Source organism: Pseudomonas sp. K2I15, from assembly GCF_002204795.1.
GTDB lineage: Bacteria > Pseudomonadota > Gammaproteobacteria > Pseudomonadales > Pseudomonadaceae > Aquipseudomonas.
Genome location: NZ_NIXO01000025.1, coordinates 1 through 54995, shown reverse-complemented (window position 1 = coordinate 54995; position 54995 = coordinate 1). Strand labels below are relative to the sequence as shown.

Annotated in this window: 55 protein-coding genes (1 of these 55 running past the window's edge); 22 read left to right on the top strand and 33 right to left on the bottom strand. The window is 60.9% G+C overall.

Annotated elements, in window-relative coordinates; genetic code table 11:
- The 3 genes from CEC48_RS16595 to CEC48_RS16585 form a co-directional block, all read left to right on the top strand.
- On the top strand, positions 1–333 hold the 3' portion of the coding sequence (locus tag CEC48_RS16595; RefSeq protein ID WP_088424721.1) for a translation initiation factor Sui1. The gene continues 39 nt to the left of window position 1, outside the view; only the last 333 of its 372 coding nucleotides appear in the window; its start codon lies off the left edge, out of view; the stop codon is at positions 331–333.
- Positions 334–547: 214 nt separating this feature from the next.
- Positions 548–2461, top strand: coding sequence for an arginine decarboxylase (gene speA / locus CEC48_RS16590; RefSeq protein WP_088424720.1), 1914 nt, complete (start codon positions 548–550; stop codon positions 2459–2461).
- A gap of 181 nt (positions 2462–2642) precedes the next feature.
- Entirely contained in the window at positions 2643–3506 is an 864-nt protein-coding gene (locus tag CEC48_RS16585) for an alpha/beta hydrolase (RefSeq protein ID WP_088424719.1), read from the top strand.
- Here CEC48_RS16585 and CEC48_RS16580 read toward each other — a convergent pair.
- The 4 genes from CEC48_RS16580 to CEC48_RS16565 form a co-directional block, all read right to left on the bottom strand.
- Complete coding sequence (locus tag CEC48_RS16580) at positions 3503–5029, bottom strand: M91 family zinc metallopeptidase (protein ID WP_141099680.1); 1527 nt, start codon at positions 5027–5029, stop codon at positions 3503–3505. The genes CEC48_RS16585 and CEC48_RS16580 overlap by 4 nt on opposite strands.
- Positions 5030–5157: 128 nt before the next feature.
- Positions 5158–6507: an MATE family efflux transporter gene (locus tag CEC48_RS16575; protein WP_088424717.1), complete on the bottom strand. Its 1350-nt coding sequence runs from the start codon at positions 6505–6507 to the stop codon at positions 5158–5160.
- A gap of 164 nt (positions 6508–6671) precedes the next feature.
- The gene (locus tag CEC48_RS16570) at positions 6672–6974 is read right to left on the bottom strand and encodes a DUF6124 family protein (protein ID WP_088424716.1); all 303 of its coding nucleotides are present in this window, start codon (positions 6972–6974) and stop codon (positions 6672–6674) included.
- Between the two features lie 294 nt (positions 6975–7268).
- Positions 7269–7559, bottom strand: a complete 291-nt coding sequence (locus CEC48_RS16565; protein ID WP_003212934.1) for a hypothetical protein — start codon at positions 7557–7559, stop codon at positions 7269–7271.
- A 162-nt stretch (positions 7560–7721) separates the two neighbouring features.
- Here CEC48_RS16565 and CEC48_RS16560 point away from each other — a divergent pair, with 162 nt between their 5' ends.
- From CEC48_RS16560 to CEC48_RS16540, 5 genes are all read left to right on the top strand, one after another.
- Positions 7722–8030: a MazG-like family protein gene (locus tag CEC48_RS16560; protein ID WP_088424715.1), complete on the top strand. Its 309-nt coding sequence runs from the start codon at positions 7722–7724 to the stop codon at positions 8028–8030.
- Positions 8023–8772 carry a methyltransferase domain-containing protein gene (locus tag CEC48_RS16555; protein WP_076017967.1) on the top strand — a complete coding sequence of 250 codons (750 nt, stop codon included), beginning with the start codon at positions 8023–8025 and terminating at the stop codon, positions 8770–8772. The genes CEC48_RS16560 and CEC48_RS16555 overlap by 8 nt, the downstream gene beginning before the upstream one ends.
- Before the next feature lie 24 nt (positions 8773–8796).
- The gene (locus CEC48_RS16550) at positions 8797–9402 is read left to right on the top strand and encodes a DUF4136 domain-containing protein (RefSeq protein WP_088424714.1); all 606 of its coding nucleotides are present in this window, start codon (positions 8797–8799) and stop codon (positions 9400–9402) included.
- Positions 9403–9447: 45 nt separating this feature from the next.
- Positions 9448–10005 carry a DUF4136 domain-containing protein gene (locus CEC48_RS16545; protein ID WP_088424713.1) on the top strand — a complete coding sequence of 186 codons (558 nt, stop codon included), beginning with the start codon at positions 9448–9450 and terminating at the stop codon, positions 10003–10005.
- Between the two features lie 133 nt (positions 10006–10138).
- On the top strand, positions 10139–12145 hold the full coding sequence (locus CEC48_RS16540; protein ID WP_176438726.1) for a pilus assembly protein TadG-related protein: 2007 nt from the start codon (positions 10139–10141) through the stop codon (positions 12143–12145).
- Here the strand turns inward: CEC48_RS16540 and CEC48_RS16535 are convergent.
- Both CEC48_RS16535 and CEC48_RS16530 read right to left on the bottom strand, forming a co-directional pair.
- Positions 12142–14886: a PAS domain-containing sensor histidine kinase gene (locus tag CEC48_RS16535; RefSeq protein WP_088424712.1), complete on the bottom strand. Its 2745-nt coding sequence runs from the start codon at positions 14884–14886 to the stop codon at positions 12142–12144. The genes CEC48_RS16540 and CEC48_RS16535 overlap by 4 nt on opposite strands.
- Positions 14883–15323, bottom strand: a complete 441-nt coding sequence (locus CEC48_RS16530) for a TadE/TadG family type IV pilus assembly protein (protein WP_088424711.1) — start codon at positions 15321–15323, stop codon at positions 14883–14885. The genes CEC48_RS16535 and CEC48_RS16530 overlap by 4 nt, the downstream gene beginning before the upstream one ends.
- Positions 15324–15394: 71 nt before the next feature.
- On the opposite strand from CEC48_RS16530, the gene CEC48_RS16525 reads away from it, so the two are divergent.
- Positions 15395–15880: a prepilin peptidase gene (locus tag CEC48_RS16525; protein WP_088424710.1), complete on the top strand. Its 486-nt coding sequence runs from the start codon at positions 15395–15397 to the stop codon at positions 15878–15880.
- Positions 15881–15994: 114 nt separating this feature from the next.
- Complete coding sequence (locus CEC48_RS16520) at positions 15995–16783, top strand: response regulator transcription factor (protein ID WP_088424748.1); 789 nt, start codon at positions 15995–15997, stop codon at positions 16781–16783.
- Here CEC48_RS16520 and CEC48_RS16515 read toward each other — a convergent pair.
- From CEC48_RS16515 to cpaB, 8 genes are read right to left on the bottom strand one after another with little or no spacing between them, the layout of a single operon-like run.
- Positions 16780–17058, bottom strand: coding sequence for a DUF3613 domain-containing protein (locus CEC48_RS16515; RefSeq protein ID WP_088424709.1), 279 nt, complete (start codon positions 17056–17058; stop codon positions 16780–16782). The two genes, CEC48_RS16520 and CEC48_RS16515, sit on opposite strands and share 4 nt — an antisense overlap.
- A gap of 22 nt (positions 17059–17080) precedes the next feature.
- Positions 17081–17803 carry a tetratricopeptide repeat protein gene (locus CEC48_RS16510; RefSeq protein WP_088424708.1) on the bottom strand — a complete coding sequence of 241 codons (723 nt, stop codon included), beginning with the start codon at positions 17801–17803 and terminating at the stop codon, positions 17081–17083.
- 11 nt (positions 17804–17814) lie between these two features.
- On the bottom strand, positions 17815–18699 hold the full coding sequence (locus CEC48_RS16505) for a type II secretion system F family protein (RefSeq protein ID WP_088424707.1): 885 nt from the start codon (positions 18697–18699) through the stop codon (positions 17815–17817).
- Position 18700: 1 nt separating this feature from the next.
- Positions 18701–19585, bottom strand: coding sequence for a type II secretion system F family protein (locus CEC48_RS16500; protein WP_088424706.1), 885 nt, complete (start codon positions 19583–19585; stop codon positions 18701–18703).
- 11 nt (positions 19586–19596) lie between these two features.
- On the bottom strand, positions 19597–20868 hold the full coding sequence (locus CEC48_RS16495) for a CpaF family protein (protein WP_088424705.1): 1272 nt from the start codon (positions 20866–20868) through the stop codon (positions 19597–19599).
- Complete coding sequence (locus tag CEC48_RS16490) at positions 20865–22055, bottom strand: pilus assembly protein (RefSeq protein WP_088424704.1); 1191 nt, start codon at positions 22053–22055, stop codon at positions 20865–20867. Before CEC48_RS16490 ends, CEC48_RS16495 begins: the two co-directional genes overlap by 4 nt.
- Positions 22052–23254, bottom strand: a complete 1203-nt coding sequence (locus CEC48_RS16485; protein ID WP_088424703.1) for a type II and III secretion system protein family protein — start codon at positions 23252–23254, stop codon at positions 22052–22054. The genes CEC48_RS16490 and CEC48_RS16485 overlap by 4 nt, the downstream gene beginning before the upstream one ends.
- A gap of 20 nt (positions 23255–23274) precedes the next feature.
- Positions 23275–24213, bottom strand: coding sequence for a Flp pilus assembly protein CpaB (cpaB, locus tag CEC48_RS16480; RefSeq protein ID WP_088424702.1), 939 nt, complete (start codon positions 24211–24213; stop codon positions 23275–23277).
- Positions 24214–24527: 314 nt separating this feature from the next.
- On the opposite strand from cpaB, the gene CEC48_RS16475 reads away from it, so the two are divergent.
- Both CEC48_RS16475 and CEC48_RS16470 read left to right on the top strand, forming a co-directional pair.
- Positions 24528–24719: a Flp family type IVb pilin gene (locus CEC48_RS16475; protein ID WP_088424701.1), complete on the top strand. Its 192-nt coding sequence runs from the start codon at positions 24528–24530 to the stop codon at positions 24717–24719.
- A 67-nt stretch (positions 24720–24786) separates the two neighbouring features.
- Positions 24787–25194, top strand: coding sequence for a response regulator (locus CEC48_RS16470; RefSeq protein ID WP_088424700.1), 408 nt, complete (start codon positions 24787–24789; stop codon positions 25192–25194).
- Positions 25195–25299: 105 nt separating this feature from the next.
- Here CEC48_RS16470 and CEC48_RS16465 read toward each other — a convergent pair whose 3' ends face one another.
- The 5 genes from CEC48_RS16465 to CEC48_RS16445 form a co-directional block, all read right to left on the bottom strand.
- Positions 25300–26985 (bottom strand): ShlB/FhaC/HecB family hemolysin secretion/activation protein, encoded by a 1686-nt coding sequence (locus tag CEC48_RS16465; protein ID WP_088424699.1) that lies wholly within the window; start codon positions 26983–26985, stop codon positions 25300–25302.
- A 174-nt stretch (positions 26986–27159) separates the two neighbouring features.
- Positions 27160–28437 (bottom strand): collagen-like triple helix repeat-containing protein, encoded by a 1278-nt coding sequence (locus tag CEC48_RS16460; protein WP_256579720.1) that lies wholly within the window; start codon positions 28435–28437, stop codon positions 27160–27162.
- Positions 28437–28616, bottom strand: coding sequence for a hypothetical protein (locus CEC48_RS31855; RefSeq protein WP_088424697.1), 180 nt, complete (start codon positions 28614–28616; stop codon positions 28437–28439). The genes CEC48_RS16460 and CEC48_RS31855 overlap by 1 nt, the downstream gene beginning before the upstream one ends.
- A gap of 416 nt (positions 28617–29032) precedes the next feature.
- Entirely contained in the window at positions 29033–29881 is an 849-nt protein-coding gene (locus CEC48_RS16450) for a MaoC family dehydratase (RefSeq protein WP_088424696.1), read from the bottom strand.
- Between the two features lie 2 nt (positions 29882–29883).
- Positions 29884–31236 carry a 3-oxoacyl-ACP reductase gene (locus CEC48_RS16445; RefSeq protein WP_088424695.1) on the bottom strand — a complete coding sequence of 451 codons (1353 nt, stop codon included), beginning with the start codon at positions 31234–31236 and terminating at the stop codon, positions 29884–29886.
- Positions 31237–31350: 114 nt separating this feature from the next.
- On the opposite strand from CEC48_RS16445, the gene CEC48_RS16440 reads away from it, so the two are divergent.
- Entirely contained in the window at positions 31351–32628 is a 1278-nt protein-coding gene (locus CEC48_RS16440; protein ID WP_088424694.1) for an acetyl-CoA C-acetyltransferase, read from the top strand.
- A 265-nt stretch (positions 32629–32893) separates the two neighbouring features.
- Complete coding sequence (locus CEC48_RS16435; RefSeq protein WP_017478460.1) at positions 32894–33793, top strand: PA4780 family RIO1-like protein kinase; 900 nt, start codon at positions 32894–32896, stop codon at positions 33791–33793.
- Positions 33794–33949: 156 nt separating this feature from the next.
- On the opposite strand, the gene cueR is transcribed toward CEC48_RS16435, so the two are convergent.
- The 3 genes from cueR to CEC48_RS16420 form a co-directional block, all read right to left on the bottom strand.
- On the bottom strand, positions 33950–34351 hold the full coding sequence (gene cueR, locus CEC48_RS16430; protein WP_088424693.1) for a Cu(I)-responsive transcriptional regulator: 402 nt from the start codon (positions 34349–34351) through the stop codon (positions 33950–33952).
- Entirely contained in the window at positions 34348–36549 is a 2202-nt protein-coding gene (locus tag CEC48_RS16425) for a cation-translocating P-type ATPase (protein WP_088424692.1), read from the bottom strand. Before CEC48_RS16425 ends, cueR begins: the two co-directional genes overlap by 4 nt.
- Positions 36550–36731: 182 nt before the next feature.
- Complete coding sequence (locus CEC48_RS16420; RefSeq protein WP_088424691.1) at positions 36732–37112, bottom strand: hypothetical protein; 381 nt, start codon at positions 37110–37112, stop codon at positions 36732–36734.
- A 147-nt stretch (positions 37113–37259) separates the two neighbouring features.
- Between CEC48_RS16420 and CEC48_RS16415 the strand changes: the two genes are divergently transcribed.
- Positions 37260–37460 carry a heavy-metal-associated domain-containing protein gene (locus CEC48_RS16415; RefSeq protein ID WP_088424690.1) on the top strand — a complete coding sequence of 67 codons (201 nt, stop codon included), beginning with the start codon at positions 37260–37262 and terminating at the stop codon, positions 37458–37460.
- A gap of 87 nt (positions 37461–37547) precedes the next feature.
- Positions 37548–38741 carry a multidrug effflux MFS transporter gene (locus CEC48_RS16410; RefSeq protein WP_088424689.1) on the top strand — a complete coding sequence of 398 codons (1194 nt, stop codon included), beginning with the start codon at positions 37548–37550 and terminating at the stop codon, positions 38739–38741.
- A 5-nt stretch (positions 38742–38746) separates the two neighbouring features.
- Here CEC48_RS16410 and CEC48_RS16405 read toward each other — a convergent pair whose 3' ends face one another.
- The 3 genes from CEC48_RS16405 to CEC48_RS16395 form a co-directional block, all read right to left on the bottom strand.
- Entirely contained in the window at positions 38747–38926 is a 180-nt protein-coding gene (locus CEC48_RS16405) for a hypothetical protein (protein WP_063033289.1), read from the bottom strand.
- A 145-nt stretch (positions 38927–39071) separates the two neighbouring features.
- A complete protein-coding gene (locus tag CEC48_RS16400) occupies positions 39072–40085 on the bottom strand; it encodes a zinc-binding alcohol dehydrogenase family protein (RefSeq protein WP_088424688.1) in 1014 nt (337 codons plus the stop codon).
- Positions 40086–40112: 27 nt separating this feature from the next.
- Positions 40113–40406, bottom strand: a complete 294-nt coding sequence (locus CEC48_RS16395; protein WP_088424687.1) for a putative quinol monooxygenase — start codon at positions 40404–40406, stop codon at positions 40113–40115.
- Positions 40407–40521: 115 nt separating this feature from the next.
- Here CEC48_RS16395 and CEC48_RS16390 point away from each other — a divergent pair, with 115 nt between their 5' ends.
- Together CEC48_RS16390 and CEC48_RS16385 are read left to right on the top strand one after the other, a co-directional pair.
- Positions 40522–41451 carry a LysR family transcriptional regulator gene (locus CEC48_RS16390; protein ID WP_088424686.1) on the top strand — a complete coding sequence of 310 codons (930 nt, stop codon included), beginning with the start codon at positions 40522–40524 and terminating at the stop codon, positions 41449–41451.
- Positions 41452–41589: 138 nt separating this feature from the next.
- A complete protein-coding gene (locus tag CEC48_RS16385) occupies positions 41590–42282 on the top strand; it encodes a helix-turn-helix transcriptional regulator (protein WP_088424685.1) in 693 nt (230 codons plus the stop codon).
- Here CEC48_RS16385 and CEC48_RS16380 read toward each other — a convergent pair.
- The gene (locus CEC48_RS16380; protein WP_088424684.1) at positions 42279–43232 is read right to left on the bottom strand and encodes an adenosine deaminase; all 954 of its coding nucleotides are present in this window, start codon (positions 43230–43232) and stop codon (positions 42279–42281) included. The genes CEC48_RS16385 and CEC48_RS16380 overlap by 4 nt on opposite strands.
- 194 nt (positions 43233–43426) lie before the next feature.
- Between CEC48_RS16380 and CEC48_RS16375 the strand changes: the two genes are divergently transcribed.
- Complete coding sequence (locus CEC48_RS16375) at positions 43427–44515, top strand: calcium:proton antiporter (RefSeq protein WP_088424683.1); 1089 nt, start codon at positions 43427–43429, stop codon at positions 44513–44515.
- Positions 44516–44652: 137 nt separating this feature from the next.
- Here the strand turns inward: CEC48_RS16375 and CEC48_RS16370 are convergent, their stop codons facing one another.
- From CEC48_RS16370 to CEC48_RS16360, 3 genes are all read right to left on the bottom strand, one after another.
- Entirely contained in the window at positions 44653–46011 is a 1359-nt protein-coding gene (locus tag CEC48_RS16370) for an 8-oxoguanine deaminase (RefSeq protein ID WP_088424682.1), read from the bottom strand.
- A gap of 145 nt (positions 46012–46156) precedes the next feature.
- Entirely contained in the window at positions 46157–46843 is a 687-nt protein-coding gene (locus CEC48_RS16365; RefSeq protein WP_088424681.1) for an SDR family oxidoreductase, read from the bottom strand.
- 25 nt (positions 46844–46868) lie between these two features.
- Complete coding sequence (locus tag CEC48_RS16360) at positions 46869–47219, bottom strand: MerR family transcriptional regulator (protein ID WP_088424680.1); 351 nt, start codon at positions 47217–47219, stop codon at positions 46869–46871.
- Between the two features lie 83 nt (positions 47220–47302).
- On the opposite strand from CEC48_RS16360, the gene CEC48_RS16355 reads away from it, so the two are divergent.
- Positions 47303–47695, top strand: coding sequence for a hypothetical protein (locus CEC48_RS16355; RefSeq protein ID WP_088424679.1), 393 nt, complete (start codon positions 47303–47305; stop codon positions 47693–47695).
- 302 nt (positions 47696–47997) lie between these two features.
- On the opposite strand, the gene CEC48_RS16350 is transcribed toward CEC48_RS16355, so the two are convergent.
- The 4 genes from CEC48_RS16350 to CEC48_RS16335 all read right to left on the bottom strand — a co-directional run bounded on the left by CEC48_RS16350 (position 47998) and on the right by CEC48_RS16335 (position 51742).
- Positions 47998–48579, bottom strand: coding sequence for a YigZ family protein (locus CEC48_RS16350; RefSeq protein WP_088424678.1), 582 nt, complete (start codon positions 48577–48579; stop codon positions 47998–48000).
- 12 nt (positions 48580–48591) lie between these two features.
- On the bottom strand, positions 48592–49251 hold the full coding sequence (locus CEC48_RS16345; protein ID WP_088424677.1) for a TetR/AcrR family transcriptional regulator: 660 nt from the start codon (positions 49249–49251) through the stop codon (positions 48592–48594).
- An 87-nt stretch (positions 49252–49338) separates the two neighbouring features.
- Positions 49339–50733 (bottom strand): uracil-xanthine permease family protein, encoded by a 1395-nt coding sequence (locus CEC48_RS16340; RefSeq protein WP_088424676.1) that lies wholly within the window; start codon positions 50731–50733, stop codon positions 49339–49341.
- A gap of 88 nt (positions 50734–50821) precedes the next feature.
- Complete coding sequence (locus CEC48_RS16335; RefSeq protein WP_088424675.1) at positions 50822–51742, bottom strand: LysR family transcriptional regulator; 921 nt, start codon at positions 51740–51742, stop codon at positions 50822–50824.
- A gap of 126 nt (positions 51743–51868) precedes the next feature.
- Between CEC48_RS16335 and CEC48_RS16330 the strand changes: the two genes are divergently transcribed.
- Positions 51869–53218, top strand: coding sequence for an aspartate aminotransferase family protein (locus tag CEC48_RS16330; RefSeq protein ID WP_088424674.1), 1350 nt, complete (start codon positions 51869–51871; stop codon positions 53216–53218).
- 39 nt (positions 53219–53257) lie between these two features.
- On the top strand, positions 53258–54751 hold the full coding sequence (locus CEC48_RS16325) for a CoA-acylating methylmalonate-semialdehyde dehydrogenase (protein ID WP_088424673.1): 1494 nt from the start codon (positions 53258–53260) through the stop codon (positions 54749–54751).
- The last annotated feature ends 244 nt before the right edge of the window (positions 54752–54995 follow it).

Sequence of the window (54995 nt, the reverse complement as noted above, 5' to 3'; positions counted from 1 at the left end):
CTGGTATTTTCCACCGACGCAGGTCGACATTGCCCGGACTGTCGCCAGCCTGTGGATTCATGCACCTGCAAAACAACCCTGATCCCCGAAGGCGATGGTATTGCCCGCGTACGTCGCGAGAGCAAGGGCCGTGGCGGCAAGACGGTGACCACCATCACCGGCGTGCCCCTGGCCGAAGACGCCCTGAAGGAGCTGGCCACCACGCTTAAAAAGCGCTGTGGCACCGGTGGCGCCTTGAAAGACGGCATCATCGAGATTCAGGGCGACCACGTCGAGTTGCTGTTGGCCGAGCTGATCAAGCTGGGTTACAAGGCGAAGAAATCCGGCGGCTAGCAGCCTCTGTGAAACCCACCCCGATGGCCGGTTTGCTGAACGCGAACTGTCGTCTCCATGGTTTTCACAGAGCCTGTTCCTGACCGGTGTCTAAACTCTGCACTGCGAGTGGGGTCTACCTCCCTTACAGGCAAATCGTCATTTTCATTCTTTAGACTGCGCCAGCCTCAAAATTGGGCCCGGTGCACTTCGACTTCATTTATAGGGGACTTCGATGTCCGTACGACGCACACGCAAAGACGATGGCAGCCAATGGACAGTTGCGGACAGCCGCAGTGTTTACGGGATTCGCCATTGGGGGGCCGGGTATTTCGCGATCAATGATGCCGGTCGCGTTGAAGTTCGTCCGAACGGCCCGAACAGCACGCCTGTCGACCTGTACGAGCAAGTAGACGAGCTGCGCAAAAGCGGCCTGTCCTTGCCGTTGCTGGTGCGCTTCCCCGACATCCTGCAAGACCGCGTGCGCCAGCTGACTGGTGCCTTCGACGCGAATATCGAGCGCCTGGAATACCAGAGCAAATACACCGCGCTGTACCCGATCAAGGTGAACCAGCAGGAAGCGGTGATCGAAAACATCATCGCCACCCAGGACGTGTCCATCGGCCTGGAAGCCGGCTCCAAGCCTGAGCTTCTGGCCGTGCTGGCCCTGGCCCCGAAAGGCGGCACCATCGTCTGCAACGGTTACAAAGACCGTGAGTTCATCCGCCTCGCGCTGATGGGCCAGAAGCTGGGCCACAACGTCTTTATCGTGATCGAGAAAGAGTCCGAAGTCGGCCTGGTGATCGAAGAAGCCGCCAACCTCAAGGTCAAGCCACAGGTGGGCCTGCGGGTGCGCCTGTCGTCCCTGGCGTCGAGCAAGTGGGCAGACACCGGCGGCGAGAAATCCAAATTCGGTTTGTCGGCGGCGCAACTGCTGTCTGTGGTCGAGCGCTTCCGCGCGGCGGGCCTGGACCAGGGCATCCGCCTGCTGCACTTCCATATGGGTTCGCAGATCGCCAACCTGGCCGACTACCAGCACGGGTTCAAGGAAGCCATTCGTTACTACGGCGAACTGCGCAACCTCGGCCTGCCGGTGGACCACATCGACGTGGGCGGTGGCCTGGGCGTGGACTACGACGGTACGCATTCGCGTAACGCCAGCTCCATCAACTACGACATGGACGACTACGCCGGCGTGGTCGTGGGCATGCTCAAGGAATTCTGCGACGCGCAGAGCCTGCCGCATCCGCATATTTTCTCCGAGAGCGGCCGTTCCCTGACCGCCCACCACGCCATGCTGGTGGTGCAAGTCACCGACGTCGAGAAACACAACGACGACGTGCCGGTGATCGAGAACAAGGAAAGCCTGCCGGAAACCGTACAGTGGCTGGTGGACCTGCTGGGCCCGACCGACATTGAAATGGTCACCGAAACCTACTGGCGCGCCACCCACTACATGAGCGACGTGGCCACCCAGTATGCCGACGGCAAACTGACCCTCGCCGAAAAAGCCCTGGCCGAACAGTGCTACTTCGCCGTGTGCCGCCGCCTGCACAACTCGTTGAAAGCCCGCCAGCGTTCCCACCGCCAGGTGCTGGACGAGCTCAACGACAAGCTGGCCGACAAGTACATCTGCAACTTCTCGGTGTTCCAGAGCCTGCCGGACACCTGGGCGATCGGCCAGGTGCTGCCGATTCTGCCGCTGCATCGCCTCGACGAAGAGCCGCTGCGCCGTGCCGTGCTGCAAGACCTGACCTGCGACTCCGACGGCAAGATCAAACAGTACGTCGACGAGCAAAGCATCGAGACCAGCTTGCCGGTGCACGCCGTGAACGAAGGTGAGGACTACCTGCTGGGGATCTTCCTGGTGGGTGCCTACCAGGAAATCCTGGGCGACATGCACAACCTGTTCGGTGACACCGACTCGGTGAACATCTACCAGCGTGAAGACGGTTCGGTGTACAGCGCCGGGATCGAGACCCACGACACCATCGAAGACATGCTGCGCTACGTGCACTTGTCGCCGGAGGAGTTGATGACTCACTACCGTGACAAATGCGCCAGCGCGAAGATCACGGCGGCGGAGCGGACCCAGTTCCTGGATGCGTTGCGTCTTGGTTTGACGCGTTCGTCGTACCTGTCTTCGTAAGTACACCGCTCCCAGGCTGACAAAGATCTCAAAGTGACAGAGATCCAGTGTGGGAGCGGGCTTGCTCGCGAAGGCGGTGTGCCAGTCAATACATGTGCAGACTGATACACCGCCTTCGCGAGCAAGCCCGCTCCCACATTTGGATCGCCGCAAGTCCTGCAGTTTTTATAGGGCCTGAATAATGTCGAAAAAGCTTCTGCAAGTGTTCAGTCTGGCCTTGGTTGCGTTTCTCGCGGCCTGCTCCCCCATCAAAGTGCTCAACGCGCTCACACCCTCCAGCACCTTCACCAAAACCTCCTCCATTGCCTACGGCGATGACCCCCGCCAGAAACTCGATATCTACCGTCCCGTCACCGCCTTGCCCAACTCGCCAGTCGTGGTGTTTTTCTATGGTGGCAGCTGGAACAGCGGCTCCAGGGATGACTACGGTTTCGTCGGCGAAGCCCTGGCCTCGCGCGGTATCGTGGTGGTGATCGCTGACTACCGGCTTTACCCGCAAGTGCGTTACCCACTGTTTCTACAGGACGGTGCCCAAGCTGTGAGCTGGACGTATCAGCACATTGCCGAATACGGCGCCGACCCCAAACAGCTCTACCTGATGGGCCACAGCTCCGGCGCCTACAACGCGGCCATGCTGGCGCTGGATCCACGACTATTGGCGGCGGTGGGCCTGTCGCCGTCCATGCTCAAGGGCTGGATCGGCCTGGCCGGGCCGTATGACTTCCTGCCGATTGAAAACCGCGATGTGCGCCCGGTGTTCTTCTATCCGGATTCGCCACCCGACTCCCAGCCCATCAACCACGTCAGCCATGACGCACCGCCGAGCCTGTTGATTGCCTCGGTGGACGACAACCTGGTCAACCCCAAGCGCAACACCGGCGGCCTGGCGAAAAAGCTGCGGGCGGCGGGTGTGCCGGTGGAGGAGTTCTACTTCACCAAGACCAGCCACGCGACACTGGTGGCGTCCATGTCCCGGCCGTTGCGTTGGTTGGCGCCCGTGCTGGACCGGGTCACGGCGTTTATCCGGTCTACGCCTGCTCGTTAAACCTTGTGCGGCGCCTCATCGCGCAGGTAGCGATCACGCAAGGGAACGCCCATTTCCTGGCGCAACGCGTTCTCGGTGAACGGTGACGCGTTGGTGGTGGTTGGCTGGGTGAGCGGGTTGTTGTCGTAATCGAACGGTTCGCCATCAGCGATGGGCAGGCCGAGCGCTTGATATTCCACGTTATCGACAAATACCGGCCGACCGTCACGCGCAACGGGTGTTCCATCGGGGCCAAAAGCCTGCTGGTTTCCGGGTTGGTAGGTGCCGGTGGCGCCATTGAACGCATGGGCCAACTCGTGCTGGAGCGCATGCAGCGGTGTCGTCGAAAACTGTTTGTCGAAGTGGAAAGTTTGAAGTTCGATTTCACCGTGGGTGGCCACTGAACCGGCAGCCCCATTTTTGATATAGCCCAACTCGGGTTTGTCTTGAAACTGTGAATATTGCCCTGCGGGAATCTGGTCGCTGAAGGCGTTCCTGAAGTAATAGAAGCTGCCGTTCATGTCGGTAGATTCTCGCAGGGTGACAGGGGTTCTTGTGTGGTCTATGAAGTTGTCCATTTGCTCAAGTGTCTGTTTGCCGACAGGCGAGCCTCTCAATTGGTCGAGAACGTCTTCTGCAGCATCAATAAACTCGGCAGTGCCTTCTACTTTTATCCCTTTTCTACCGACGTCTTCGACCTCCATAAACGTGACGTTTGAATGTCCACTGTTATGGATCACGTCTGACGACTTTGCGTAAATTTGGTCTTTTGCACTATAGGACTGAATCTGGTCATGGCCTGCCCCGGCGTAAAACGTCGTCGTGCGGGCGCCCACCAGCGTGTCGTTTCCGCGCCCTCCATTTAAAACGTTGATGCCACCGCCGGCCTGTAGCAGGTCCTCTCCCTGATCACCGTTCAGATAAACCAGACGGCGGCGGGCTCCCGGCCCCGAATGCATCACGTCGTTGCCTTTACCTCCGGACAGCACGGCATCACCTGCGCCCGCAAGCATCTGGTCATCGCCGTCGCCACCCAAGGCGATTCCGCCACCGCTGCCCAAGCGAATGGAATCGTTGCCGCTGCCGCCATGGACACGTGCATAGCCGGCGCCTGCCTTAACGTAATCATTCCCTGCCCCGGTCATGATCCGTACAGCGACTTTGAGGTCAGGACCGATGACGACGTGGTCATCTCCGCCCTGGGTCTCAATATTTATCGTGTGCAAATCGCCAGGTTCAGGCATTGGAAAATTGTAGGTTTTCCCATTGATAGTTGCCGTTAACGTCTTGTCGCCACTGGCTGTGATCTTTAGAGCGTCTGGATTATCGCCGGTGATGATGTGCGTCATGCTTGCGGAGTGAAAGTTGCCCGCGCTGTCTCGCCAGGTTTCTCTTTCGCGTTTGATCTGCACATTGGTTTCGTTGAACAGCGTTTCTGTATGTTGACCCAATTGAGGCGTTGGCGAGTTGGGCGTTTCAGGCGATATGACACGTGCGGGGGCATGGGATGCGGCCCGGGGAATGCGGCAAAGTAATGTGCTCACGGAAGTTCCTGTTCTTATTTGGCGCTGAGTAGGAAAGTGCGCCAAGCAGATCCTCCGTGGTCGTAGTCCCTGGAATGGCTCCACAAGAAGTTATGAGTTTTTCTTACGCAGCAGACAGTACAGGGACGTCAGTGGGCTGAGCCGCTGAGCCATCGGTCCTGTTTGTTCAGGCGCCAGGCAATTGCCCACAGCGTGAGGCTGCGCAGGGCCATGAACAGCAGGAAGGTTATCCACAGCCCGTGGTTGCCCAAACCCTGCAATGCCCAGGCGAAGGGCAGCACGATCACCACCGTCAACAGCATGCCGTTGCGCATTTCCCGGGCGCGGGTGGCGCCGATAAACAGGCCGTCCAGCAGGTAGCTCCACACGGCGATCAGCGGTAGCACGGCGAGGTAGGGCAGGTAGATGTCGGCGGTTTCGCGCACGCTCGGGATGTTGGTTTGCATGGCAATAAACAGGTGGCCGAACAGCGCGAACAGCAGCGCGAAACCGATACTGGCCAGCAGCGACCAACCACAGGCCACCACCAGCGAGCGGCGCAAGGCTTGCCGGTCGTGGGCGCCGATGGCGTGGCCGCATAACGCTTCTACCGCGTGGGCCAGCCCGTCCAGGGCGTGAGCGGTCAGCAACAAACCATTCAACAGCAGCGCATTTGCCGCCACCGTGGCATCACCCAACCTTGCACCTTGCACGGTGATCATGAAGAACACCGATTGCAGGGCCAGGCTGCGGATGAAGATGTCGCGGTTCACTGCCAGCAGCGGGCGCCAGCTTTGCCACAGCCTGAGTGCGGCCCAGGCGATATGGCCGGGGTAGGCGCGCAGGGCTTTTTGGGTGAGGGCCAGGCCGAGGAGGGCGCCGGTCCATTCGGCGATCACCGAGGCGCGGGCCGAGCCGACCACGCCCCAATCCAGCCCGAGCACGAACCACAGGTTGAGGGCGATGTTGACGAGGTTGGTGGTGAGCAGAATCGCCAGCGGTGCGCGGGCGTTCTGGGTGCCGAGGAACCAGCCGACGAGGGCGTAGCTGGCCAGCGCTGCGGGCAGGCCGAAGAGCCGTGTGTGGAAGAATTCGCGGGTCAGTTGGTTCAGCTCGGGCGAGGGCTGCATCCACTCCAGCACCAGGCCGCTTAACGGAATGCCGATGCTGCCGAGCAGTATTGCCAGGCCCAGCGCGAGCAACAATCCCTGCAACAGAATCTGCCTCAGCGCTGCGCCATCACCACGCCCGGCGGCCTGGGCGGCAAAGCCGGTGGAGCCCATGCGCAGGAAGCCCATGGCCCAGGCGAGAAAGGTGTACAGGCTGGCCCCCACGGCCACGGCGCCCAGTTGGTGGGCGTGGGGCAGGTGGCCGATGACCATGCTGTCGACCAGCGCTACCAGCGGCACGGAGATGTTCGACAGGATCATCGGCGCGGCCAGGGCCCACACGCGGCGGTGGGTGGGGCGGTCGCGCCAGTCGGTTAGCAGGGAAGTCATGCGGGCTCCTTTGGGGAGCGGCATTGTAACTGTCCATTAGCGGCGACGCAGGGCCAATGTGGGAGCGGGCTTGCTCGCGAAAGCGGTGTGTCAGTCGCCGGATGTATTGGCTGATCCACCGCCTTCGCGAGCAAGCCCGCTCCCACATTTTTGACCGCGTTGTGTCAGGTTTTACGCGGATGCAGGCATTCGATGGAGCGGTCGACGGTGGTCTTGGCAATTTCCAGCAAGTGCCACACCGCCAGAATCTTCGCCCGCTGCGGACTTTCCAGCAGCTCACCACAATCAAGCGCAGTCGCCGAGGCGCTGCTCAGCAGGCTGGCGGTATACAGCAGGGAGTCTTCGAAGCTCAGGTCTTCGTTAATCGTGTGGAAACCCTGCGACGGCAGGTAGTGTTCGAGGGCGCGATTGAAGGCGGCGCGGTCGTTGAGGATGTCGGTCGGCGGATCGGGGACAATTTTATGCATGGTGTAACTCCACTAATAAATAAGGAGCTGACACCCGCGCGACTAAACGAGGGCGGCGGCTGTACGCAGGTTAGTCGACCGGCCAGTGGAACCCGGCGCACCCGAAGGTGCCCTGCGCACAGCCGCCATGAAGCATGGCGACAACTTGCGCTCACTAGTTCCGGGCGACTAAACCCGATCACTGATATGCAGTGAAGGGCCGAAGACTAGCCACCCATCCCAGCAGGCACAAGGCCGAAAGATTGTCTCGGAAACGTCCGTCAAATTAAAGGGATTTACCCTGCTGGCCCTTTATTAATGCACCACCCAACTGAGTACCCACAGCCCGAGCATCAACCAGATAATCCCCATGATGATCGAGGCCCGCATAAACGCGCGCACCGCCGAGTACAGCAGCATCAACCCGATAATCAGCATGAGGATGCTGATGATCGAGGTGTCCATGCCCAGGGATCTGGAAAGCCCGTCAACAAAGTCGCCGCCCGCGTGGGACAGCGTGTTGAACAGCCCGCTGAACAACTCGACGATAAAGTGGATGATCTGGCCGATTTTGAGACCCAGCCAACCGAAAAAGTCTGTTTGCATGTGTGTGTCCTGATAAGACGGTGGGCGTAGCTGCCGAACCTGAGCCTTTGGTCGTTATTGGCTCACGCTAGTTCCCCTCCAGCATAGAGGTTTATGCGCTACAGGGATTCACTTGCCTTCGCTGATCATCCGCCCGAAGCTATGCACCTTCAGGAGCGCCCCATGAATCTCGAACACCTCACCGAACGCCTGCACCGCATCCGCGATACCAACGACTGGAAGCAGTTCCACAGCCCCAAGAACCTGGCCATGGCTGCCAGCGTCGAAATGGCCGAGCTGGTGGAGATTTTCCAGTGGTTGAGCGAAGACCAGTCGCGCCAGTTGCCCGCCGACAAACTCGCCCACGCAGGCCAGGAAGTCGGTGACATCGTGCTGTATCTGCTGCTGTTGTGCAGCGAGTTGGGGTTGGACATGGACCAGGTCGTGCGCGCCAAACTGGCCGACAGCGAACGGCGGTTTGCCAATGAGTGACCGTCATTTCGACCAGCTGGCCACCCGTTTCGCCGAGAAGATCTACGGTGGCGCCAAGGGGGCGATTCGCCTGGCGGTGCTGCAAGCCGACTTGATCGAAGCACTGCCGGATCGCCCGCTGCGGGTGCTGGATATCGGCGCAGGCCTGGGCCATATGTCGCTGTGGCTGGCAGAACGTGGCCACGACGTCACGTTGGCCGAACCCGCCGAACCGATGCTCGAAGGCGCCCGCCAGCGTTTTGCCGAAGCCGGGCAGACGGCCACCTTTATTCAAGCGCCCTGGCAGGACTTGCTCGGCCAGCTCACCGAACCCTATGACCTGGTGCTGTGCCACGCCGTGCTGGAATGGCTGGCCGAGCCCCACGCGATCCTGCCGGTGCTGCACCAGTTGACCGCGCCCGGTGGCTGGCTGTCCCTGGCCTTTTACAACCGCGACGCATTGATTTACCGCAACCTGCTCAAAGGCCACTTCCGCAAAATGCGCAAGAACGACATGGCCGGCGAAAAGCAGAGCCTCACGCCGCAACAACCCCTGGACCCACGGGAGTTGGCGACGCAACTAGAGGGCCTGTGGCAGGTCGAAACCCAGAGTGGCGTGCGGGTGTTCCACGACTATATGCCGGTGGAATTCCAGGCCCGTGCCGAGTTACAGGACTTGTTGGAGATGGAGCTCGCACACCGTCGTCACCCAAGCTTTGCCGGACTTGGGCGTTATTTGCACTGGATCTGCCGTCCGGTTTAAGCGGCCCAGTCTGCGGAGGTCGAAATGAAGCGCTGTCTTGGACTGATCCTGTTGGGCCTGGGCCTGGTGGGTTGCCAGAGCAACAACCCGTATGTGGCGGCTTCTGCCCCGATGCCGCCGGCGCCTGCCCAGGCGGCCAACACCTTTGATGCCAGCGCCTACCCGGCGCCGGTGCGCGACTATGGCGCCTACCGCAGTTGGGCCTGGCTCAACAACCAACTGCCGGCGGGCTCGGCCTGGGCCGATTCGGCGCAGATTGCCGAAGCGGTCAGCGGCGCCCTCGACCAGCGCGGCCTGCGGCCCTTGCACGACAACCGCGCCCCGGACCTTTTGGTGAGTGCCGATGTGCGCCTGGAAAAACGCTTGCGCCAGGTCCAGGACGATTACAGCTACGGCGGCGGTGGCTATAACCGCTATGGCAACGGCTACGGCATGTACAACACGGTGCCGGTGGTGCGTACCTATGAAGTGACGGTGGCGGTGGCACGCATCAGCCTGTTCGACGCCCGCACCCGCCAGCCGGTATGGAGCACCAGTGCCGAAACAACCAGCCAGGGCAGCCTGGGCGAACGTGCGGATGCCTTGCGTGAGGCAATGCAAAAGGCAATGACCGCCTACCCACCCAGTTAGCAGCTATTCTCATCTCTGGCCCGGATCGTCTTTTGGAGAACAACCATGCTTCGTCGTATCGCTGCACTTGCCGTTGTTGTGTTGCTGGGCGGCTGCCAGACCAGTCAGGTCAACCACGATTTTGACGCCAGCCGGGACTTTGGCGCGTACCGCAGCTGGAGCTGGAAAGAACCTGCGTTGCAATACCGCCCGGATGACCCGCGGATCAAAAGCGATATTACCGAGCAACGCATCCGCCAGGCCGTGGGCGAGCAACTCGACCAGCGCGGCTTGCGCCATGCGGCGCCCGGCACCAAGGCTGACCTGAATGTGCAGACCTACCTGATCGTTGAAGACCGCCAGCAACAAGTCACCACCAACTACGGCGGCGCCTGGGGCGGCCCGTGGAATGGTTACTGGGGTGCGCCGATGTACAACGAAACCCGTAACATCACCTACAAGGTGGCGACCATCCAGATCGATTTGCTGGACGGCAAGGACGGCAAACTGGTGTGGCGCGGCAGCGATGAGCAAATCCTCGCCAGCTCCCCCGAGCCACAGGATCGCAGCGCGGCTATTCGCGCAACGGTGACCAAGGTGCTTTCCAACTACCCGCCGCATTGATTATTTAATCAGCGCTCCGCCAGTCGCCTGTTGATCTATGGCGACTGGCCTGCAGGCCCCGCCGCTCTTGTCTACACTCCCAAGCAACACAGGAGAGTAAGCGCTCGGCAGTGTGCCGGCAAAGGAGTGCTCGATGTCTCCCCGGCTTCGTTCCGGCCGCCTGGCCGGGTATGCAAGGCAGCGTGGTGCGATTGGCTTGATGGCCGCCGTGACCCTGGGCATGGCGCTGGTATTTATGTTGCTGGTGATCGACAGCAGCCGTTTGTACCTGGAAAAACGACAGTTGCAGTCCATCGCCGATACGGCGGCGCTGGAGGCCGCCAATCGTGGCGGGCAATGCGCGTCGAGTACTACGGCCAACGATTACGCCACGCAGAACGCCACGCGTAACGGCTTCACGATTGTCGCCAACACCCGTGCACTGGCCGTCACCTGCGGCACGCTGGCGACCAACGCCAGCAATCAGCGGGTCTTCAGTGCCAACTCGACTAAAAACGATGCGATCCAGGTGGTGGCCTCCGAGACTGTGGCTACCAGCGTCGCCGGCGGCATATGGAATATGGTCAACGGTCTCTCCGTGGCCGCGCAGACGACGTTGAGTGCAGTGGCGGTCGCCGCATTGGGGCCGCCGCTGGCGTCATTGACCATTCGCAGCACGGCCCTGGTTGTTGATACGACCAATGCGCCCTTGCTTAACGGCCTGACCGGCGGATTGTTGGGCGGTGCCGTGAATATTTCGGTGGCAGGTTGGAACGGCCTGATCAATACCAACATTTCTTTGCTGAGTTACCTGGACCAGCTGAAGCTCGACCTGGGGCTGACAGCCGGTGGTTATACACAGGTATTGGGCAACACCATCTCGGTTGGCCAGTTGATCCAGTCGGCAATCAATGTGCTGGACCCCACGCATACGTTGACGGCCACCGCGACCATCGTCAGCCTGCAAGCCCTGAAAGTCGCTGCGGGGGCGACCCAAGTGGTTTTGGGCAATGTCCTGTCGGTCGAGAGTGGAAGCAATGTCGCCGCCCTGGCGGTCAACATGCGGGTGTTCGACCTGATTCAAGGTTTCGTGCAACTGGCCAACAAGCAAAACGGCCTGGTGGCCAGTTTTCCCATCAACCTGCCTGGGGTGGCGCAAATCACCGCCAGCGTCCAGGTGTTACAGCCACCACAAATGTCGGCCATCGGTAACCCGGCCCACGCTACAGCCGCAGGGCAAGATCCGCACTTTGGCCCGAACCGGATTTACGTACAAACGGCCCAGTTACGTACCAAGCTGTCGGTTAACTTGCCGATACTTAATACGGTGTCCGCCCTTACAAACGCCGTAACCGGGCTGGCATCGCCGTTGCTGGGTACCCTTGATGCGTTGCTCAGTCTTAATCTGGTGGGCGTGATCAACTCATTGACGTGCGCGGTCTCGTGCACGTCCCCATTTATTCAAGTGTTGCCGCCGCCCGTAGGTATCGATATCGAACTGGATGCCGCCAGTGCCAGCAGTTGGGTCACGGGTTATACGTGCCCCAGCCCCACCAACAAAAGCCTGACCACGGCCACTAACACCTCATTGGTGAACCTGAGGATGGGCAAGATCGACTCCAGCAGTGTTTTTGGCACCGGCCCTACGCCCCCCACGGTGGTGGTGACGCCCTTGAAGGTCGTGGATATCGGCACCCGCACCTGTACGCTGATCGTGTTTTGTTCCAACACGCCCTCGGTAGGTGGCGGGTTGGGGTTATCGGCCAATATTCAGGTAGGCGGCGCCACCGGTGTTCCTCACACCTACACGTCGCCCAATTTGCCGGAGATATCGCAGCCGCCTTATTACTACAGCTACAGCACCACCAATATTGTCAGTGGCTTGACGGACCCGGTAAATGGCCTGGTGCCGGGGCTGAACCTGAACATGTACGGGCCGACTCCCGGCAACGAGAATCTGTTGGGCAACCTGATTGGGGGGCTTGGGTCAATTTTGAGTGCGGTTACCACGGCGCTGCTCAATGTGCTGAATGCAACGTTGATACCCCTGCTTAACTCGGTGGTAAACACGCTATTGCTGGGGTTGGGAGTCGACCTCAATCAAGTCGGAGTGGGTGCCAATCTCAGTTGCCACTCAGGGCAGGCTTACCTCGTGATTTAAGCTTCGCTCACCAGCGGCAACTCCACACAAAACTTCGCTCCATGCTCACTGTTGACGACGCTCAACCGGCCGCCCATGTTTTCGACAATCCCATAGCTCACCGACAACCCCAGGCCGGTGCCCACGCCAATCGGCTTGGTGGTGAAAAACGGTTCGAAAATCCGCTCCAGCAGCCGAGGGTCAATCCCGCCGCCGTTGTCCTCGACCCAGATGCGTACATGGCGGCTGTCGTGCTCGATCTGCACCGAGATCCACGGCTGCAAGTCGCGGTCGTGTTCGCGTTTGCTCAGCAGGGCGTCGCGGGCGTTGACCATCAGGTTGATCAGCACCTGTTCCAACTGGTCGACATAACCTTTGACCTGCACCGCAACGTCCACCTGTGCCACGCGCAGGTCGATGCCTTTGCCGCGCATGCCTTCACTGAGCAACGACAAGGTCCCTTCCACGGCCTGCGTCGGGTTGAAGGGCTGTTGTTCAACCTCCGAACGGCGGCCGAACACGCGCATATGGTCCACCACGCGGGCCGCGCGCTGGACCTGGGCGTCGATGCGCTGGAGTTTTTCGGTCAAGTAGTCGATTTGTGCATCGCCGTTGCTCAAGCGCTTGAGCACGTTGACGATGGCCATGCGCATCACATTCAACGGCTGGTTGATCTCGTGGGCAAGGCCGGTGGCCATTTCGCCAAGGGTGGCCATTTTTGCGCTTTGGGTCAGTTGCTGCTGCGAGCGGCGGACTTCGGTGTTGTCCCGGCCCACGGCCTGCACTTCCTGTAGCTGGCCCTGTTCGTCGAACACGCCGCGGTCCGACCACACCCACCAGGCATGTGTACGCCCCGGCAGTTGCAGGCTGATTTCGGCAGTGCTCACCGGAAACTCCGGGGTCAACTGCTGGATGCGCTGCACAAACGCCTCGTGTTGTTCTTCGGAGAGCCACTGGCTGAGGTTCATGCCCGGCAGTTGTTCAGGCAGGCATTCCATGTAATTGGCCAGGGGTGTGTTGCCGAAGGTCAGCGTCAGGTCGGGGCGGTAGCGGCAGATCATGGCCGGGGAGTCTTCCACCAGGATTCGATAACGCTCTTCGCTGTCCTTGACCCGCTGCGCCGCCAGGGTCGACTCGGTGACGTCGAGCCACAGGCCCACGGCTTCCACGGGTAAGCCCAGGTCGTCGCGCAGCAGGCGGGCTTCATCCAGCAGCCAGTGGTAGTCGCCCTGTTTGTCGAGCACCCGGTAGCGGCAGCTCACGTTGCCCTCACGCAGCAGTTGGCGGGTACGGTCGAAGTAGAGGTCGCGGTCTTCGGGGTGGATCCATTGGTTGAGCGCCGCCGGGGTGAAATCGGCCAGGGTGCGGCCAAGCAGCGGTAGCAGGCTGTCACTGAAGAACACCGGTTGCAGGGTGCCCTCGACGTAGCGCTGCACGTAGATCACGGCCGGCGAACTGGCGATCAGGTTGCCCAGCCGCGCGTGGGCGGCAGCGGCCTGTTGCTGCTGGTTTTTTATGTCGCTGATGTCGAGCATGAAGCCCACCAGCCGACGGTGTTCTCCCGAGCCCAGCGCTTGCCCCTGCACGCGGTACCAGATGGGGTTAAGCGCTGCGTCGGCGCGTTGCAGGCGAACGCTGGTGGACAGCGGCTTGCCCAGGGTCTTGAGGTCTTGCAGGCGGCTGGCGAGTTCTTCGCGGTCGGCGGGGTGAATCAGCTTGAGCCACGTTGGTAATGATAGCCGCGTGGTGACCTCACCTTGGCTAAGTGTGTGCAACAGCTGCGGGGCGAGCTCAATGTCTTCACTGTGCGGGGGCAGTTCCCACCAGCCCGTGCCGAGCAGCCCTTGCAGCGCTTCAAGGCGATCCAACTGCTGCTGATGGTGCTGTTCGCGCAGGCGGCCGAGCAGCGGCGCGGCGAGGGCCGCGGTCAGTTGCAACCAGTCACGGTCGCTGGTGGGTTCCTGGCGGCTGTAAAAGCCGCACAGCAGCCAGGCCCCTACGCCATGGCCGTCCCGGTAAGGCACCAGAAAACCATCGGCATTGCCAAAGAGGCCTTGCAGGCGCGGGTGGTCGCTGTGGCCCCGGTGTACCTCCAGGCTCACCGGGGCCGTGGCGCCCAGGCTGTCGAGGCTTGCGCCCAAGGCTTGCCCGTTGCTCCAGAGTGCCGGAGCGTCGTGGGAGGCGTAACAGCCCTGCACACACCACTCCTGGCCCTGCTCATCGAGCAAGGCAATGGCGATGTTGGGAATATGCCAGTGTTGGGAAATGCTCTGGAGAGCGTCCTGCAGTACCTCGGGCAGGCGCGTCAGGCTACAGACCCGCAGTTGCTCGGTGATCTGATCGCTCACGCGTTGATTATGTTCGCGCGCCTGGGTGAGTTGGCGATGGGCAATCAGGTCGCCAATGTCCAGCAGTTGCAGCAGCCACCCCTTGCCCTCGGGTTGAACCCAGCCGCGCGTATGCAGGGTTTGCCCGGCAAGCCCCTTGAAATCAAGGTCCAGGCTTTGCGCTTGCCAGTCGCTGGGCGCGCCTTCGATCACCAGGGTGCTCATCGGGGTGAGGTAGTCGAGCAGCGAGGTTGGCTGCTGCGCGGTGGGTTGTTCCAGGCGATGGCGCAGTGAGCCATGGATGTCCACTACCCGGCCCTGGGCGTCCAGGTAGAACAACAAGGCGGCGGTGGTTGGCATCGCTGCTGGCGCGTCGGTAGGCAAGTGATTGCCGCGTCCGAGCAGGCGGCCGAAAAGTTTATCCCCAGAGGTCAAAATTGCAGGCTCGATTGGGCGGAAAGCGTGGGGGGCAGGGCGGGCACGGTGCCAAAGCCTGGCAGCACCAGAAACGGCAACACACTTTGGAGGCTGGACGTCGGGTAGTTGACGTACACCGTCAACACGCCCGTCGGGCTGTAGGTTGCCGTGACGTACCCAGGAAGGAATTTGAACTGGGGAGGGATCCACGACAGTTGCGCCTGGGCCGCGGCGACGGCCTGGACCGGCAGTACCGTTATGTAGCTTGGCATGGCGGGGTCCAGCGCGACGCTGCGTCGTACCCCTTCGGCGGCGGCCTGGGTAAAGGATTGCATCAGCAGCAACGGCAGGCTGTAGCTGACCAAACCATAAAATACGGCAAAAAAAATCATGAAGACCATCGCGAACTCCAGCGCGGCGGCACCTTTTTGCTTTCTAGGGAGGCCTTTTTTCATGACTCGTCTACCCTGACTACCACTACCTGATATCAGCATAGAATCATTCAGCAAAAAGGGATTTTTTTTACGTGATTCAAAGCCTCGTCCTGATCGTTTGGCTGGCGCTGTGCGCCGTACAAGATATTCGTTTACGCCAGATCTCCAACCGCCTGACCCTCGGCGCAGGCCTGCTGGCGCTGGTTTACCTGCTCTGTAGTGGCACCACCTGGCTTGGCGCGCCAGCTGCCGAGGGCGGTTTGGCGTTTGCTTTGGCCTTGCTGTTCACCCTGCCCGGTTACGCCCTGGGCCGTCTTGGCGCCGGTGACGTGAAACTCATCGCGGCATTGGGGCTGGCGACCAACTCTCTCTATGTACTGGGCACATTTATCGGAGCGGGCCTTGCCAGTGCGGTGTGGCTGCTGCTGGCCCCCAGGCTGTGGCCGCTGATGAATCAAGGGCTTAGGAATACCTTGCAGTACCTTGACCCGGCACGCTCGGCCAAGCAGCCGTTCGTGCCGTTTTTATTGATCGGTTTCTGTCTCGCCTGGTTTTGGATCCCATTAGTCGCCACGTAGGGGTATTGCTATGTACATAGTAGGAAAGTACGTCTACGTTTATGGGTAGGCTGTATAGGAAAGTGGTCGGAATGGATCGGTCGGTCTTTGGCTTGCCCAGGCATGGAGTTGCGCGTGAACAAGCTTACCTCTGAAGTGAAAGTGCTCGTGGTCGACGATCAGCCTCTGATCGTGGAAGAGCTTTGCGAATTTCTTGAAAGCAGCGGTTACCGTTGCGTCCCTTGCCACTCCAGCCAGCAGGCCATCGAGCGTTTTGGCGAAGATGCCGAGATCGGCCTGGTGCTGTGCGATCTGCACATGCCGGAGATGGACGGCATCGAGCTGGTTCAGGCCCTGCAACGCCTGGCCGGCAAGCAGCGAGTCTTTGAGGCGATCATGTTGACCGGCCGTGCAGACAAGCAGGACGTGATCAAGGCCCTGCGCGCCGGGATCGCCGATTACTACCAGAAACCGATCAACCTGGACGAACTGCTTGAAGGGTTGCAGCGCCAGGTGGTGGCGCTGAAAGACCGGCAGAAAAACCTCGACCTGGGGCATCTGAACCAGAAACTGCAGTTTCTCTCGGCGTCCATTGACGATCTTTATCATGACCTCGACAAGGTGCGCAGCAGCCCGCAATCCACGCTGTCGGATGAGGCCGGGGGCGACGTCAGCGAGACTGACCGCGTTGAAATTCCGGCGATCTTCAATCAGTTGTCCCCGCGCCAACTGGATGTCGCAAGGTTGGTAGGCAAGGGCCAGACCAACTATCAAATTGCCTGTGAGCTGGGCATCACCGAAAACACGGTAAAACTTTACGTGTCCCAGGTGTTGCGCCTGACCCACATGCACAACCGCACCCAGTTGGCGCTGGCGTTATCGCCGAGTAATTCAGCGGCACGCCAGCGCGTCACTGCCCACTAGTTACTGCCGCTGCCACCGGGAGTGTTGCCACCCTGTTTCTGGTCGTAATACTCAGGAATAGGGTGTTTGTAACTTTCCAGCAGACGTTGCATCGCCTGGTCGCGTTCAGCGGGCGTGGCTTTTTGCAGGTTTGAGGACGCCCGTTCGCCGCTGACTTGCATCTGCAGCCAGCCCTCGGTCTGTTTTTGCTGTGGCGAAGAAGGCCCTGGCTCAATGGCCTGCACCGTCAGCGGCAGGCTGGCCAACAGCAGAGTGGCGAGCAGTGTGAGTTTCATCTTGTGCACTCCCTTCAGAGACCTATTTGACCGGCGCGGGCAGCACGTCGTTGACGGCTGCGACCTGATCTTTCAGCGGTGTCACCGTTGATACGGGCGCCTTGAGTTCCTGCGCCCGGGCTTGGGCCTGCGTTACTTGTTCGGGGCTCAGGCCCATACGGCTGGCCACTTGTGCGGCCTGTTCCCAGTTGTCCTGATAAATCATCAGCGTCACCAGGTTGACCGCTGCCAGTTGATCGCTCTGCTTGAGCTCTATGGCCGTGAGAAATTCGAAGCGCGCGTCTTCCAGGCGCCGTTGATTGAGGTACACCACACCCAGGTCGTTGCGGATTTTTTCATCGGTGGGCGACATCTTGGCTGCGCGTTGCAAGTGCGCCATGGCTTGGCCGTTCTCACCCTTGGCCGCCGCCAGTTGGCCCAGGCCGTGCTCGCCTTCGGCGGCCAGGCAGGTGCCGAGCAGGCTGCGGTACAGCGGTTCGGCTTCACTGCGCCCCAGCAGGCGGTACACCTTGGCCTGGCGCTGGCGTACCTGGGGCAGGGTGTCCGGCAGGTTTTGCAGGTTGGCCAGGCTGGCGTGAAGCTTGCCCTCGTTGGCCATATCGTCGGCCAGGTTCAGCGACAACTCCTGATTGGAGTTGGGCTTGGCACAACTGCCCTGCGCGCTGAAACCCGCCCACGGCAACTGCCCATTACTGGCGCAACCGCCTAACAACAACAGGCTGCAGGCGATCATCACTGTCTTCATTGCATGTCCTCTCAAGGCGCGAAGGCTTTGGCGATGGCGATAAAGCCAGGGCCGGCCAATACGATCAGTAACGCGGGAAACAGGAACAGCATCATCACCACGGACATTTTGGCGGACATCTTGGAAATGTATTCCTGCAGGCGGGTCAGGCGCCGGTCGTCCAGCAGTTGCTTGAGCGATTGCAGCGACTTCATCGCACCGCCGCCCTGATGCAGAAGCTGCTGGAGAATCAGGCAGGTGTCGCTGAGTTCATCGACGGCCAGCAACTGGCTGGCCTTGTTTAATTCTTCACCCAGCTCCAGCCCGGAATCGACGCGCGCCAGTACCAGGCGCAGTTCGGCGGTCAGTACCGGCAACAGTTTCTGCGCGTCGTAGGCCATGACCCTAAGCGCCTGCTCCACGGCCATGCCTGACTCAAACAGAATGCGCACCAGGGGAATGAAGGTCGACACTTCCCGGGCGATTCGTTCCTGACGCTTTTTGGCGAGCGAAACCAGTATTCGCTTGGGCAGCAGGTAACCGATGATCAGGCCCAGCAGGGCGAGCACAGAGCCATGCTCGGTGCCGGGAAAAAACAGCTCCAGTACCAGTGCGGTCAGGCCCAGCAGGAGTATTGGCGAGCCGATCTGGCAGGCGGCGAACATCGAACGGTGGCTGGCCTTTCTCCAGCCCATGCGGTTGAGCAGGGTCTGGGTTTCGTTATCGAGGCTGATAGTGCGCTGGCCGATCCGGGTGTTGCCCAACTGGTGCAACCACTCACTCATTTTGTCGTTACGGCCTGGCTCGCCTTGCAGCCGTTGGGTGACCAGGCGTTGTTGACGACGACTGCTCAAGATATTGGTCAGCAGTAGCGACAACGCGGCAAGAAACAATACGACACTGATCACTATCGCCATTTCAGATACTCCGCAACATGCGCCACAGCGCCACGCAGCCGATGATTTGCAAGGCGAATGCGCCGAGCATCAGGCGTTGGCCACTGTGGTCGTCCCACATGGCCATCAGGTACACCGGATTAGCGATCAGGAAGTAGCCCGCGACACTCACCGGCAGCACCGCGAGCACCAGCGCGGTCACCCGGGTTTCACCCGTCATGGCGCGTAATTGCCGGGCGCCCTGGTCGCGCTCGCGAATCATCTTGATCAGGTTTTCCAGCAGCTCACTGGCGTTGCCTCCGTAGCGGTGGTTGACCTTGAGGCCCAAGGCAAACAGGCGCAGTTCATCCTGTTCATAAAACTCGGCATAGTCTTGAGCCGCCTCTGGCAGGCTGACACCCAGTTGCACATTGCGCTTGATGCGCCCCATGGATTTTTTCAACGGGTCGTCGCTGGCATCGATGCCGCTCAGGATGGCGTCCGCCAGGGTGCGCCCGGATTTGAGGCTGCGTACGGCGTGGTCGAGCAATTGCGGCAGTTGTTCGATCATTCGGCGCAGCCGGCGTCGGTAGCGTACGGCGATGTAGAGGCGCAGAGCCAACGGCGGTGCCACTACCATCACCAGCAGGCCTGCCCACTCGCCCACGAGCCCGCCCAGCAGGGCGCCAACGGCCCAAAGGGTCAGCCACAGGCCCAGGCGCTCGGTGGGCCTGCCAAGGCCTGCACGGATAAAGGTGCGCTCCAGGCTGGTGGTCACAGCGTTGTCTTTCATGGCCTGGGGCTGCCCCTCGGCCAGACGCCCCAGCACCCGGTCGGTCTGCGCCTGGCGCAAACCGTTGCGCATCAGGCCTATCCCCAGCACCAGAAGGCCCACAGCGAGCAGGGCGAGCAGAATCGGACCGATCATCGGGTTGCCTCCTACACCGGCAGGTGGCCTTCGTGGCGCAGCTTGTCACCGGCCGGGTTGACGGCCTCCCGCAGGAAGCCAAAGCCGCTGCGCTTGTCGTGGCGAAACAGGGTGTTGATGACGTACACGTCCTCGCGTATGCCTACCACTTCCACCACCTCGCTGACACAGCGGCGGCCATCGGGCAGGCGCGTCAGTTGGATCACTACGTCCAGGGCCGCGCAGATCATTTGTCGCAGGGTTTTTTCCGCCACGACTCGCCCGGTCAGGCCCACCAGGGTTTCCAGGCGCAGCAAGGCATCCTGGGCGTTGTTGGCGTGCACGGTACTCATCGAGCCGTCGTGGCCGGTGTTCATGGCGGTCAACACGTCGATGACTTCGACGCCCCGAATCTCGCCGAGGATGATCCGGTCGGGCCGCATCCGCAGGGCGTTGCGGATCAGGTCACTGGCTTTCACCTCACCATGCCCCTCGGCGTTGGGCGGGCGGGTTTCCAGGCGTACGACGTGGGGATGGCCCAGTTGCAACTCGGCCACGTCTTCGATGGTGACCAAGCGTTCGCGAGGGTTGATCAATTGGCTGAGGATGTTCAGCAGCGTAGTTTTACCGGTGCCGGTACCGCCACTGATAAGGATGTTGCAGCGTTTGCCGACGGCCTCCTGGAAGAACTCGAAAATGGCCTGGTCGATGGTTTGCATGGCCACCAGGTCGCTGCTTTTAAGCATGTCTTTGCGAAACTTCCGAATCGACAGGCAGGGCCCATCCAGGGCAATCGGCGGGATGATTGCGTTGACCCGGCTGCCATCCGGCAGGCGCGCATCAACCATCGGCGACGACTCATCCAGCCGCCGCCCCAGGGGCGCGAGGATTCGCTGCATGACCCGTTCGACATGGTGGTCGTCAATGAAGCGCAAATCACTCTGCTGCAGCAGGCCATCGCGCTCGACGAATACCCGGTGCGGGCCGTTGACCAGAATCTCGGTGACCGTGGGGTCGCGCAGCAGCACTTCCAGCGGGCCGAAACCGGTCAGTTCATCAACGATCTCTTCGGCCAGGCGCTCCATTTCATAGCGGGAAATCGCCAGGTGCATGCGCGTGATGTATTCGGCCACCTTGTCGATCACAAATTGCGCGAGGGATTGGCGTGTGCCTTCCAGCAGGTTTTTCCCCGAGTCTTCGATGGCATCGATGATGTAGCGATGCAGCACCAGTTTCAGGCCGTCGTGATCGGTATTGCCGACGCCGCCGCGCGCGGGAACACCAAATAGCTTCTCGCCGTTCATTTGGTCCCCAGAAGGCGGTTAAGCCAGTTGGTGGTGGGTTTTTCCAGACCTTCGGAGCGTTTTGCCAGGCGCTCACCCAAGCTACGCAATGCTTGCGTCAGGCTTTCCCGCGGGGCCAGGGCGAACAGGGTCTGGGCCTGGTTTTTGGCACTCAGGCGAATTTCCGGGCTCCAGGGCAATACAGCGATCACTTCCAGCCCGAAGCTTTTGCCAAGGGCCTCGGAGTCCGGGGCGGCACCTTTCAGGTAGCGGTCTACCAGCAGGCGGGCATGGTCCAGTTTCATGCCTTTTTCTCGCCACAGGTTAAGTACCGCCAGGTTACGGCGGCAGTCCGGCACGCTTTGGTCGGTGCACCACAGCAGTTTGTCGCAGTGGCTGACAAAGGTGCGCAAGGCTTCACTGTCGGGTTGCCCGGTCAGGTTCACCACGATGTGCTGGAAGTGCTGGCGCAGGGCGCTGAGCAGCATGTACAGCTCAGCGGCACTGGTACGGTCCAGCGGCTCGTCGTTATTGTGATAGGCGAGGATGCGCAGGCCTGCTTCGGCCGAGGTGAAGGCGCTGTTGATCAGGGTTGAGTCCAGGCGACGCAGGTGGCGCAGGGCGTCGCCGAAATGAAAAGAGCTTTCCAGCCCCAGCAGCGCCAGGCTGTCTGCGAGCGGCAGGCCCAGGTCGAGCAGCAACGTTTGCTGCCCGCTTTTTTGCACCACCAGCGCCAGGTGGCTGGCGATCAGCGCGCCGTCGGCGTTGCCTTGGGTGCCGTAGAGCACGGTCAGCCCGCCCAAGTGGGCATTGTTGGCAACCGCCGGCAAGCGTTTACTCAGGCGGCGAACCAGGCCGGCGACTTCACTGGAACGTGAGCCGTACGCCACAAAATCCCGTGCGCCGGCACGCATCGCGTTCAGCACGAGTTGATTGTCCATGCCGTCGCCCAAGGCCACGATGGCGAGCATGGGCTTGGCTTCCAGGGCGCCTTCGATCAGCGCGCACTGGGTGGTCACGTGTTCACGATCCAGGCCGATAAACACCAGGTTGGCGAACGTCACGTCCACCAGCGCCAACAGCTCGTCGAGGCTGCCGGCGCCGGCGCTGACCACTTGCCCGAGGGGCGCGAGCGCGCCCTGGAGCCATTCCAGATCCGTGGTGTTGCGGGTGATTGCCAAAAATGTCTGGCTCAGGCTTTCACTCATTGGGACAGTCCTGTGCGGCGGTCGAAATTACCGTTTTCCAGGAAGAACAGGCGGTACCAGTTCGGGTCGTAGCTGCGCAGCGTTTCCCCGGGCAATGAAGGCAATTGGGCATTCGCTGTCAGTGGCTGCACCAGGTGCGGGGTGACGATCATCAGCAGCTCTTTTTCCTCGCGGCTGATATTGGAATCACGGAAGAACGCACCGAGCACTGGTATGTCGCCAAGGCCGGGGAGCTTGCTGATGGTGGAGCGATTGTTGGTGCTGATCAGGCCACTGATGACGAAGCTTTCGCCATCGGCCAGGGATACGCTGGTGTCTGTGCGACGCACTGTCAGTGCCGGCACGGCGACGCCTTGGATTTGCACGGCGTTGGAGTAGTCCAGCTCGCTGACTTCCGGCGCGACCTTGAGGGAGATTCGATTACGGTCGATGACGGTGGGGGTCAGCGTCAGGCGAATACCAAACTCCTTGTACTCGATGGAGATGGTGTTGCTGCCCGTGCTGGGCACCGGGATGGGCACTTCACCACCGGCCAGGAATGTCGCGCTTTGCCCGCTCATGGCGACCAGGCTGGGACGGGCCAGGGTATAGGCAAAGCCACTGCGTTCCAGGGCGTTGATCAACGCCCCGAACCTGCCGCTACCGAAGCCGATATTGAAGCTGCCGTTGTCCAGCGGCAGGGTGCCTGCGCTCGTACCGGGGCTGCCGAACAAAAAGTTGCGCGTACCGCCAAAGATCGAAGTACTGGCCTCCTTGAGCTTGGTGCGGCTGACTTCTACAAAGCGAATGTCGGTTTGCACCTGGCTGGGCAAGCTCGGGTCATCGGACGGTGACAGAGCCAGGCTGGTCAGTGCCGAGGTGGCCTTGCCTTGAACGAACACCATGCTCTGGCGCGGGCTGGTGGAACAGGCCGTCCAGACCATCAGGCTGGTGGTGCCAGGGGCGATGCCGGTGAGCAGGAACGCCTGGTTGCCATTGACCTGCACATCGGCCACTTTCGGATCGCCAATGGCCAGCCGCGTGATCGCTACCGGCGATTGAATGGCCTTTTGAGTGCCTTCGCCCACCTCCAGCACCGCCGGCAGTTGGCCTAAACCTGCGCAATTGCCAGACGCTGCCAGGGCCACCTCTACGGGCACGCTCAGGGTGAAAAGGGCCCCGAATACTCGCGAAAAAAACCACACGGAACGACTGCTCATTCAAGGCATCCTTAGCTCTTTCAGGGCGTTTGTTGAGTCACCTGGTTGCCGCGTATCACCTCGACCCCCGAGCGTTTTGAAGCACCATTGGCCGGGGTCGGGCCGTAGCCGTTGGCGGGGGCTTGGCTGAATGACAGTTGGTTGAATTGATAGAGATCGCGCTTGGCATTTTCCAGGTTGATTGCTGACTCCGTTTCACCGGCCCAGTACTGGCTCAGCAGTTGTTCGTCAGCACTGCGTACGGCCAGGCGCAATACGCCGGATTGGGTGGCGAGCATCAGCCGGCTCATGAGCTGCTCCGGTACGGCCAGGACTACCGTGCGTGCGCTGGCACGACCCTGCTGTGCTTTGAGTTTTTCGTCCGCGGTGGTCGGTGGTACAGAGCCTGGCTTGCCATCGTTGGTCAGCCCCAATTGGTCGCCGACGCCGAGCAGGCGCAAGGCCGGCACGATGACTTGTGCCGACTGCTGCGGGTTGCTGGCTTCCTGGCGCAAAAAGAGCAGCACGTCCACATAGTCGCCCGGGGTCAGTTGCCCGCCGGCACCGATCACCTCATCCACGGCGACGGCAAGGGCGCGCTCGTTGGGGCGGATCATCCGCGCCAGGGTGCCGCCGGAGTTGAAGCTTTCCTCAGTCAGCCAGGTACCGGCCGCCAGCGGCCGCCAAGGGGTCTTGCCCACGGCCTGGTCGAGGCTGGTCAGGCTGCCGGCGGGAGCCGTGCGCAGTCTTTCCAGGGTCAGGTCGGCGGCGGTGAGTGCAACAAAGGGTGCAACATCATGGGCCAGCACCACCACGGGTTGGCGTGTCTGGTCTTCGGTGACGGGCTGCACAACTTCAGGTGATTGGGGCACAGGCGGTGCGACGGGAGTAGGGCGGCTGAGTACCAGACCCCAATAGCCAGCAATCAGCGCGCCTACCAAGAGCAGCCCGGCGAGAATCAAGCTAATGCGACTGTTCATGAAGGCTCTCCTTTTCCTGCTGCATCCACTGCTCTTTCCTACTAATACCTACGCATTCGGATCGCTTCGAACATCTAACTATTTCGCTATTTGAAGGTAGTTCAGCTAGGACGAAATGCCATTACTGGGCAAGAAATATATCCAGATCCTCTGCAAAAGTTGGTTTTTTGGCGCCAGCCTGCCGACTAATACTTTGTGATTAATCAGTTCTTACAGTTGTTGGTATGGGGTTTGTTGACAATGCTTTAGTGGCACACCGAAATCATTTTGTAGTGCCGCGATACCGGCGCCATGGGCGCAAAGGAGAAGTCATTATGTTCCTTGATCTTGTTCGTATGGGTTTCATCAAAGTCCAGATTTTTTTCTACTCAAGAGAAGGAGCGTCAGGTATCGAGTACGCACTGGTTGCAGCGATGGTTGCTGTGGCGCTAGCTGCCTTTATTACACCCATCCGGACCGCGGTGACAGGCGTCTTTACTTCGATACAGGCCGCCATTCATACCTGACTCTGGTACTTGCGCAAAACACCTGCAGGTTCCGCTGAATGATCTATTGCGCATCAGGCATTTCACCATGAACTCCTCTTTGTCTCCCCGGCAACAAATCCTTTTGGTGGACGACGAAGAGGACGCCCTCATTGAACTGGCCGAGTCGCTGGAGAATGAGGGCTTTGTCTGTTTTACCGCCACCTCGGTCACCTTTGCTTTGCAAGAGCTGACCCTGCATCCCGATATCGCCCTGGTGATCACCGACCTGCGAATGCCCGAGGAAAGTGGTATTTCCTTGATCAGGCGCCTGCGCGAACACACCGCTCGCCAGCACTTGCCGGTGATCGTCATGTCCGGCCATGCCGAGATGGACGATGTGAGTGACATGCTGCGCTTGCAGGTGCTGGACCTGTTTCGCAAGCCGATCTATCTGGTGCGGTTGATCGACACCCTCAACAATCTATTCCCCATCCCGAAAGTCAGGCTCATGTAGGAGCGGGCTTGTGTGGGAGCGGGCTTGCTCGCGAAGGCGGAGTGTCAGGCACCTGATGGGCTGACTGATCCACCGCTTTCGCGAGCAAGCCCGCTCCCACTGGGTTCAGAGTTGGTAGCTGAAACTCAGCGTATACCGCGGCCGCCGATTGAAGCTGTCCAGGGCGATGTCTGACATTGGCTTGGCCGCTTCCAGTGCAATGTTGTAGTACTTGTTATCTCCGAAGCGCAGGCCCACGGCTGCCGATGACATGTTGTTGCCCTTGATGGGCAATTCGTTGAACCAGGTCTTGGCCTTGTCCAGCACCACATACGGCTGCAGGATTTTTACCCACTCGCCGCTGCGGTTAAAGCTGTAGTTGACCTCATACGCCACGCCCCACCCCTTGTCGCCCGAGCCCTGGTCATCCGGGTAACCACGCCCGAAATTCTGCCCGCCGAACGTCGCGCGTTCGCTGTCGGGCAGGGTGTCGTTGCTCCAGTAGAAGGCGCCCGATGCCACGCCTTGCCAGTGGTCGAAGAACTTGTTGCTCTGGACCCCCGACAGACGCAGGCGGAAGAACTCAAGATCCGGCTGCGTGCCTTCGATATCACTGTGGGTGCGGGCACCCAGGCCATTGATGCCCTGGTAGAGGCCGGCACTGAGAATCCGCAGTTGGCGGTCGTCTGACTTGCGCCAGTCGCCTTCGAACGCGAGGGCCCGCAGGTCGGTTTCTACCTCGAAGCGTTGCGGGTAGCCCACCAGTTGGTAGCGGGTGGTCTGGTCCACGGCATAAAGGCGCGTGCCGAGGGTCAACGACTCGGTAGGCGAGGCAATCAACGGGTGAGACAGGCCGATGGAATAGCGGTCAATCGCCTGGTGCGGCTTGAGTTCAAAGCCATCGTTCAGTTGCACGTTGCTGTTGGGATCGGCGCGGTAACGTTCGGCGTTGAGTACCAGTTGGCTGCCCTCGGCATTGATGAACTGGCTGTAGCCCAGACGGTAGTAATGCTCGTCGTCCTTGCCCGGCGGAAACAGTCCGCTGAGGCTCAACTGCTCGCCCATCGAGGTCTGGGAGTTGCTGGTGGCGGCCAGCAGCGCCTGCGTCCCGCTGCGGTTGTCTTCCTCCAGGCTCATGCTGGTGGTGAATGGCTTGCGGCTGGCCTGGATCTGCATATGCGTGCCGCCATCGGTGGTGCCCGGCGGCGGCACTTGCGCCTGCAACGTCACACCCGGAATACGCCCCATCAACGTGGTGTAGCGTTCGAAGGTCTTGCGGGTCAGTGGGCGCTCGGCCAGCAGCTTGGTCGCCAGTTTGTCGACGTAGGCCGAGACTGAACCAATGTCGCCCTGCACGTTGTAGTCCTTGATGTAGCCCTCCACCAGTACCACGTGCACCAGGCCGTTTTCGAAGCGCTGGTCGGGCAGGTAGGCGTAGGACAACAGGTAGCCGTCCTGCTGGTAGCGGCGGGTGATGCCGCGGGTGGCTTCGATCAGTTGTGCGACGGTGGTTTCATGACCAATCAGCGGCTCGAAAACCTGGGCCACATCCTTGAGTGGGTAGATCGTGCCTCCGTCGATTTGCAGCTTGCGGATGGTCACTTTGGTGTCCATCAGCAGCGGCTGGCCCTGGGTGGCTGCAGGCTCCGGTAACTGGGTTTGTGGCGTGACCGGGCGGTAGGCATCGGCGGGGAGGTTGGGCACCGGCAGGTTGCGAATCGTGTCGTTGCTGTTGAGGAAACTGGGCAAGGTCTCGGCGTGGACACTGGAAGCAATGAGGGTGAGCAGAAACAAAGGCGTCAAGGCGCGCATAGGACACTCCATGGTCAAACTGCAGCAGCGTTTCGCGGGTTCCCGCCGGGTTCTGAGCACGGTTCGGGAGGGCCAGTCACTGGCCCATAAAAAAGACGAGAGACTCATTGGAATCTCTCGTCTCAACCAAGCGTAGGCGCTGGAGGGGAGGCCGTCTAATGGCCAGGTGCAATTCTATTTTTTGCCGGTCAACCCGCCTAGCAAACCGCCCAGTCCGCCGCTTGTGTTTGTGGTGCCTCCGGCGGAGGCGCTGCCACCCAGGCTCAAGCCGCCGAGCAAACCGCCACCGCTACTGCTGGTGCCGCCGGTTACCAAGCCACCCACCGAGCCCACGGTGCTGCCGACTGCATTGAGGGTACCGCCCACGGCGTTAGTGATCGGGTTGGCATTGGCCGCCGTCAAGTTGGTGCCCAGGCTGCTGACCGCACCGCCGACCTGAGTGACCAGACCGTTCACCGGCGCGCCGATACCGGTGCTGGTGCCGATGTTTTGCGTCAGGCTGGCAACGCCCGAGGTCACTGGGTTGAGTGCTGCGCCGACGTTGGTCGCCAAGCCACCGATTGGAGCACTGGCGGCGGTATTGGCCACGCCATTGCCACCAATGAGGGTACCGAGGGACGCGACGGTGGTGCCCACTTGGCCACCTGTTACGCCAGTTGCACTGATGGTGCCGTTGGTGTTGCCGGCATTCAGGCCGTTGCCGACGTTGGCGATGATGCCGCCGATGAGTTCAGGCAGGCCCGATTGCGGGGTAGTGGTTGCCGGGTTGACATAGCCGCTCGACTTATCAAGGGTGGTGCCAACGCCCGTCAGCACGCCACCCACGAGGGTCCCGAGAGGGTTGCCTGCGCCGCCAGCACTGGCCACCTGGCCGCCAAGGCCGGTGACAGTGGAGCCGACTTTATCCAGTACGCCACCGACCGGGTTGCCCAGGCCTGTTTTATTCCCGAGGTTACCGGTGGTGTTTTCCAGCAGGGATACCACTGGCACCAGTACGCTTTTACCAACGGTATTGGTCACGCTGCCCAGTGGCCCGGTGGTGCTGGCCGTGCTCAAGGTGTCGCCGAGCATGGTCACGGCTTGGCCGACCTTATCAACCAGGCCGCCTGCCGCACCGCCCACACCGCCGGTTAAACCGCCGACTACGGGGATGCCGCCCAACGTGGTGCCCAACGACTTGCCGGTGTTGGACACGCCGGTGCCCAGGTCGGCAACGCCATCGGCCACGCCGGCGACGGTGGTACCCAAGGCATTGCTATTGGTGCCCAGGGTACCCAGGCCGTTGGTCAGGCCGCTGCCGATGCTGTTGACGGCAGTACCCGTAGCGGTAACCAGGCCGCCAGCGGTGGTGCCTACAATCGGGATGGTGGTCAGGGTTGTACCCAGGTCACCTACTGCGGTTCCTACGTTACCAACGACACCTCCGACGGCACCCACTATCTGGCCGGTGATCAGGGGGGTAGTCGAACCTGTACCGCCGGTACCTCCGGTGCCACCACCAGTGCCGCCGCCTGTACCTCCACCGGTGCCACCGCCAGTGCCGCCACCTGTACCTCCACCGGTGCCACCGCCAGTGCCGCCACCTGTACCTCCACCTGTGCCGCCACCAGTACCGCTACCGCTACCAGCATCCGGAGACGAAGCGGCGACGCTACTGTGATGACCACCACCACCGCTGCTGCAGCCTCCGAGGCTTACTGCCAGAATCAGGGCCAGCGCGGTACTTGCTTTCCACAACACGACTTGAGTTTTCATGATTGAGATCCTTGCACCTGGTACAGCCTTTGTTGTTATCGAAGTTCGCTGTTTCTATGGGCAGCGATACATTCGTCCGTTGTGGCTATAACAGACCCGGGCACTTTTTCTCGCAACGCTCAACTTGGTATTAACGATTTATATACACGCAGGAATGGCCCGCTTAGTGACTAATACCAAGGGTGTAAGGAAGGAAGGTATAGAAAATCGCAGGCGTTTAAAATCATGGGGTTAATAAACTTATCGGGCTATCAATAGCCCGCTATAACTTAGGGTGTATATATACAATTAATCAGGCGATCGGCCGCCAGCGGCCAATCATATGTTCAATATCCCCGGCGCCCTTTAGTTGCAATTCACCGCTGGAACCGGCGGCACTTGCCAATAAAATCACTTCGCTGGGCAAACGCACCGGCTTTTTAAACTCGACGTCTATCTCGATATTGGCCGCAGGCAAATGCTCACCCAGGGCGGCCAGTGTGCGTGCCTTGTTCCACAGCCCATGGGCGATCGCCTGGGGGAAGCCGAACAACTTGGCGGTGAGGGCGCTCAGGTGAATCGGGTTGTAGTCGCCGGATACCCGGGCGTAGCGGCGGCCGATATCGGCGGGGGCTTTCCAGCGGGTCAACTCGCTAATGCTGGTAGGCGTTTGCAGCGTGTTATCCGCCGCAACGCCATCAAGTTTCACGCCGCGACAGAGCATTCGGCTTTCGGCTTCCCACAGCGGCCCCAGTGAATCTTCGACCGTGGTGACGATATCGAAGGTCGCCCCTTTGGCATGGGGCTGCAAATTTTGCGCGTATACGCCCACCATCAGGTCACTCACACCGCCCAACGGGCGCAGGATGCGGATACGGTTGCTCAGGTGGATCAGCCCCAACAGCGGGAAGGGGAAGTCCTTGCCGGTGAGCAATTGCATCTGCAAGCCGAACGCGAGGATATGTGGATAGGTTGCCGGCAGCACCGGGCTGTCGGCAAACCCGCAGACCTTGCGATAAGCCGCCACATCCTTGGGATTCACGCTGACCCGACAGCGCAACCCTTGCTCGGGCAATGTAGTACCGGTGATCTTGCGCTTGAGGGTCGCGCGCCAATACAGCGGCGGCAGAAAAGGGGTGCTGCCTAATGTGTGCCACTGCATGCTTACGCTCCCAATAGACTTTGCCCACACACCCGCAGCGCCTGCCCGCTGACCGCGCCCGAGCCCGGTTGACCGAGCCAGGCCACCGCTTCGGCGACATCCTGGGGCAAGCCGCCTTGGCCCAGCGAACTCATGCGTCGCCCGGCCTCGCGCAAGGCGAAGGGAATATGCGCAGTCATCTGGGTTTCGATAAAGCCTGGGGCCACGGCGTTGATGCTGATCCCGCGTTCCCCCAATAACGGCGCCCAGGCTTGCGCCAGGCCGATCAACCCGGCCTTGCTTGCGGCGTAATTGGTTTGCCCACGATTGCCGGCGATGCCGCTGATGGACGCCAGCAGCACTACGCGGCCGTTGTCGTGCAGAGTGCCGCTGTCCAGCAGCGCCTTGGTCAGCACTTGCGGGGCGTTGAGGTTGACCGCCAATACCGCGTCCCAATATTCGGGTGTCATGTTGGCCAGGGTTTTATCGCGGGTGATCCCGGCGTTGTGCACCACGATGTCGATGCCGTCGGGCAGGTGTTCGATCAACTGGGTTGCGGCGTCTTCGGCGCAGATATCCAGGGCGATGCTGCGTGCGCCCAGGCGCGCGGCGAGGGCGTCGAGGTCGGCCTTGGCGGTAGGCACGTCCAGCAGAATTACCTCGGCACCGTCACGGGCCAGGGTTTCGGCGATCGAGGCGCCGATGCCACGGGCAGCACCGGTTACCAGTGCCTTGCGCCCGGCGAGAGGGCGGGTCCAATCCTCGACCTGAGTCGCGCAGGCATTCAAGCGAATCACTTGGCCGCAGATATAGGCACTTTTGGGTGAGAGGAAAAACCGCAGCGCACCTTCCAACTGGTCTTCGGCCCCGTCGCCCACATACAGCAACTGCAGGACGCCACCGCTGCGCAGCTCTTTCGCCAACGAGCGGCTGAAGCCTTCAAGGGCGCGCTGGGCACTGGCAGCGAACGGGTCGCTGAGGCTTTCCGGTGCGCGGCCAAGGATCACCAGGTGCGCGCTGTGATCGAGATTTTTCATCAGCGGCTGGAAGAATTCCCGCAGTTGCTTGAGTTGATCGGTGTGCTGCAATTGGCTGGCGTCGAACACCACGGCTTTTAGCTTGGGCCCATGGCCTGGAATCCAGGTGGTTGCCGTCGACGGTTCGGTGCCGTAGCTATAGATAGCGTCGGTCAGCTTGTTGGCGAACGGCAGGATTTTCGCCGCCAGCGCGCCGCCGCCGATCAGCAGCGCACCTTCTACCGGGCGCAGGCGCCCAGCCTGCCAGCGTTCCAGGCGTACCGGTGACGGCAGGCCAATGGCGGCGACCAGGCGATGGCCGAGGCTTGAGTTGGCGAAGTCGATATAACGGTCAGACATGGAACGCTCTCCGAGTGCTGGGGTTCAAACGGTGGACCATCAAGAGGTGAAAGTCGTTCGATTGAGCCTAGGCTAGTCTCACAGACTCACCCCACAACCTTCAGGGAGCTTTCCATGACTCAATTGCGCCGTGTAGCGATCATTGGCGGTAACCGCATCCCCTTCGCCCGTTCCAATGGCCCTTATGCCACGGCGAGTAACCAGGCGATGTTGACCGCAGCCCTGGAAGGCCTGATCGAACGCTACAACCTGCACGGCCTGCGCATTGGCGAGGTGGCCGCTGGCGCTGTGCTCAAGCATTCCCGGGACTTCAACCTGACCCGCGAGTGCGTGCTGGGCTCGCGCCTGTCGCCGCAAACCCCGGCCTACGATATTCAGCAGGCCTGCGGCACGGGGCTGGAAGCGGCGTTGCTGGTGGCGAACAAGATTGCCCTGGGGCAGATCGAATGCGGGATTGCCGGCGGCGTCGACACCACGTCCGACGCGCCGATCGGGGTGAATGAGGGCCTGCGCAAAATTTTGCTGCAAGCCAATCGCAGCAAATCCATGGCGGATAAATTAAAAGTCCTGTTACAACTTCGTCCCCATCACCTTAAGCCAGAGCTGCCGCGCAATGGCGAACCGCGCACGGGTTTGTCCATGGGTCAGCATTGCGAGTTGATGGCGCAAACGTGGCAGATTCCCCGCGCCGAGCAGGATCAGTTGGCGCTTGAAAGCCATCAGAAAATGGCCGCGTCCTACGCCGAAGGCTGGCACAACGATTTACTCACGCCCTTTCTCGGCCTGACCCGCGACAACAACCTGCGGCCCGACCTGACCCTGGAAAAGCTCGCCAGCCTCAAGCCCGCCTTCGAACGCAGCGAAAAAGGTACCCTCACCGCCGGCAACTCGACGCCGCTGACCGACGGCGCCTCGTTGGTGCTACTGGGCAGTGAAGCCTGGGCCAAGGAGCGCGGTTTGCCGATCCTCGCTTACCTGCGTGATGGGGAAGCGGCGGCGGTGGATTTCGTCAACGGCGCCGAAGGCCTGCTGATGGCACCGGTATATGCCGTGCCGCGCTTGCTGGCCAGGAATGGCCTGACGCTGCAGGACTTCGATTACTACGAGATTCACGAAGCCTTCGCTGCCCAAGTGTTGTGCACACTGAAGGCCTGGGAAGACCCGCAATACTGCAAGACCCACCTGGGGTTGGATGCGCCGCTGGGCACCATTGACCGCAGCCGCTTGAACGTCAAGGGCAGCTCATTGGCCGCCGGTCATCCGTTTGCCGCCACCGGCGGGCGTATCGTCGCCAACCTGGCCAAGCTGCTGGACGCGGCCGGCAAGGGCCGGGGGCTGATCTCGATCTGCGCCGCCGGGGGCCAGGGCGTCACTGCGATTATTGAGCGCTGAGTTGTACTATTGATGAACAACAACCTTTGTAGGAGCGAGCTTGCTCGCGAAGGTTGTTAACGATGACGCTTGCACCCTGAATCAACGCGGCGCCTGCAGGTTTTCGCGAGCAAGCTCGCTCCTACAGGGGATTGCAGATTAATCTGGCATATTGGATGCATTCTTAAGCGGTCAAAGGTCGGTACCCTCTCCCCGCGGCGAGAGGATTGCCGTATAACGAGTGCCATACGCGTGTTTGGTAATAAAGGACCCACAATAAAAGCTGATGAAGACTCCTAAACGCATTGAACCCCTGATCGAGGACGGTCTGGTCGACGAGGTGCTGCGCCCACTCATGAGTGGTAAAGAAGCAGCTGTTTACGTGGTGCGCTGTGGCAACGAGTTACGTTGCGCCAAGGTCTACAAGGAGGCGAATAAACGAAGTTTTCGTCAGGCGTCCGAATACCAGGAAGGCCGCAAGGTCCGCAACAGCCGCCAGGCCCGGGCCATGGCCAAGGGCTCCAAATTCGGCAAGAAAGAAACCGAAGACGCCTGGCAGAACGCCGAGGTAGCGGCGCTGTTTCGTCTGGCCGGTGCGGGCGTTCGCGTGCCCAAGCCGTACGACTTCCTCGAAGGCGTACTGCTGATGGAACTGGTGGCCGATGAATACGGCGATGCGGCGCCACGTTTGAATGACGTGACGCTGGAACCGGACCAGGCCCGCGAATACCACGCCTTCCTGATTACCCAGATCGTGCTGATGTTGTGTACTGGCTTGGTGCACGGTGACCTTTCCGAGTTCAACGTGCTGCTGACGCCAACGGGCCCGGTGATCATCGACTTGCCTCAGGCGGTGGATGCGGCGGGCAACAACCACGCGTTCACCATGCTGGAACGGGATGTGGGCAACATGGCTTCCTATTTCGGGCGCTTTGCCCCGGAATTGAAGAAGACCAAGTACGCCAAGGAGATGTGGGCGCTGTACGAAGCCGGCACTCTGCACCCGGCCAGCGTCTTGACCGGCGAGTTCGACGAGCCGGAAGAGTTGGCTGACGTGGGCGGTGTTATCCGCGAGATCGAAGCGGCGCGGCTCGATGAAGAGCGTCGCCAGGCGATTCGCGCGGCAGACGATGCGCCACCGAGCAAAGCATCGGAGGAGCCTCCACCGCCGCCTTGGATGCAGTGATCCAACGGCGGTCCATCGGTTTGGTGGAGATCTAATGTGGGAGCGGGCTTGCTCGCGAATGCGGAGTGTCAGTCAATACACGTGTTGACTGATCCACCGCTTTCGCGAGCAAGCCCGCTCCCACATTTGGTTCTGCGTGTGCCTGGTTATACTGGGTCAGGCGCAGCAACTGCCCGACGCCAATTCTTTGAGAATCGGGCAATCCGGCCGGTGGTCGCCCTGGCAGTGCTCCACCAAGTCCTGCAACGTATCGCGCAACTGCCCCAACTCACGGATCTTCTGGTTCAGCTCATCGATATGCTGGCGGGCCAGCGCCTTGACGTCGGCACTCGCGCGCCCTCGGTCCTGCCAGAGGGTCAGCAGCTTGCCGACTTCCTCCAGGGAAAACCCCAAGTCCCGCGAACGCTTGATAAACGCCAGGGTGTGCATGTCATCGGCGCCATAAATGCGGTAGCCGCTGTCAGTGCGATGGGCGGCTTTCAACAAACCGATGGACTCGTAATAACGAATCATCTTGGCGCTCAGGCCGCTTTGGCGTGCTGCTTGGCCGATGTTCATGGACGCTCGTCCTCCAGATCCTTGGGTTTCCAGGTTTTCAACAGCAACGCGTTGCTCACCACGCTGACGCTGGACAGGGCCATGGCCGCACCGGCCATCACCGGGTTAAGCAGGCCGAACGCGGCCAGCGGAATACCGATCAAGTTATACACAAAGGCCCAGAACAGATTCTGACGAATTTTCGCATAGGTTTTGCGGCTGATTTCCAGGGCTGCCGGCACCAGCCGTGGGTCGCCGCGCATCAGCGTGATGCCGGCCGCGTGCATGGCCACGTCGGTGCCGCCGCCCATGGCGATGCCGATGTCGGCTGCGGCCAGGGCCGGTGCGTCGTTGATGCCATCGCCGACCATCGCCACCACGCCGGTCTTTTTCAGCTTGGCGACGGTGGCGGCCTTGTCGGCGGGCAGTACTTCGGCGTGCACGTCATCGATGCCAAGGGCTTCGGCGACCACGCGGGCGCTGCCACGGTTATCGCCGGTCAACAGATGGCTGCTGATATGCCGCGCCTTGAGCGCTTGTATCGCTTGCAGGGCGCCCGGTTTGAGGGTGTCGCCGAAGGCAAACAGGCCCAGCACACGAGGCTGCGGACCTTGCTCGATCAGCCAGGACAAGGTGCGGCCCTCGGCCTCCCAGGCGCTGGCCGAGTCGGCGAGGTCGCCGGTGCTCAAGCCGGTTTCTTCCAGCAGGCGACGGTTGCCCAGCGCCAGTTGCCGACCGTCGAGAGTGCCCGCGATGCCGCGCCCGGTGAGGGACTGGCTGGCGCTGACATCGGCCACGTTCAAGCCTTGTTCGGCGCAGGCATCCAGCACCGCCTTGGCCAGCGGGTGTTCGCTGCCGCGTTGCAGCGCACCGGCCTGTTGCAGCAGGGCTGCTTCATTGCCATCGACGGCTGCCAGGTGCGCAATTTTTGGTGCGCCGGAGGTCAGGGTGCCGGTCTTGTCGAACACCACGGCGCTGACTTCATGGGCGCGCTCCAGGGCTTCGGCGTCCTTGATCAGAATCCCGTGGCGGGCGGCAACGCCCGTGCCGGCCATGATGGCTGTGGGTGTGGCCAGCCCAAGGGCGCAAGGGCAGGCGATCACCAATACGGTGACGGCATTGATCAGTGCGACTTCCAGCGGTGCGCCATACAACCACCAGCCGACCAGTGTGGCCAGCGCAAGTACCAATACCACCGGCACGAACACCTGGCTGACTTTATCCACCAGTTTCTGGATCGGGGCCTTGGCGGCCTGGGCGTCTTCCACCAGGCGGATGATCCGCGCCAATACGCTCTCTGCCCCGAGGGCCAGGGTACGCACCAGCAGCCGGCCTTCGCCGTTGATGGCGCCGCCGGTGACCGCGTCGCCCGGTTGCTTGGGCACTGGCAGGCTTTCACCGCTGATCAGTGCTTCGTCGGCGTGGCTTTGACCTTCGACCACTTCGCCGTCCACCGGGAAGCGTTCGCCGGGTTTGACCAGCACCAGGTCGTTCAGCTTGAGGGCGGTGATGGCAACGTCTTGCTCGCGGCCATCGATCACTTGAATCGCCCGTTCCGGGCGCAAGGCTTCCAGGGCGCGGATGGCGCTGGCGGTCTGGCGTTTGGCGCGGCTTTCCAGGTATTTGCCCAGCAGCACCAGGGCGATCACCACCGCCGAGGCTTCGAAGTACAGATGGGGCATGGTACCGGCGGATGCGGTGAGCCATTCATAGATACTCAGGCCGTAGCCGGCGCTGGTACCGATGGCCACCAGCAGGTCCATATTGCCGGCCCCGGCGCGCACGGCTTTCCAGGCGGCGATATAGAAGCGCGCACCGAAGATGAATTGCACCGGGGTGGCCAGGGCGAACTGAACCCAGGCCGGCAGCATCCAGTGCAGGCCGAACGGTTGCACCAGCATCGGCAGCACCAACGGCGCGGCGAGCAGGATCGCCAGCAGCAGCGACCAGCGCTCATGACTCAGGCGTTGTTCCTGGCTGGCATGGGTGGCGGTTTCGCTTTGGGGCAGGGTGGCGGTGTAGCCGGCCTTGTCGACGGCGGCGATCAGGACGGCGGGGTCCATTTGGCCGAGCACTTCAATGTGGGCGCGTTCGTTGGCCAGGTTGACGCTGACGCTTTGCACCCCGGGCACTTTGCCCAGTGCCCGCTCAACCCGCCCGGCGCAACTGGCGCAGGTCATGCCGCTGATCGGCAGGTCGAAGGTGGTGGATCCGTTCATGGGCAGTACTCCAGAGAGATTGCCCACAGGATCAACCTTGACCTGTGGGGAAGGTCAAGGCGCTTTTTACTGTAGGAGCGAGCTTGCTCGCGAAGGTCGTGAACCATAACGCGCCGATCCTGAATGAACGCGGCGCTCTCAGGTTTTTCGCGAGCAAGCTCGCTCCTACAGGTTTTCGGGGCTTAGTACTCCAGTGCCGCCGGCTTCAGGTACATCCCGTCCGGCCCTTGCGCGATACGCAACTTGCGTACATCACCCGCCTTCAATGTGATGTTTTGTGCGGGTGGCGCGAGCATGCCCGGCAAGCAGCCCGGCGACTGCCCCGGCAACAACTTCAGGCGCAGCGATACATTCCCGGCCGGCAAGTTGAAGGAGGTGGCCTGCTCCTGGAACAGTCGCCCGGCCAACTGGTCCTGAATGTACAAACCAATTTCGCAGTTGGTCGGCACTTCGAGGCGCTCCCGGGAAATAATCAGCACCGCATAATCCTGATCAGCACTGGCCGGTGGCACAGCAGCAAACAAGCCCATCAGGCTGACAAGGCCAAAAAACGACCAGCGCATGGCGAATTCTCCGAGGTTCACATCGTGGATAGGTGCAGCTTGGCCGAGGGCGCGAATGAATGCCAGCCCGGCCGATGTTTTCAGAACTTGACCTTGCCATCGTGGCAAGGTCAAAACTGCGGGCAACCTCATCAAAGGAGTCATGTCATGCAAGTATTCAGCGTTGAAGGAATGACCTGCGGCCACTGTGTTCGCTCGGTCACCCAGGCGGTGCAGGATAAGGACCCGGCGGCGAGCGTGCGCGTCGACCTTGCGGCAAAGGAAGTCGCTGTGGAAAGTAACCTGCTGTCGCCGGCGGAGGTTATCAACCTGATCAGCGAAGAAGGCTACAGCGTCAAGCTCGCCTGACTTTTTGAATAGTTAGCGAGCTAACTTAATGTTCAAGGCACCCATGCCCGGCTAGACTATCGGGCTGCCGACTCTCCTGGGTGCCTGATGAACCTTCGTATAATCCTGATTTTGGGGGCCTTGAGCGCGTTCGCGCCGTTGGCCATCGACTTCTATCTGCCGGGTTTTCCGGCCATGGCCGTGGCATTCGGCACCGACGAAAAACATATTCAGCTGACCTTGGCCGTGTATTTCACGGGCCTGGCGATCGGGCAGTTGATCTATGGTCCGCTGGCGGACCGTTTTGGCCGGCGCGGGCCGCTGCTGAGCGGCGTCACCCTGTTTACCCTGGCGTCCTTCGCCTGTGCGTACGCGCCGTCCCTTGAATGGCTGATCGGCGCGCGTTTCGTCCAGGCCCTGGGCGGTTGCGCGGGCATGGTGATCTCCCGGGCGGTGGTCAGCGATAAGTGCGACGCGGTGGGCTCGGCCAAGGTGTTTTCCCAACTGATGCTGGTCACCGGGTTGGCGCCGATCCTTGCGCCGCTGGCGGGCGGGGTGATGGTTGGCCTATGGGGCTGGCAGTCGATCTTCCTCGCGCTGACGGTGTTCAGCGTGATGGCGGCCATCGCGGTGGCGGTCGGCTTGCCGGAAAGTTTTCCCGCCCATCAACCGCGTCAGCCGTTGTCGGGTGCACTGCGCCAGTACGGCCGGTTGTTGTCGGACCGGGTGTACCTGGGCTACGCCTTGACCGGTGGCATCTCGATTGCCGGCATGTTTGCCTACATTGCGGGCTCGCCTTTCGTCTTTATCAAACTCTATGGCGTGCCCGCCGAGCACTATGGCTGGGTATTTGGCTCCAACGCCGCGGGCTTCATCCTGGTTGCACAGGTGAATGCGCGCCTGCTGGCCGCGCGCGGCCCGGCATTTTTGCTGTCGCGCACGGTGTGGGTCTACCTGGCGGCGGGCCTGGCGTTGCTGGCAATTACTGCGCTGCGCACTGACGCCTTGTGGCCGTTGCTGGTGCCGCTGTTTATCTGCATCGCGAGCTTGGGCTGCATTCTGCCCAACACGTCGGCCTGCGCCATGAGCGGGCAGGGCGCACGAGCGGGCAGCGCGTCGGCGTTGCTCGGTTGTATTCAGTTTAGTGTGGCAGCCGGCGCGGCATCACTGGTCGGTGTGTTGCACGATGGCACGGCCATGCCGATGGCGATGGTCATCAGCTTGTGTGGCGTACTTGCCGTGACGTTCGCGATGCTGACCCGGCGCCTGCAGCGCCAACGGGCACTGCAAGCGGCGAATTGAGCAGGTCAGCCAGCAGAACGCTGCTGGCTTTCGGGGAATCGGTGAGGTGCCTGGATGCGGGTTTGCAGGGTGTCGGCAAACGCGCGGGCTTCGGCTTCACTGCGGAAGGTAAAGGCGTTGTGGTCGAGACGAACCTGCCATTTGTTGCCTTCGGATCTTGCTAGCGCTTTTATCAGGATCTTCATTGCTGACTTCCTCACGTAAATTGCGTGGCAAAGGCGGCCAATATAAACCCGAATACGCTCACAAATATGACAAGGATCAAGTCTCTGACTAGCGGTGTCGTCCATTACTCACATGAATAACAGACGACACTGACAGATCTTTTCGTTAGAACCCTTCCAGTACGATCTTGCCCTTGGCCTTGCCGCTTTCCAGCAGCTCGTGGGCACGGCGCAGGTTGGCCGCGTTGATCACGCCAAAGTGTTCGCCCACCGTGGTTTTCAGGGTGCCGGCGTCGATCAGTTCGGCCACGCGATTGAGCAGGTTGTGCTGCTCGATCATGTCGCTGGTCTCGAACATCGAGCGGGTGTACATGAACTCCCAATGCAGCGACAGGCTCTTGCGCTTGAGCTTGCTGACGTCCAGCGCCTTGGGGTCATCGATCAGCGCCAGTTTGCCCTGGGGAATCAGCGCTTCCACCAGTTGGTCCAGGTGCTGGTCGGTCTGGGTCAGGCTGGCGACGTAGTTCACCTGCGGATGGCCGGCGTTTTTCAACTCTTCGCTCAACGGTTTGCTGTGGTCGATCACCAGGTCGGCACCCAGGTCCTTGGCCCACGCTTGGGTTTCCGGGCGGGAGGCAGTGCCGATGACTTTCAGGCCGGTGAGCTGTTTCGCCAGTTGGGTCAGGATCGATCCCACACCACCGGACGCACCGACGATCAGCAGGCTCTGGCCTTCATCTGCCTTGCCTTCGCGCACTTGCAGGCGTTCGAAGAGCAATTCCCAGGCGGTGATGGCGGTCAGCGGCAGTGCGGCAGCGTCGGCGAACCCCAGGGTTTTTGGCATATGGCCGACGATGCGCTCATCCACGGTGTGCAGTTCGCTGTTGCCGCCAGGGCGTACCAGGGAGCCGGCGTAGAACACCTTGTCGCCGACCTTGAACAGGCTCACTTCGCTACCCACGGCCTTGACCACACCGGCCACGTCCCAGCCCAGCACTTTGGCGGCGCCGTTTTCCGGGGCGACGTTCTGGCGCACCTTGGTGTCCACCGGGTTCACCGAGATGGCTTTGACTTCCACCAGCAGGTCGCGGGGGCCGGCGACCGGTGCTGGCAGTTCGATGTCTTGCAGGGATTTTGGGTCGTTGATGGGCAATGCGGCGTAGTAGGCAATGGCTTTCATGAGGGTTTCCAAAAAGGGGGCGGTTGATCAGGCAAGAAACTTCAGGCGCTTGAGGTCGAAATGCTCGAGCACGTCGGCAGCCTTGGCGCGGAAATTCTGGATATGGGCGCTCTGGTCGTGATCGGCCAGGGCGGCGTCGTCGCTCCAGCGTTCGAGCATGTAAAAGGTCTCGGGGTGTTGCAGGTCCTGGTGCAGGTCGTATTGCTGGCAGCCGGCTTCGACGCGGGTCGGTTCCAGCAGCTCGCGCAGCAGGGTTTCCAGGGTGGCGTGTTGGCCGGGTTTGGCGATCAGCGTGGCGATGACGTTAAAGGCAGCGGACATATTCGACTCCAGGCACGTGATGAACGGGATGGACAGATGATTGGCTATTTCTCTCGAAGATAAAACCCGCTAAAAGAGCAGTCTCTTTCAATATTTTTTTGATAATGGACCCCGAATGCTGCGTTTTGACGATTTGCAGTTGTTTGTGCGTGCGGCAGACCTGGGCAGCCTCTCGGCTGCGGCGCGGGTCATGGACATGTCGGCGGCGGTGGCCAGTGCGGCGTTGAAGCGCATCGAGCAGCAATTGGGCGCGCGGTTGCTGGCGCGCTCCACCCGCAGCCTGCGCCTGACGGCCGAGGGTGAAGGGTTTCTGGAGTACGCCCGCGCCGCCTTGAGCAGCCTGGATGAAGGCCGGCGTTTATTGGCCAGCGGCCAGGACCAGGTCAGCGGGGTGCTGCAACTTTCGGCGCCTTCGGACTTTGGCCGCAACCAGCTGTTGCCCTGGCTCGATGAGTTCCAGCTCGAATACCCCGACCTGAGCGTGCGCCTACTGTTGGGCGACCGGATTGCCGACCTGTTCCGCCAGCCGGTGGACATCGCCCTGCGCTACGGTGAGCCGGAAGACTCCAGCCTGATCGCGCTGCCCATCGCCCCGGACAACTACCGCGTGCTCTGCGCCGCCCCCAGCTACCTGGCCCGGTATGGTGAACCGCGTCATCTGGAGCAACTGACCCAGCACAATTGCCTGCTGTATATGCTCGGCAGTCGGGTGCATGACCATTGGGGTTTTAACGATGGCAAACGCGACGTCAGCCTGACGGTGACCGGCGACCGCTTCAGTGACGACGCCGATGTGGTGCGGCGCTGGGCGGTGGCCGGGGTCGGTATTGCCTACAAGTCCTGGCTGGATGTCAGCTCCGATGTGCTGGCCGGGCGCCTGCGCCTGATCCTGCCGGAGCTGCGGGGTGAGCGCACGCCGCTCAACCTGTTGTGCGCCCATCGCGCGCAGTTGAGCAAGCCGATCAATCTTCTGCGGGAAATGCTCGTTGCCCGTTGTGCGACATTGACTGCGCAGTTGCCGGAGCGGTCGGCCTTTACACCATAACCCCGGGAATATCGGGAAATTTCCTTCAGCCTCTGTCCTTGGTTGCGCTGTAAGACGGCACGGAACCGGGCGTTTTCACGCTTATACTTTTGCGCCAACCGCAGCAGACAAATGATTCAACAGGGAGTGAATGAGCATATGGAACAGGCACCTTGTATCAGCCAGATCGCCACCTTGCTGGCCGACCCGAAACGTACCGCGATGGTGTGGGCATTGATGGACGGCTCGGTCAAACCCTGCGATGAATTGGCTGCGCTGGCGGGGCTGTCACCGGCCTCGGCGAACGCTCATCTGACGCGATTGACGGCCGGCGGGCTGTTGCGGGTCGAAGCCCGTGGCGGCAAACGCTTCTTTCGGGTGGCCGCCGCCGATGTGGGAGCCGCCGTGGATGCCCTGGCCTGCACCACCATGGCCAGTGTCGCCCGCAGTACGCCTACCCATCCCCGGTCACTGACCGCGCCTGCCGCTTTACGGCGGGCCAGGCTTTGCCATGGCCACTTGGGTGGCGAGCTGGCGGCGGGCTTGTATCAACGGATGATGGCGGCCGGGTGGATAGAGCGCCCGGAGCAGCGCACGGAAGTGACGCCCTTTGGCGCGCGCAAACTCGCAGGGCTGGGAATTTTTACCCAGGCGCTGGCTCAGCCGGTCGTGTGCGATTGTTTTGATTGGAGCGAACAGCAGCCGCACCTGGGCGGTGCGTTAGGGGCGGCGCTGTTGCAGCTGTGCATGCAGTCGAGCTGGGTCAGTGTGATCAATGAGTCCCAGGCGTTGCAGGTCAGTGAAACCGGGCAACTTGAAATTGCCCGGCTTGCCACGTCGGTCGACGATTAAGGCTTGACCAACCGTGCATCCAGGCTGTTTTGCGCCAGGCGTTTGGCCTGGTCCTGGGTCATGCCCAGGGAGGTGTACAGCGCATGGAAGTTCTCGGTGACATAACCGCCGAAGTACGCCGGGTCATCCGAGTTCACCGTCACCTTCACTCCACGCTCAAGCATGTCGAGGATGTTGTGCTGGGACATGTCGTCGAACACGCACAGCTTGGTGTTGGACAGCGGGCACACCGTCAGCGGGATTTGCTCGTCGATGATCCGCTGCATCAGGCGCTCGTCTTCAATGGCCCGTACGCCATGGTCGATACGCTGGATTTTCAGCAGGTCGATGGCTTCCCAGATGTATTCCGGCGGGCCTTCTTCGCCGGCGTGGGCGACGGTCAGGAAGCCTTCGTGACGGGCACGATCGAACACACGCTGGAACTTGCTCGGCGGGTGGCCCATTTCCGAACTGTCCAAGCCCACGGCGACAAATGCGTCACGGAATGGCAGCGCCTGGTCGAGGGTTTTTTCGGCCTCTTCTTGGCTCAAGTGGCGCAGGAAGCTGAGGATCAAACCGCTGGTGATGCCCAGTTGCTGCTCGCCGTCTTTCAACGCGGCGGCGATACCATTGAGCACCACTTCGAACGGTACGCCACGGTCGGTGTGGGTTTGCGGGTCGAAGAACGGCTCGGTGTGGATCACGTTCTGCGCCTTGCAGCGCAGCAGGTAGGCCCAGGTCAGGTCGTAGAAATCCTGGGAGGTGCGCAGTACATCGGCGCCTTTGTAGTAGAGGTCGAGAAACTCTTGCAGGTTGTTGAAGGCGTAAGCCTTGCGCAGGGTTTCGACGTCGTTCCACGGCAGCGCGATCTTGTTGCGTTCGGCCAGGGCGAACAGCAGCTCAGGCTCCAGCGAGCCTTCCAGGTGCAGGTGCAGTTCAGCCTTGGGCAGGGCGTTGAGCCAATCGTACATTTATAAATTCTCATCAGGTGCAATGGCGGCATTCTACAGGCGCACGCCGAAATAATCGGCAAAACCTGACCAAGCGGTGAGCATCCGCAGGCGTCGTGCAAGCGGTGCGTGAACTAAGGTGTAACGAAACGTTAGCGGCGCGGTGCAGTCTGTACCCCATCAATGACGGATTCGCCGCGTTCAAAAGGCCTGCAATGCTCACTACTATCAAGCAAGAAAAATTCATGCTGCTGGCGCTCATTGCCGCCATCGCCGCCTACCCGCTGGAGCACTGGATGCTGCACAGCGGGCAGATGGTGGCGCTGCTGGGCGGCATTGCGCTGATCGGTTTTATCGTCGTGGCCTCGATGCGTGTGGCGCATCACGCCGAGCAACTGGCGGAAAAGGTCGGCGACCCCTACGGCACCATGATCCTGACCCTTGCCGCCGTGCTGGTGGAAGTGGTGATTTTGGCGATCATGATGAGCAACGAGCCGTCGCCGACCCTGGTGCGCGACACCATCTATTCGGCGGTGATGCTCGACATCAACGGCATCCTCGGCCTGGCGGCGCTGATGGGCGGCATCAAGCATGGCGAACAGTCCTACAACGACGACTCGGCACGCACCTACAGCGTGATGATCCTTACCGCCATGGGCGTGTCGATGGTGGTGCCGGAATTTATCCCCGAGGCCGACTGGAAAATTTACTCGGCCTTCACCATCGGCGCGATGGTGGTGCTGTACACCCTGTTTCTACGGATGCAGGTAGGGCCCCACAGTTATTTCTTCAGCTACAGCTACCCGGAAAAACGCCGCAAGAAACAGCCGGAAGAAGAGTCGCCGCCGATCAACCTGGCGTTCTCCATTGGGACGCTGGTGTTTGGCGTGATCGTGATTGGCGCGTTGGCCGAGGTGATGTCCAAGACTCTCGACCTGGGCCTGGAGGGCACGGGTGCTCCGCCGGTGATCACGGCGATCATCGTGGCCGCGATTTCCGCCGCCCCGGAGATTTTGACCGCGTTGCGCGCAGCATTGGCCAACCGCATGCAGTCGGTGGTGAATATCGCGCTGGGTGCGTCGTTGTCGACGGTGATTCTGACGGTGCCGGTGATGGAAGCCATGGCCTTGTACACCGGCCAGCCGTTTCAGATGGCGATGACGCCGGTGCAGACCGTGATGGTGTTTATCACGCTGATTGTCAGCGCGATCAACCTCAACGATGGCGAAACCAACGCCATCGAAGGGATGACCCATTTTGTGTTGTTTGCGACGTTTATCATGCTGTCGCTGTTGGGGTTGTAACCGATCTTCAAAACACCGCAGCACTAATGTGGGGGCGGGCTTGCTCGCGAAGGCGGTGTGTCAGTCGCCAGATGTACTGACTGACCCAACGCCTTCGCGAGCAAGCCCGCTCCCACATTTCGATGGTGTTTATCCAGTTAAGTCCGGTTGATCAGTTCTCGCGCCGCCTGGCTGTGATCGGCAATCAAGCCTTTCAAATCCAGGCCCTCGACCTGCCCGTCGATTACCCGCCATTTGCCGCCGACCATCACCCGGTCCGCCCGGTCGGCGCCGCACAGCAGCAGTGCCGATATCGGGTCGTGGCTGCCGGAGAAGCGCAGCTCATCCAGTTTGAACAACGCCAGGTCGGCCTGTTTGCCTACGGCCAGTTCGCCAATATCGCTGCGGCCGAGTAACTGAGCCGAGCCTTTGGTGGCCCAGCCCAGCACCAGTTCCGGGGTGATCTTCTCGGCCCCGTAACGCAGGCGCTGGATGTATAGGGCCTGGCGCGTTTCCAGGATCATGTTCGACGCATCATTTGACGCCGAGCCGTCCACGCCCAGGCCAATTGGAGCACCGGCGGCGAGCAGGTCGAGGGTCGGGCATATCCCGGACGCCAGGCGCATGTTGGAGCTTGGGCAATGGCAGATTCCGGTTCCGGCGGCGCCAAGGCGCGCGATTTCTTCCGGGTTGAAGTGAATGCCATGGGCCAGCCACGTGCGCGGGCCAAGCCAGCCAACGCTGTCGAGGTAATCCACGGTGCGCAGGCCGAAGCGCTGCAGGCAGAAGTCTTCTTCGTCGAGGGTTTCTGCCAGATGGGTATGCAGACGCACATCAAGGTTGTTGGCCAGTTCAGCGCTGGCTTCCATGATTTGCGGAGTGACGGAAAACGGTGAGCAGGGCGCCAGCGCGATCTGGATTTGCGCGCCGTCGCCGCGCTCGTGGTACTGGCGGATCAGGCGGCGGCTGTCTTCCAGAATCACGTCGCCCTGTTGCACGGTTTGTTGCGGCGGTAGCCCGCCGTCGGCTTCGCCCAGGCTCATGGAACCACGGGTGAGCATGGCGCGCATGCCCAGTTCGCGCACGCTGTCGACTTGCACGTCGATCGCATGTTCCAGGCCGTCGGGGAACAGGTAGTGGTGGTCCGCCGCCGTGGTGCAGCCCGAGAGCAGCAATTCCGCGAGTGCGACTTTGGAGGCTAGCGCGAGTTTTTCCGGGGTGAGTCGGGCCCACACCGGGTACAGGGTTTTCAACCAGGGAAACAGCGGCTGGTTAACCACCGGCGCCCAGGCGCGGGTCAGGGTTTGGTAGAAGTGATGGTGGGTGTTGATCAGCCCCGGCAGCACCACATGCTCGCGGGCATCGAACACTTGTCCACAGGGCACGGCGGGTTCTCGGCCCCAGCCCAGTACTTCGGTGATCACACCGTCTTGCAGCACCAGGCCGCCACGGGCGTCGAGGCCATTGGCAGTGAAAATCGCGAGGGGGTTTTTTAACCAGATACGGGTCGCAGGCATTGGCCGGCTCCTCTGAATGATGGGTTCAGGTTTGCCAGCTCAGTGTTGCCCTGTCTGCTGATCCAGGGTCGCCGGGGAGGGCGAGGTGCGCAGTTTACGTGTGGAACGTTATCGACGGCAATCGGCCGATAACGATCCGGTTTTTTTACCAGGCGATGGTCTCGCCTTTGTAGTCCACAAAGTGATGGCCGCCCTTGCCGCTGTAGGCATTCACCTGGTCGATCAAACCACGGACGCTGGTGGGCACGTCGATCTGAGCATTCTCGCCGCCCATGTCGGTCTTCACCCAGCCAGGGTGCAACGACAGCACGGTCAGTTTCTGATCGCCCAGCTGGGTGACGAAACTGTTGGTCATGGAATTGAGAGCGGCCTTGCTGGCTTTGTACAGGGCCAGGTCCGAGCCGTCGGGGATGGTGACGCTGCCCAGGATCGAACTCATGAATGCCAGCACGCCGGTGCCCGGGCGGATCTGTCCGACAAAACGCTGGGCCAGGTTGATCGGTGCCACGGCGTTGGTGAAAAACAGTTGGCCGACTTCAGCCAGGGTGGCGTGGCCCGGTTCCTGGTTGGCCGGGCCTTTGACGCCAGCGTTGACGAACAGCAGGTCGAAGGTTTTTGCCTTTAGGCGCTGGCTCAGGGCGATTACTGCCTGTTGATCATCCATGTCGAGCTTTTCGATCTGCACCGGGCCCAGGGCCTTCAGGGCATCGGCCTTTTGCGGGTCGCGCACGGTGGCGGTCACGTCCCAGCCGTCCGCCAGCAGTTGCTTGGCCAGGCCAAGGCCCAGGCCCCGGGAGGCGCCGATAATCAGTGCGGTTTTTGAAGTGGACATGAATGGCTTCCTTTGATGTGGAGGTTCACGGGTTCAGTGGACAACGCTGCCCGAGCCTTTGCTGCAACTCCTGGCGCAGTTGGTCGAGTTCGGCGATGCGCGTTTCGATCAGGTTGAGCTTGTCTTGCAGCAGTTGGGTTACGGCGCTGTCGGGGTCGGGAGCTTGCCATAATGCGCCGACGCTGTTGCCGATTTCACCGAGGCTGAAGCCCAGGCGCTGAGCGGTCTTGATGTACAGCACCAACTGCACCATGTCGGCGGGGTAGTCGCGGTAACCGTTGGCGCTGCGTTGCGCGGCGATCAGGCCGCGTTGCTCGTAGTAGCGCAGGGTGTCGCGGCTGACCTGGCTGGCCTGGGCTAATTCGCCGATACGCATGCAGAGGTCTCGAGAGGGCTTGACCTTGGAGCATACTCCAGGCTTTAGCGTGCTGGCTTCTTGAATTGAAGGAGCTTGCTGCTATGTGGACTGCACACCAATACCGTCGACTGGTTCGGGCCAGCGGCTGGTACGACCTGATCGTCACCGCTGCGCTGGTTACACCCTGGACCTTTGTTCTGCTGCATAACGCCTTGGTGGCATTGAACCTGCCTGGCGAGCTGCCGCCGTTCGCGCCTGTGCATATGTTGATGGCCAACCTGATGGGCTCGATTGTCTGCGTATGGTCGGTGTTGCGAGTCCGTGATCCTCAAGCGATTTTCGGCCGCTATGACGCAGCCGGGCGGGTGCTGTTTGCAACCTGGCAGATTTACGCGCTGGCCCACGGCGCCAGCACCGTGTTGGTGATCGTCGTGGTGTTTGAAGTGCTGTGGGCGGTGGCGCAGTTGGTGCCGGTGCGTCGGGTAGCAAACTGATCAAAAAACGCTCAGTTGCGCCGGGGCGTTGCGGGCTCTGCCGCCGGGTCACTCTTGCACGGGTTATCCACAGGTTGCTCCACAGGAATTGTGCGCAAGCGTGAGCGGTGGGTATAAGCGCTGCGGCCCTTTGTTCTAAAGGACATAACCCGCCTAACTAACTGTTTTTGAGCCGGATTAATACTTTAGTGTGGTTGGCTGAGCAAAAACTGAACAACCGCCTGAAACCCTTGTGACAGAAGGGTTACAGGCGAGTGTGCTCAGGTTATCCACAGGCAGGTGCACAGCAGATGTGGGCAGTTTCAGCGCTCTAGCAGGATGCGTCCGCGGCTCAGGTGGGCGAGCTGGGCTTGGAGGGTGTCGATGTGTGCTTCGCCGAGGGCCAATTGCAGGTCGACGCCATTGGCGGTGAAGATTTCTTCCACCACCAGGCCGCCCAATTCGGCCACCCGTAACTTCACCAGCGGCAGCTCGGCAAAACCACAGGAGCAGCTCAGCGGCACGCGCTTGATCAGCTCGACGCGTTCGGCGGCTTGCAGGCATTTGTTGGCGCCACCGCCATAGGCGCGGGCCAGGCCGCCGGTGCCCAGTTGAATGCCGCCGTACCAGCGGATCACCAGCACCACGACCTGGTCGCACTCCTGCGCTTCAATCGCGGCCAGGATCGGTCGCCCGGCGGTGCCACCGGGTTCGCCGTCATCGTTGCTGCGGTATTGATCACCGAGTTTCCAGGCCCAGCAGTTGTGCGTGGCGTTCAGGTCGCTGTGCTGGTCAATGAAGGCCTGGGCGTCCTGGGGGCTGGCGATGGGGGCGGAGAGGGTAATGAAGCGGCTTTTGCGAATTTCTTCGCGAAACTCGCAAAAGCCGGTAAGCGTGAAAGGCATGGGTAACTTCGTTTAGAGGGTGGGTTTGATGCCACAGCCTTTGAGAATGATGTGGATAAGGTTGGTGCCGGCGTCTTCCATGTCCTGCTTGGTCAGCTTGGTGCGACCGGTCACGCGGCAGATCTGCGTGGCGAAGTCGGCGTAATGCTGGGTGCTGCCCCACAACAGGAAGATCAGGTGCACGGGGTCGATGGGGTCCATCTTGCCGGCGTCGATCCAGGCCTGGAACACTGCCGCACGGCCGCTGAACCAGGCGCGGTAGTCCTGGCTGAAATATTCGGTCAGGCATTCACCGCCGCTGATGATCTCCATCGCGAAGATCCGCGAGGCCTGCGGCTGGCGCCGCGAGAATTCCATCTTGGTGCGGATGTAGCGGGTCAGGGCTGCAGCCGGGTCATCCTCGGCGGTCAGCGTGTTGAAGGTGCTGTCCCACAGTTCGAGGATATTGCTGAGCACGGCAATGTACAGGCCCAGCTTGTTGGTGAAGTAGTAGTGCAAGTTGGCTTTCGGCAACCCGGCACTCGCCGCGATGGTGTTCATGCTGGTGCCTTTGTAGCCATGACGGGCGAACTCGTCTTCGGCGGCCTGCAAAATCGCTTGTTCGTTCTTTTGCCGAATGCGGCTTGCAGGTTTTCCGGCGTGGTTGCTGTGGGCAGGAACTTCGAGGCTCATGGAGGTTTCCGTGCAGATCGATGAATACGACGTGTGCACAGATAACCCACCCTCAAGCCCCAGACAAGTCCCGATACGATAAAACCCTCAAAGCGGTTCCATAGTGTCGCTTTCCAGGGCCCGGTTTGCGGCATCCGCGGCGGCCTTGGGTTCGGGTAGCAGCAGGCACAACACAATGGCGGTCAGGCCGCCGCTGGTGATGGCGGAGTCGAACAGGTTCTGTACCAGCGTTGGCATCAGGTGCAGCAGGTTCGGCTGGGCCGCGATTCCCAGGCCCACGCCGAACGAGGTGGCAATGATCAGCATGCTGCGTCGATCCAGCGGGGCCTGGGCGAGGATGCGCACGCCAGCGGCGGCCACGCTGCCGAACATCACCAGGGTTGCGCCCCCCAGCACCGGCTTGGGGATTTGTTGCAGCACCGCGCCAATCAACGGAAACATTCCGAGACAAAACAGCACCACGCCGATGTACAGGCCGACGTAACGGCTGGCGACGCCGGTCAGTTGGATCACGCCGTTGTTCTGGGCAAAGGTGGTATTGGGAAAGGCGCTGAAGGTGGCGGCGATCATGCAACTGATGCCATCCCCCAGCACGCCGCCCTTGAGCCGGCTTATATAGGACGGGCCGCTGATGGGCTGGCGGGCGATCATGCAATTGGCGGTGAGGTCGCCGACGGTTTCGATGGTGCTGATCAGATAAATCAGCGCCACCGGCAGGAAAGCGCTCCAGTCGAAGTTGAAACCGAAGTGGAACGGTGTAGGCAGGCTAATCAATGGCAAGTCAGGCAGGGCTTGGGGCACGAGTTTGCCGCTGAACCAGGCGGCGAGGCTACCCAGCGCCAGGCCGATGATGATGGCAGAGAGGCGAACCCACGGGGTGTTCGAGCGGTTGAGTAGGATGATCGTCAGCACGACGAACAGGCCTAGAGCCAGGTTAGTGGGCGCGCCGAAGTCCGGAGCATTGAAGCCGCCGCCAAGATCGGTAATGCCGACTTTAATCAGGCTGATACCAATCAGGGTGATGACAATGCCGGTGACTAATGGCGTGATCACCCTTCTGAGCTGACCGATGAAACGGCTCAAGATTACTTGCACCGCTGCGCCGAAGAAGCAAATACCGAAAATCATCGCCAGGATGTCTTCCGGGCTGCCGCCGCGTTGCTTGACCAGAAAACCTGCCGACAACACTGCGCCGAGAAAGGCGAAGCTGGTGCCTTGCAGGCAGATCATTCCGGCGCCAATCCCAAACGGCCTACGTGCCTGGATGAACGTGCCTACACCGGAAACCATCAACGCCATGCTGATCAGGTAGGGCAGGTGAGCGGTCAGGCCCAGGGTGGAGCCGATGATCAATGGCGGGGTGATGATGCCAACAAAAGCGGCCAACACATGCTGCAACGCAGCAAGCAATGCGGGCAGTGGTTTAGGGCGGTCGTTAAGGCAGTAGATCAGGTCGCTGGGGTTGGAGGATTCTGGCGGCATGGCGTTGGGAACTCATGGCTGACGGTTCTAGGTCACCATGCCTTGCAAAAAGCTGTCCAGTTGCTCAGGTTTTCATATGAGGCTCGTGCTAGCGCGTTGCGGCCAGACTTTCGAGGAAGCTTTCCAGCACCAAATGAGGGCGACGGCCCTTGCGCGTGACCGAAGCGAGGCTCAAATCGTAAAAACGTGTGGCCGGTTTCAGCGCACGCAGTCGGCCTTGTTGTACCCACAAGTTGGCGTAGTGGTCGGGCAGGTAGCCGATGTAGCGGCCGGTCAGGATCAGGAAGGCCATGCCTTCGCGGTCCGAGGCGCTGGCGGTGCAGTTGAGCGCCTGGTAATGAGCCTGGATATCGGCGGGCAGGCGGAAGGTCGGGGCGATGGCGTCCTGGCTGTTGATGCGTTCGTCGTCCAGTTGCTTGTCGTCGGCGTAAAACAGCGGGTGGCCGACCGCGCAGTAAAGCAGCGAGCGTTCGCTGTACAGCGGCTGGTATTCAAGGCCCGACAAGGCGCTGGCCTGCGGGACTACGCCGACATGCAGGCGGCCATCGAGTACGCCTTGCTCCACTTCATTGGGCGCGATCATGCGGATCTGGATTTGTACGTCCGGGCCGCGTTCTTTCAACTGTGCCAAGGCGTGGGTGATGCGCATGTGCGGCAGGGTGACCAGGTTGTCGGTCAGGCCGATGATCAGTTCGCCGCGCAAGTGTTGGTGCAGGCCGTTGACTTCGGTGCGAAAACTTTCAAGGGCGCTGAGCAGCTGTAACGCCGACTGATACACCTCGCGTCCTTCCTCGGTCAGGGAAAAACCCGCACGCCCGCGTTGGCACAGGCGTAGGCCAAGGCGCTGCTCAAGATCACTCATCTGCTGGCTGATGGCCGAGCGACCAATCCCCAGTACGGTTTCCGCCGCCGAGAAGCCGCCGCACTCCACCACGCTGCGAAAGATGCGCAACAAGCGGATATCGAAGTCGCTGACTTGGGCCAGCGGGTCGGGTCGACGGCTGCTCATAGTTTAGTGAAGGCCTGACTGAAGGTTAGAAGAGTTGAATTTCACCGACTTTATCCCCGTGGCAATTTAGCTGCAACAACGCTTTTCAAATCCCTACGCTGCCTTTTGCCTTGCGAGGTTTTGCTCATGAACATGCCCGAAAACGCTCCATCCACCCTGGCCAGCCAATTGAAGCTGGACGCGCACTGGATGCCGTACACCGCCAACCGTAACTTCCATCGTGACCCGCGCCTGATCGTGGCGGCCGAAGGCAGCTGGTTGACCGATGACAAGGGGCGCAAGGTGTATGACTCGCTGTCGGGTCTGTGGACCTGCGGCGCCGGGCACACCCGCAAGGAAATCCAGGAAGCGGTCGCCAAGCAACTGGGCACGTTGGACTACTCGCCGGGCTTCCAATACGGCCATCCATTGTCGTTCCAGCTGGCAGAAAAGATTACCGACCTGACCCCGGGCAACCTGAACCACGTGTTCTTCACCGACTCCGGCTCCGAGTGCGCCGATACCGCGGTGAAGATGGTGCGTGCGTACTGGCGCCTGAAGGGCCAGGCGACCAAGACCAAGATGATCGGCCGTGCCCGTGGTTATCACGGTGTAAACATCGCGGGTACCAGCCTGGGCGGCGTTAACGGTAACCGTAAGCTCTTTGGTCAGGGCCTGATGGATGTTGACCATCTGCCTCACACCCTGTTGGCGAGTAATGCGTTCTCCCGTGGCATGCCGGAGCTGGGCGGTATTGCCCTGGCGGATGAGTTGCTCAAGCTGATCGAGTTGCACGATGCGTCGAACATCGCTGCGGTGTTTGTTGAGCCGATGGCGGGTTCCGCTGGCGTGCTGGTTCCTCCGCAGGGTTACCTGAAGCGTCTGCGTGAGATCTGCGATCAACACAACATCCTGTTGGTGTTCGACGAAGTGATCACCGGTTTCGGTCGTACCGGTTCGATGTTTGGCGCTGACAGCTTCGGCGTGACCCCGGACCTGATGTGCATTGCCAAACAAGTCACCAACGGCGCGATCCCGATGGGCGCAGTGATTGCCAGCACCGAGATTTATCAGACGTTCATGAACCAGGCGACGCCTGAGTACGCGGTGGAATTCCCACACGGCTATACCTACTCGGCTCACCCGGTAGCCTGCGCCGCTGGCCTGGCGGCACTCGACCTGCTGCAGAAGGAAAACCTGGTGCAGAGCGTGGCCGAGGTCGCACCGCATTTCGAGAATGCGCTGCACGGCCTGAAGGGCAGCAAGAACGTGATCGACATTCGTAACTACGGCCTGGCCGGTGCGATCCAGATTGCCCCGCGTGATGGTGATGCGATTGTGCGTCCGTTCGAAGCGGGCATGGCCTTGTGGAAAGCCGGCTTCTACGTGCGCTTTGGCGGCGACACCCTGCAGTTCGGGCCAACCTTCAACAGCAAGCCGCAGGACCTGGATCGCTTGTTCGATGCGGTCGGCGAAGTGCTGAACAAAATCGACTGATTTCTCCTTCTATATAGAACAACTTTTCAGGAGCCCTGCATGAGCCTCATCCAGCATTTGATCAACGGCCAACTGGTGACCGAAAACGGTCGCACGGCTGACGTGTACAACCCGTCGACTGGCCAGGTGATTCACCAAGTGCCGTTGGCCAGCCGTGAAACCATTCAAAGCGCCATCGATTCTGCCAAGGCCGCGTTCCCGACCTGGCGCAACACGCCACCGGCCAAGCGTGCCCAGGTGATGTTCCGTTTCAAGCAGTTGCTGGAACAGAACGAAGCGCGTATCTCCCAACTGATCAGCGAAGAGCACGGCAAGACGCTGGAAGATGCGGCTGGTGAACTGAAGCGTGGGATCGAGAACGTGGAGTACGCGTGCTCGGCGCCGGAAATCCTCAAGGGCGAGTACAGCCGTAACGTTGGCCCGAACATCGACGCCTGGTCGGACTTCCAGCCGTTGGGTGTGGTGGCCGGTATTACGCCATTCAACTTCCCGGCGATGGTGCCGTTGTGGATGTATCCGCTGGCGATCGTCTGCGGCAACTGTTTCATCCTCAAACCGTCGGAACGTGATCCAAGCTCGACGCTGCTGATTGCGCAACTGTTGCAGGAAGCTGGCTTGCCTAAGGGTGTGCTGAGTGTGGTGCACGGCGACAAAGGCGCGGTGGATGCGCTGATCGAAGCGCCGGAAGTCAAAGCGTTAAGCTTTGTGGGTTCGACGCCGATTGCCGAGTACATCTATTCCGAAGCTACCAAGCGCGGCAAGCGTGTGCAGGCGTTGGGCGGGGCGAAGAACCATGCGGTGTTGATGCCGGATGCGGATCTGGATAACGCAGTCAGTGCCTTGATGGGCGCGGCATATGGTTCGTGCGGTGAGCGTTGCATGGCGATCTCTGTTGCCGTGTGTGTCGGCGACCAGGTGGCGGATGCATTGATTGCCAAGCTGGTGCCGCAGGTCAAGGCGCTGAAGATTGGTGCGGGCACCACGTGTGGATTGGACATGGGGCCGCTGGTCACTGGCCAGGCGCGCGATAAAGTCAGTGGCTATATAGAAGAGGGCGTTTCTTCCGGCGCTGAGCTGGTAGTCGACGGCCGTGGCCTGAGTATTGCCGGTCATGAAGATGGTTTCTTCCTGGGGGGCAGTTTGTTCGATCGCGTGACCCCTGAGATGCGTATCTATAAAGAAGAGATCTTCGGGCCGGTGTTGTGTGTTGTTCGGGTGAGCAGCCTGGAAGCCGCTATGCAACTGATCAACGATCACGAGTACGGCAACGGCACCTGCATCTTTACCCGTGACGGTGAAGCGGCGCGGTTGTTCTGTGACGAGATTGAAGTGGGCATGGTTGGCGTCAACGTGCCGCTGCCGGTACCTGTGGCGTATCACAGCTTTGGTGGCTGGAAGCGTTCGCTGTTTGGCGACTTGCATGCTTATGGGCCGGATGGGGTGCGTTTCTATACCCGCCGCAAGGCGATTACCCAGCGCTGGCCGCAACGGGCCAGTCATGAAGCGTCGCAATTTGCCTTTCCTAGTTTGTAAGTGAGGCAGAAAGCCGGCCCCCTGGGGGCCGGCTTTTGCGGTTTTGGGGCTTTTTTGACCGATATGACAGAAATGTGAAAATAGGTGTTGACGGCAGATTCTGGAAGTCTATAATTCGCCCCACTTCCGGCGCAGTCGAAACGGAAAACTCCTTGGTAAACAAAGAGTTATGTAGGTTTCGACAGCGAGCTGCTTCAGATCATCGAAGCCCAGAAGGAGTTAGTAAGGTCGTGTTGTTTAGCCC

Bases quoted from the DNA above. Each gene is read 5' to 3' on its own strand.
- speA (WP_088424720.1), top strand. From the start codon at position 548: ATGTCCGTACGACGCACACGCAAAGACGATGGCAGCCAATGGACAGTT.
- CEC48_RS16585 (WP_088424719.1), top strand. From the start codon at position 2,643: ATGTCGAAAAAGCTTCTGCAAGTGTTCAGTCTGGCCTTGGTTGCGTTT.
- CEC48_RS16575 (WP_088424717.1), bottom strand. From the start codon at position 6,507: ATGACTTCCCTGCTAACCGACTGGCGCGACCGCCCCACCCACCGCCGC.
- CEC48_RS16570 (WP_088424716.1), bottom strand. From the start codon at position 6,974: ATGCATAAAATTGTCCCCGATCCGCCGACCGACATCCTCAACGACCGC.
- CEC48_RS16565 (WP_003212934.1), bottom strand. From the start codon at position 7,559: ATGCAAACAGACTTTTTCGGTTGGCTGGGTCTCAAAATCGGCCAGATC.
- CEC48_RS16560 (WP_088424715.1), top strand. From the start codon at position 7,722: ATGAATCTCGAACACCTCACCGAACGCCTGCACCGCATCCGCGATACC.
- CEC48_RS16555 (WP_076017967.1), top strand. From the start codon at position 8,023: ATGAGTGACCGTCATTTCGACCAGCTGGCCACCCGTTTCGCCGAGAAG.
- CEC48_RS16550 (WP_088424714.1), top strand. From the start codon at position 8,797: ATGAAGCGCTGTCTTGGACTGATCCTGTTGGGCCTGGGCCTGGTGGGT.
- CEC48_RS16545 (WP_088424713.1), top strand. From the start codon at position 9,448: ATGCTTCGTCGTATCGCTGCACTTGCCGTTGTTGTGTTGCTGGGCGGC.
- CEC48_RS16540 (WP_176438726.1), top strand. From the start codon at position 10,139: ATGTCTCCCCGGCTTCGTTCCGGCCGCCTGGCCGGGTATGCAAGGCAG.
- CEC48_RS16530 (WP_088424711.1), bottom strand. From the start codon at position 15,323: ATGAAAAAAGGCCTCCCTAGAAAGCAAAAAGGTGCCGCCGCGCTGGAG.
- CEC48_RS16515 (WP_088424709.1), bottom strand. From the start codon at position 17,058: ATGAAACTCACACTGCTCGCCACTCTGCTGTTGGCCAGCCTGCCGCTG.
- CEC48_RS16510 (WP_088424708.1), bottom strand. From the start codon at position 17,803: ATGAAGACAGTGATGATCGCCTGCAGCCTGTTGTTGTTAGGCGGTTGC.
- CEC48_RS16505 (WP_088424707.1), bottom strand. From the start codon at position 18,699: ATGGCGATAGTGATCAGTGTCGTATTGTTTCTTGCCGCGTTGTCGCTA.
- CEC48_RS16500 (WP_088424706.1), bottom strand. From the start codon at position 19,585: ATGATCGGTCCGATTCTGCTCGCCCTGCTCGCTGTGGGCCTTCTGGTG.
- CEC48_RS16495 (WP_088424705.1), bottom strand. From the start codon at position 20,868: ATGAACGGCGAGAAGCTATTTGGTGTTCCCGCGCGCGGCGGCGTCGGC.
- CEC48_RS16490 (WP_088424704.1), bottom strand. From the start codon at position 22,055: ATGAGTGAAAGCCTGAGCCAGACATTTTTGGCAATCACCCGCAACACC.
- CEC48_RS16485 (WP_088424703.1), bottom strand. From the start codon at position 23,254: ATGAGCAGTCGTTCCGTGTGGTTTTTTTCGCGAGTATTCGGGGCCCTT.
- cpaB (WP_088424702.1), bottom strand. From the start codon at position 24,213: ATGAACAGTCGCATTAGCTTGATTCTCGCCGGGCTGCTCTTGGTAGGC.
- CEC48_RS16475 (WP_088424701.1), top strand. From the start codon at position 24,528: ATGTTCCTTGATCTTGTTCGTATGGGTTTCATCAAAGTCCAGATTTTT.
- CEC48_RS16470 (WP_088424700.1), top strand. From the start codon at position 24,787: ATGAACTCCTCTTTGTCTCCCCGGCAACAAATCCTTTTGGTGGACGAC.
- CEC48_RS16465 (WP_088424699.1), bottom strand. From the start codon at position 26,985: ATGCGCGCCTTGACGCCTTTGTTTCTGCTCACCCTCATTGCTTCCAGT.
- CEC48_RS31855 (WP_088424697.1), bottom strand. From the start codon at position 28,616: ATGCTGGTAGCGGTAGCGGTACTGGTGGCGGCACAGGTGGAGGTACAG.
- CEC48_RS16450 (WP_088424696.1), bottom strand. From the start codon at position 29,881: ATGCAGTGGCACACATTAGGCAGCACCCCTTTTCTGCCGCCGCTGTAT.
- CEC48_RS16445 (WP_088424695.1), bottom strand. From the start codon at position 31,236: ATGTCTGACCGTTATATCGACTTCGCCAACTCAAGCCTCGGCCATCGC.
- CEC48_RS16440 (WP_088424694.1), top strand. From the start codon at position 31,351: ATGACTCAATTGCGCCGTGTAGCGATCATTGGCGGTAACCGCATCCCC.
- CEC48_RS16435 (WP_017478460.1), top strand. From the start codon at position 32,894: ATGAAGACTCCTAAACGCATTGAACCCCTGATCGAGGACGGTCTGGTC.
- cueR (WP_088424693.1), bottom strand. From the start codon at position 34,351: ATGAACATCGGCCAAGCAGCACGCCAAAGCGGCCTGAGCGCCAAGATG.
- CEC48_RS16425 (WP_088424692.1), bottom strand. From the start codon at position 36,549: ATGAACGGATCCACCACCTTCGACCTGCCGATCAGCGGCATGACCTGC.
- CEC48_RS16420 (WP_088424691.1), bottom strand. From the start codon at position 37,112: ATGCGCTGGTCGTTTTTTGGCCTTGTCAGCCTGATGGGCTTGTTTGCT.
- CEC48_RS16415 (WP_088424690.1), top strand. From the start codon at position 37,260: ATGCAAGTATTCAGCGTTGAAGGAATGACCTGCGGCCACTGTGTTCGC.
- CEC48_RS16410 (WP_088424689.1), top strand. From the start codon at position 37,548: ATGAACCTTCGTATAATCCTGATTTTGGGGGCCTTGAGCGCGTTCGCG.
- CEC48_RS16405 (WP_063033289.1), bottom strand. From the start codon at position 38,926: ATGAAGATCCTGATAAAAGCGCTAGCAAGATCCGAAGGCAACAAATGG.
- CEC48_RS16400 (WP_088424688.1), bottom strand. From the start codon at position 40,085: ATGAAAGCCATTGCCTACTACGCCGCATTGCCCATCAACGACCCAAAA.
- CEC48_RS16395 (WP_088424687.1), bottom strand. From the start codon at position 40,406: ATGTCCGCTGCCTTTAACGTCATCGCCACGCTGATCGCCAAACCCGGC.
- CEC48_RS16390 (WP_088424686.1), top strand. From the start codon at position 40,522: ATGCTGCGTTTTGACGATTTGCAGTTGTTTGTGCGTGCGGCAGACCTG.
- CEC48_RS16385 (WP_088424685.1), top strand. From the start codon at position 41,590: ATGGAACAGGCACCTTGTATCAGCCAGATCGCCACCTTGCTGGCCGAC.
- CEC48_RS16380 (WP_088424684.1), bottom strand. From the start codon at position 43,232: ATGTACGATTGGCTCAACGCCCTGCCCAAGGCTGAACTGCACCTGCAC.
- CEC48_RS16375 (WP_088424683.1), top strand. From the start codon at position 43,427: ATGCTCACTACTATCAAGCAAGAAAAATTCATGCTGCTGGCGCTCATT.
- CEC48_RS16370 (WP_088424682.1), bottom strand. From the start codon at position 46,011: ATGCCTGCGACCCGTATCTGGTTAAAAAACCCCCTCGCGATTTTCACT.
- CEC48_RS16365 (WP_088424681.1), bottom strand. From the start codon at position 46,843: ATGTCCACTTCAAAAACCGCACTGATTATCGGCGCCTCCCGGGGCCTG.
- CEC48_RS16360 (WP_088424680.1), bottom strand. From the start codon at position 47,219: ATGCGTATCGGCGAATTAGCCCAGGCCAGCCAGGTCAGCCGCGACACC.
- CEC48_RS16355 (WP_088424679.1), top strand. From the start codon at position 47,303: ATGTGGACTGCACACCAATACCGTCGACTGGTTCGGGCCAGCGGCTGG.
- CEC48_RS16350 (WP_088424678.1), bottom strand. From the start codon at position 48,579: ATGCCTTTCACGCTTACCGGCTTTTGCGAGTTTCGCGAAGAAATTCGC.
- CEC48_RS16345 (WP_088424677.1), bottom strand. From the start codon at position 49,251: ATGAGCCTCGAAGTTCCTGCCCACAGCAACCACGCCGGAAAACCTGCA.
- CEC48_RS16340 (WP_088424676.1), bottom strand. From the start codon at position 50,733: ATGCCGCCAGAATCCTCCAACCCCAGCGACCTGATCTACTGCCTTAAC.
- CEC48_RS16335 (WP_088424675.1), bottom strand. From the start codon at position 51,742: ATGAGCAGCCGTCGACCCGACCCGCTGGCCCAAGTCAGCGACTTCGAT.
- CEC48_RS16330 (WP_088424674.1), top strand. From the start codon at position 51,869: ATGAACATGCCCGAAAACGCTCCATCCACCCTGGCCAGCCAATTGAAG.
- CEC48_RS16325 (WP_088424673.1), top strand. From the start codon at position 53,258: ATGAGCCTCATCCAGCATTTGATCAACGGCCAACTGGTGACCGAAAAC.